The organism is Lonepinella koalarum (genome assembly GCF_004565475.1).
In the GTDB taxonomy this organism is placed as follows: Bacteria; Pseudomonadota; Gammaproteobacteria; order Enterobacterales; family Pasteurellaceae; genus Lonepinella; species Lonepinella koalarum.
Map to the genome: position 1 here is coordinate 345,443 of NZ_SRHX01000001.1, position 57,671 is coordinate 403,113.

At 39.8% G+C, this 57,671-nt stretch carries 54 protein-coding genes (1 of these 54 cut by a window edge); 18 read left to right on the plus strand and 36 right to left on the minus strand.

Going from position 1 to position 57,671, the window contains the following annotated elements:
* The 5 genes from E0709_RS01675 to glmS form a co-directional block, all read left to right on the plus strand.
* Positions 1–810, plus strand: the 3' portion of a protein-coding gene (locus tag E0709_RS01675; RefSeq protein ID WP_132299898.1) for a TRAP transporter substrate-binding protein. It extends 180 nt beyond the left edge of the window; only the last 810 of its 990 coding nucleotides appear in the window; the start codon falls outside the window, past its left edge; its stop codon occupies positions 808–810.
* An 89-nt stretch (positions 811–899) separates the two neighbouring features.
* On the plus strand, positions 900–1,889 hold the full coding sequence (locus tag E0709_RS01680; RefSeq protein ID WP_132299900.1) for a TRAP transporter substrate-binding protein: 990 nt from the start codon (positions 900–902) through the stop codon (positions 1,887–1,889).
* A gap of 73 nt (positions 1,890–1,962) precedes the next feature.
* Positions 1,963–3,420, plus strand: coding sequence for an FGGY-family carbohydrate kinase (locus tag E0709_RS01685; protein WP_132299902.1), 1,458 nt, complete (start codon positions 1,963–1,965; stop codon positions 3,418–3,420).
* 149 nt (positions 3,421–3,569) lie between these two features.
* Positions 3,570–4,340: a DeoR/GlpR family DNA-binding transcription regulator gene (locus E0709_RS01690; RefSeq protein ID WP_132299904.1), complete on the plus strand. Its 771-nt coding sequence runs from the start codon at positions 3,570–3,572 to the stop codon at positions 4,338–4,340.
* 25 nt (positions 4,341–4,365) lie between these two features.
* Positions 4,366–6,198: a glutamine--fructose-6-phosphate transaminase (isomerizing) gene (gene glmS, locus E0709_RS01695; protein WP_132299906.1), complete on the plus strand. Its 1,833-nt coding sequence runs from the start codon at positions 4,366–4,368 to the stop codon at positions 6,196–6,198.
* Between the two features lie 46 nt (positions 6,199–6,244).
* Here the strand turns inward: glmS and ppx are convergent, their stop codons facing one another.
* The 5 genes from ppx to deoC form a co-directional block, all read right to left on the minus strand.
* On the minus strand, positions 6,245–7,789 hold the full coding sequence (gene ppx, locus E0709_RS01700) for an exopolyphosphatase (protein ID WP_132299908.1): 1,545 nt from the start codon (positions 7,787–7,789) through the stop codon (positions 6,245–6,247).
* A 20-nt stretch (positions 7,790–7,809) separates the two neighbouring features.
* Positions 7,810–11,727 carry an autotransporter assembly complex protein TamB gene (gene tamB / locus E0709_RS01705; protein ID WP_132299910.1) on the minus strand — a complete coding sequence of 1,306 codons (3,918 nt, stop codon included), beginning with the start codon at positions 11,725–11,727 and terminating at the stop codon, positions 7,810–7,812.
* 2 nt (positions 11,728–11,729) lie between these two features.
* Complete coding sequence (gene tamA, locus E0709_RS01710; protein ID WP_243640841.1) at positions 11,730–13,415, minus strand: autotransporter assembly complex protein TamA; 1,686 nt, start codon at positions 13,413–13,415, stop codon at positions 11,730–11,732.
* A gap of 216 nt (positions 13,416–13,631) precedes the next feature.
* Positions 13,632–14,387 carry a DNA-binding transcriptional repressor DeoR gene (gene deoR, locus E0709_RS01715; RefSeq protein ID WP_132299912.1) on the minus strand — a complete coding sequence of 252 codons (756 nt, stop codon included), beginning with the start codon at positions 14,385–14,387 and terminating at the stop codon, positions 13,632–13,634.
* 36 nt (positions 14,388–14,423) lie between these two features.
* A complete protein-coding gene (gene deoC, locus E0709_RS01720) occupies positions 14,424–15,098 on the minus strand; it encodes a deoxyribose-phosphate aldolase (protein ID WP_132299914.1) in 675 nt (224 codons plus the stop codon).
* A gap of 326 nt (positions 15,099–15,424) precedes the next feature.
* On the opposite strand from deoC, the gene E0709_RS01725 reads away from it, so the two are divergent.
* Both E0709_RS01725 and udp read left to right on the plus strand, forming a co-directional pair.
* Positions 15,425–16,270, plus strand: coding sequence for a BRO-N domain-containing protein (locus E0709_RS01725; protein WP_132299916.1), 846 nt, complete (start codon positions 15,425–15,427; stop codon positions 16,268–16,270).
* A gap of 73 nt (positions 16,271–16,343) precedes the next feature.
* Positions 16,344–17,111, plus strand: coding sequence for a uridine phosphorylase (gene udp / locus E0709_RS01730; RefSeq protein WP_132299918.1), 768 nt, complete (start codon positions 16,344–16,346; stop codon positions 17,109–17,111).
* 66 nt (positions 17,112–17,177) lie between these two features.
* Here udp and mazG read toward each other — a convergent pair whose 3' ends face one another.
* Positions 17,178–17,975 carry a nucleoside triphosphate pyrophosphohydrolase gene (gene mazG / locus E0709_RS01735; protein WP_132299920.1) on the minus strand — a complete coding sequence of 266 codons (798 nt, stop codon included), beginning with the start codon at positions 17,973–17,975 and terminating at the stop codon, positions 17,178–17,180.
* Positions 17,976–18,131: 156 nt separating this feature from the next.
* On the opposite strand from mazG, the gene uspA reads away from it, so the two are divergent.
* Complete coding sequence (uspA, locus tag E0709_RS01740) at positions 18,132–18,557, plus strand: universal stress protein UspA (RefSeq protein ID WP_132299922.1); 426 nt, start codon at positions 18,132–18,134, stop codon at positions 18,555–18,557.
* 53 nt (positions 18,558–18,610) lie between these two features.
* Here uspA and ruvX read toward each other — a convergent pair whose 3' ends face one another.
* The 6 genes from ruvX to rluA all read right to left on the minus strand — a co-directional run bounded on the left by ruvX (position 18,611) and on the right by rluA (position 24,735).
* A complete protein-coding gene (gene ruvX, locus E0709_RS01745; RefSeq protein ID WP_132299924.1) occupies positions 18,611–19,033 on the minus strand; it encodes a Holliday junction resolvase RuvX in 423 nt (140 codons plus the stop codon).
* Positions 19,033–19,590 carry a YqgE/AlgH family protein gene (locus E0709_RS01750; RefSeq protein WP_132299926.1) on the minus strand — a complete coding sequence of 186 codons (558 nt, stop codon included), beginning with the start codon at positions 19,588–19,590 and terminating at the stop codon, positions 19,033–19,035. The genes ruvX and E0709_RS01750 overlap by 1 nt, the downstream gene beginning before the upstream one ends.
* Positions 19,587–20,060, minus strand: a complete 474-nt coding sequence (locus E0709_RS01755; RefSeq protein ID WP_132299928.1) for a low molecular weight protein-tyrosine-phosphatase — start codon at positions 20,058–20,060, stop codon at positions 19,587–19,589. Before E0709_RS01755 ends, E0709_RS01750 begins: the two co-directional genes overlap by 4 nt.
* A 34-nt stretch (positions 20,061–20,094) precedes the next feature.
* The gene (nudC, locus tag E0709_RS01760) at positions 20,095–20,910 is read right to left on the minus strand and encodes an NAD(+) diphosphatase (protein WP_132299930.1); all 816 of its coding nucleotides are present in this window, start codon (positions 20,908–20,910) and stop codon (positions 20,095–20,097) included.
* Positions 20,910–23,792, minus strand: a complete 2,883-nt coding sequence (gene polA / locus E0709_RS01765; protein ID WP_132299932.1) for a DNA polymerase I — start codon at positions 23,790–23,792, stop codon at positions 20,910–20,912. Before polA ends, nudC begins: the two co-directional genes overlap by 1 nt.
* A gap of 283 nt (positions 23,793–24,075) precedes the next feature.
* Positions 24,076–24,735 carry a bifunctional tRNA pseudouridine(32) synthase/23S rRNA pseudouridine(746) synthase RluA gene (gene rluA / locus E0709_RS01770; RefSeq protein ID WP_132299934.1) on the minus strand — a complete coding sequence of 220 codons (660 nt, stop codon included), beginning with the start codon at positions 24,733–24,735 and terminating at the stop codon, positions 24,076–24,078.
* 111 nt (positions 24,736–24,846) lie between these two features.
* Here rluA and E0709_RS01775 point away from each other — a divergent pair, with 111 nt between their 5' ends.
* From E0709_RS01775 to E0709_RS01785, 3 genes are read left to right on the plus strand one after another with little or no spacing between them, the layout of a single operon-like run.
* On the plus strand, positions 24,847–25,557 hold the full coding sequence (locus tag E0709_RS01775) for an ABC transporter ATP-binding protein (protein ID WP_132299936.1): 711 nt from the start codon (positions 24,847–24,849) through the stop codon (positions 25,555–25,557).
* Positions 25,554–26,300 (plus strand): ABC transporter permease, encoded by a 747-nt coding sequence (locus E0709_RS01780; RefSeq protein WP_132299938.1) that lies wholly within the window; start codon positions 25,554–25,556, stop codon positions 26,298–26,300. Before E0709_RS01775 ends, E0709_RS01780 begins: the two co-directional genes overlap by 4 nt.
* A 10-nt stretch (positions 26,301–26,310) precedes the next feature.
* Positions 26,311–27,261: an ABC transporter substrate-binding protein gene (locus E0709_RS01785; protein ID WP_132299940.1), complete on the plus strand. Its 951-nt coding sequence runs from the start codon at positions 26,311–26,313 to the stop codon at positions 27,259–27,261.
* Between the two features lie 79 nt (positions 27,262–27,340).
* Here the strand turns inward: E0709_RS01785 and rapA are convergent, their stop codons facing one another.
* Complete coding sequence (gene rapA / locus E0709_RS01790) at positions 27,341–30,235, minus strand: RNA polymerase-associated protein RapA (protein ID WP_132300288.1); 2,895 nt, start codon at positions 30,233–30,235, stop codon at positions 27,341–27,343.
* 200 nt (positions 30,236–30,435) lie between these two features.
* Here rapA and pnuC (E0709_RS01795) point away from each other — a divergent pair, with 200 nt between their 5' ends.
* Complete coding sequence (pnuC, locus tag E0709_RS01795; RefSeq protein ID WP_132299942.1) at positions 30,436–31,122, plus strand: nicotinamide riboside transporter PnuC; 687 nt, start codon at positions 30,436–30,438, stop codon at positions 31,120–31,122.
* A gap of 51 nt (positions 31,123–31,173) precedes the next feature.
* On the opposite strand, the gene E0709_RS01800 is transcribed toward pnuC (E0709_RS01795), so the two are convergent.
* The 4 genes from E0709_RS01800 to E0709_RS01815 all read right to left on the minus strand — a co-directional run bounded on the left by E0709_RS01800 (position 31,174) and on the right by E0709_RS01815 (position 37,430).
* Positions 31,174–34,212 carry a glycoside hydrolase family 2 TIM barrel-domain containing protein gene (locus tag E0709_RS01800; RefSeq protein ID WP_132299944.1) on the minus strand — a complete coding sequence of 1,013 codons (3,039 nt, stop codon included), beginning with the start codon at positions 34,210–34,212 and terminating at the stop codon, positions 31,174–31,176.
* Between the two features lie 84 nt (positions 34,213–34,296).
* Complete coding sequence (locus E0709_RS01805; RefSeq protein WP_132299946.1) at positions 34,297–34,977, minus strand: 3-keto-L-gulonate-6-phosphate decarboxylase UlaD; 681 nt, start codon at positions 34,975–34,977, stop codon at positions 34,297–34,299.
* 117 nt (positions 34,978–35,094) lie between these two features.
* The gene (locus E0709_RS01810; RefSeq protein ID WP_132299948.1) at positions 35,095–35,565 is read right to left on the minus strand and encodes a PTS sugar transporter subunit IIA; all 471 of its coding nucleotides are present in this window, start codon (positions 35,563–35,565) and stop codon (positions 35,095–35,097) included.
* A gap of 65 nt (positions 35,566–35,630) precedes the next feature.
* Complete coding sequence (locus E0709_RS01815; protein ID WP_132299950.1) at positions 35,631–37,430, minus strand: PTS ascorbate-specific subunit IIBC; 1,800 nt, start codon at positions 37,428–37,430, stop codon at positions 35,631–35,633.
* Between the two features lie 424 nt (positions 37,431–37,854).
* On the opposite strand from E0709_RS01815, the gene ulaG reads away from it, so the two are divergent.
* From ulaG to E0709_RS01835, 4 genes are all read left to right on the plus strand, one after another.
* Complete coding sequence (gene ulaG / locus E0709_RS01820) at positions 37,855–38,946, plus strand: L-ascorbate 6-phosphate lactonase (protein WP_132299952.1); 1,092 nt, start codon at positions 37,855–37,857, stop codon at positions 38,944–38,946.
* 94 nt (positions 38,947–39,040) lie between these two features.
* On the plus strand, positions 39,041–39,793 hold the full coding sequence (ulaR, locus tag E0709_RS01825) for an HTH-type transcriptional regulator UlaR (protein ID WP_132299954.1): 753 nt from the start codon (positions 39,041–39,043) through the stop codon (positions 39,791–39,793).
* A 33-nt stretch (positions 39,794–39,826) separates the two neighbouring features.
* A complete protein-coding gene (locus tag E0709_RS01830) occupies positions 39,827–40,687 on the plus strand; it encodes an L-ribulose-5-phosphate 3-epimerase (protein WP_132299956.1) in 861 nt (286 codons plus the stop codon).
* Positions 40,684–41,403: an L-ribulose-5-phosphate 4-epimerase gene (locus E0709_RS01835; RefSeq protein ID WP_132299958.1), complete on the plus strand. Its 720-nt coding sequence runs from the start codon at positions 40,684–40,686 to the stop codon at positions 41,401–41,403. Before E0709_RS01830 ends, E0709_RS01835 begins: the two co-directional genes overlap by 4 nt.
* Positions 41,404–41,431: 28 nt before the next feature.
* Here E0709_RS01835 and E0709_RS01840 read toward each other — a convergent pair whose 3' ends face one another.
* Positions 41,432–42,142, minus strand: coding sequence for a tRNA1(Val) (adenine(37)-N6)-methyltransferase (locus tag E0709_RS01840; RefSeq protein WP_132299960.1), 711 nt, complete (start codon positions 42,140–42,142; stop codon positions 41,432–41,434).
* A 72-nt stretch (positions 42,143–42,214) separates the two neighbouring features.
* On the opposite strand from E0709_RS01840, the gene srmB reads away from it, so the two are divergent.
* Entirely contained in the window at positions 42,215–43,537 is a 1,323-nt protein-coding gene (gene srmB / locus E0709_RS01845) for an ATP-dependent RNA helicase SrmB (RefSeq protein WP_132299962.1), read from the plus strand.
* Positions 43,538–43,637: 100 nt separating this feature from the next.
* Here srmB and rpsQ read toward each other — a convergent pair whose 3' ends face one another.
* The 17 genes from rpsQ to melA all read right to left on the minus strand — a co-directional run bounded on the left by rpsQ (position 43,638) and on the right by melA (position 55,561).
* A complete protein-coding gene (gene rpsQ, locus E0709_RS01850; RefSeq protein WP_132299964.1) occupies positions 43,638–43,895 on the minus strand; it encodes a 30S ribosomal protein S17 in 258 nt (85 codons plus the stop codon).
* Complete coding sequence (gene rpmC / locus E0709_RS01855) at positions 43,895–44,086, minus strand: 50S ribosomal protein L29 (protein ID WP_132299966.1); 192 nt, start codon at positions 44,084–44,086, stop codon at positions 43,895–43,897. Before rpmC ends, rpsQ begins: the two co-directional genes overlap by 1 nt.
* Positions 44,086–44,496 (minus strand): 50S ribosomal protein L16, encoded by a 411-nt coding sequence (rplP, locus tag E0709_RS01860; protein WP_132299968.1) that lies wholly within the window; start codon positions 44,494–44,496, stop codon positions 44,086–44,088. Before rplP ends, rpmC begins: the two co-directional genes overlap by 1 nt.
* Positions 44,497–44,509: 13 nt before the next feature.
* The gene (rpsC, locus tag E0709_RS01865) at positions 44,510–45,217 is read right to left on the minus strand and encodes a 30S ribosomal protein S3 (protein WP_132299970.1); all 708 of its coding nucleotides are present in this window, start codon (positions 45,215–45,217) and stop codon (positions 44,510–44,512) included.
* A 16-nt stretch (positions 45,218–45,233) separates the two neighbouring features.
* Positions 45,234–45,566 (minus strand): 50S ribosomal protein L22, encoded by a 333-nt coding sequence (rplV, locus tag E0709_RS01870; RefSeq protein WP_050692961.1) that lies wholly within the window; start codon positions 45,564–45,566, stop codon positions 45,234–45,236.
* A gap of 10 nt (positions 45,567–45,576) precedes the next feature.
* Positions 45,577–45,852, minus strand: a complete 276-nt coding sequence (rpsS, locus tag E0709_RS01875) for a 30S ribosomal protein S19 (RefSeq protein ID WP_005539416.1) — start codon at positions 45,850–45,852, stop codon at positions 45,577–45,579.
* A gap of 25 nt (positions 45,853–45,877) precedes the next feature.
* A complete protein-coding gene (gene rplB, locus E0709_RS01880) occupies positions 45,878–46,699 on the minus strand; it encodes a 50S ribosomal protein L2 (RefSeq protein WP_132299972.1) in 822 nt (273 codons plus the stop codon).
* Between the two features lie 19 nt (positions 46,700–46,718).
* Entirely contained in the window at positions 46,719–47,024 is a 306-nt protein-coding gene (rplW, locus tag E0709_RS01885) for a 50S ribosomal protein L23 (RefSeq protein ID WP_132299974.1), read from the minus strand.
* Entirely contained in the window at positions 47,021–47,623 is a 603-nt protein-coding gene (gene rplD, locus E0709_RS01890; protein ID WP_132299976.1) for a 50S ribosomal protein L4, read from the minus strand. The genes rplW and rplD overlap by 4 nt, the downstream gene beginning before the upstream one ends.
* 14 nt (positions 47,624–47,637) lie before the next feature.
* Complete coding sequence (gene rplC / locus E0709_RS01895) at positions 47,638–48,264, minus strand: 50S ribosomal protein L3 (RefSeq protein ID WP_132299978.1); 627 nt, start codon at positions 48,262–48,264, stop codon at positions 47,638–47,640.
* A gap of 17 nt (positions 48,265–48,281) precedes the next feature.
* On the minus strand, positions 48,282–48,593 hold the full coding sequence (rpsJ, locus tag E0709_RS01900) for a 30S ribosomal protein S10 (RefSeq protein ID WP_001181005.1): 312 nt from the start codon (positions 48,591–48,593) through the stop codon (positions 48,282–48,284).
* Between the two features lie 385 nt (positions 48,594–48,978).
* Entirely contained in the window at positions 48,979–49,680 is a 702-nt protein-coding gene (locus E0709_RS01910) for a GntR family transcriptional regulator (RefSeq protein ID WP_207905209.1), read from the minus strand.
* A 143-nt stretch (positions 49,681–49,823) separates the two neighbouring features.
* Positions 49,824–50,519, minus strand: coding sequence for a nicotinamide riboside transporter PnuC (gene pnuC, locus E0709_RS01915; RefSeq protein ID WP_132299980.1), 696 nt, complete (start codon positions 50,517–50,519; stop codon positions 49,824–49,826).
* Positions 50,520–50,523: 4 nt separating this feature from the next.
* Positions 50,524–51,420: a PfkB family carbohydrate kinase gene (locus tag E0709_RS01920; protein WP_132299982.1), complete on the minus strand. Its 897-nt coding sequence runs from the start codon at positions 51,418–51,420 to the stop codon at positions 50,524–50,526.
* Complete coding sequence (locus tag E0709_RS01925; RefSeq protein WP_132299984.1) at positions 51,417–52,415, minus strand: ADP-ribosylglycohydrolase family protein; 999 nt, start codon at positions 52,413–52,415, stop codon at positions 51,417–51,419. Before E0709_RS01925 ends, E0709_RS01920 begins: the two co-directional genes overlap by 4 nt.
* 355 nt (positions 52,416–52,770) lie before the next feature.
* On the minus strand, positions 52,771–54,141 hold the full coding sequence (gene melB, locus E0709_RS01930) for a melibiose:sodium transporter MelB (RefSeq protein ID WP_132299986.1): 1,371 nt from the start codon (positions 54,139–54,141) through the stop codon (positions 52,771–52,773).
* Between the two features lie 67 nt (positions 54,142–54,208).
* Positions 54,209–55,561 (minus strand): alpha-glucosidase/alpha-galactosidase, encoded by a 1,353-nt coding sequence (melA, locus tag E0709_RS01935; RefSeq protein WP_132299988.1) that lies wholly within the window; start codon positions 55,559–55,561, stop codon positions 54,209–54,211.
* 183 nt (positions 55,562–55,744) lie between these two features.
* On the opposite strand from melA, the gene melR reads away from it, so the two are divergent.
* Positions 55,745–56,740, plus strand: a complete 996-nt coding sequence (melR, locus tag E0709_RS01940) for a transcriptional regulator MelR (RefSeq protein ID WP_132299990.1) — start codon at positions 55,745–55,747, stop codon at positions 56,738–56,740.
* A 65-nt stretch (positions 56,741–56,805) separates the two neighbouring features.
* Here melR and rpoH read toward each other — a convergent pair whose 3' ends face one another.
* The gene (rpoH, locus tag E0709_RS01945) at positions 56,806–57,651 is read right to left on the minus strand and encodes an RNA polymerase sigma factor RpoH (protein WP_132299992.1); all 846 of its coding nucleotides are present in this window, start codon (positions 57,649–57,651) and stop codon (positions 56,806–56,808) included.
* Positions 57,652–57,671 lie beyond the last annotated feature (20 nt).

Genomic DNA, 57,671 nt, shown 5'->3' on the forward strand with positions numbered 1-57,671 from the left:
ATTAAATTAACATTATTTCCTGACAGTACCTTAGGCAATTCACAAACCATGATCGCGGGTGTGCGTGGCGGTACAATCGACATTGAAATGTCAGGTTCACCAAACTTTACCGGCTTAGTACAAAGATTAAATGTGATTGATATTCCTTTTATTTTCAAAGATCGTGAACATGCATTCAAAGTCTTAGACGGCGAAATTGGTCAAGGTTTATTAACCGATCTTGAAGCACAAGGCTTAAAAGGGTTAGCATATTGGGATGTAGGTTTCCGTGCCTTTTCTAATTCAAAACATACGGTGACTAAACCTGAAGATATTAAAGGGTTAAAAGTACGCACTAACCAAAACCCTATGTATATTGAAGCCTTTACCCTATTAGGTGGCAACCCTGTACCAATGCCGTTAGCCGAACTTTATACCGCCTTAGAAACCCGTGCGGTGGATGCACAAGAACACCCAATCGGGATTTTCTGGTCAAATAAACTGTACGAAGTACAAAAATTCTTGAGCTTAACCAACCATGGTTATACTCCGTTAATCGTGGTAATGAACAAAGCAAAATTTGATGCATTAGCACCAGAATTGCAAACCGCTTTAGTAGAAGCTGCTAAAGAAGCTGGTCAATTCCAACGTGATTTGAATATTAAAAACGATTCTGAAATCATTGAGAATTTACGTAAGGCAGGCGTTGAAGTGACAGAAACCATTGATCAAGCACCATTTAAAGCGGTGATTGAAGAGAAAGTACGTCAATCTTTCATTGACAAAAATGGTGATGAGTTGATTAAAGCGATTGATGCATTGGCTCAGTAATAACCAAACAAAAGTGCGGTAAAAAAATCATAATTTTTTGTACCGCACTTTGCTGAATAATTCTAACTTGCGGTTAAACGGAGAATGTTATGAAACCATTTAATTTAAAAACCTTAACGGCTTTTGTCGCTGCAGTAACGATGTTTACAGCGAGTTACGCTGTTGCCGAAACCAGTTTACGTTTTGGCTACGAAGCTCCACGCAGCGATAGTCAACATATTGCGGCGAAGAAATTTGAAGAGTTGCTAAAAGAAAAAACTAAAGGGGAAATTAAATTAAAACTATTTCCTGATAGTACCTTAGGTAATGCGCAAGCTATGATTGCCGGTGTGCGTGGTGGCACGATTGACATTGAAATGTCCAGTTCATCTAATTTTACAGGCTTAGAGCCAAAGATCAATGTGATTGATATTCCGTTTATTTTTAAAGATCGTTCACACGTTGTTAAAGTTTTAGATGGCGAAATCGGGCAAGATTTATTAAAATCCCTTGAAACACAAGGCTTAAAAGGCTTAGCCTTTTGGGACGTGGGTTTTCGCGCCTTTTCTAATTCAAAACATACGGTAACGAAACCTGAAGATATTAAAGGCTTGAAAGTACGTACTAACCAAAATCCAATGTATATTGAAACCTTTAGCTTGTTAGGCGGTAATCCCGTACCAATGCCATTAGCGGAACTTTATACCGCATTAGAAACCCGTGCCGTTGATGCGCAAGAACATCCTGTCGGAATTTTCTGGTCTTCAAAGTTATTTGAAGTACAAAAATATTTAAGTTTAACTAACCATGGTTATACCCCGTTAATTGTGGTGATGAACAAAGCCAAATTTGATTCGCTTTCACCTGAATTACAAGCTGATTTGTTGGCAGCTGCGAAAGAAGCAGGGCAATTTCAACGTGATCTTAATGTGAAAAACGAAAAAGAAATCGTAGAAAATTTACGTAAAGCCGGGATTGAAGTAACCGAAACTATCGATCAGGCGCCATTCAAAGCCGTGATCGAAGAAAAAGTACGTAAATCCTTTATCGACAAAAATGGCGATGAATTGATTAAACAAATTGATGAATTAGCGAAATAAAAAAATTGCGTCAAAATGCGGTGGAAAAATGTGATTATTTTGCACCGCACTTTCATTCAAAAGGAATAGAACCATGAATTACTATTTAGGCATAGACTGCGGCGGTACTTTTGTTAAAGCCGCCTTATTTGATCAGACGGGCAAACTGTATGGTATTCAGCGTGAAAACGTTTCGGTGATCAGCGAACAAGCAGGTTACGCTGAACGAGATATGCAGCAATTATGGCAAGTCTGTGCCAAGGTAGTACGCCAAACCATTCAACAAAGCGGCGTACAATCGAGCCAGATTAAAGGTGTCGGTATTTCCGCACAGGGCAAAGGGGCATTTTTGTTAGATAAACAAAAGCAACCTTTGGGGCGTGCTATTCTTTCCTCTGATCAGCGTTCTCTTGATATTGTGAAACAATGGCAAGCGGACGGCATTCCACAAAAACTCTATCCAATCACTCGCCAAACCTTATGGACAGGACACCCCGTGTCGATTTTACGCTGGGTGAAAGAACATCAACCTGAACGTTATGCCAATATCGGAGCAGTATTAATGTCCCATGACTATTTGCGATTCTGCTTAACGGGCGAACTACACTGCGAAGAATCCAATATTTCTGAATCTAATTTGTATAATATGCAGGCGGGAGAATATGATATTGAACTGGCAAAATTACTGGGAATTGAAGAAATCTTCGCACAATTACCACCGATTATTAAATCTAATGAAATTGCAGGTTATATTACTCAACAAGCCGCTGAACTGTCAGGTTTAGCCGTAGGGACGCCTGTGGTTGGGGGATTATTTGATGTGGTTTCCACCGCACTTTGTGCCAAATTAGATGATGAAACGAAACTTAATGCAGTGTTAGGTACTTGGTCAGTGGTCAGTGGTATTACCGCTGAAATTGATGATCAACAAACAATTCCTTTCGTGTATGGACGTTATGCTACGCCGAACCAATTTATTGTACATGAAGCCAGTCCAACCTCATCAGGCAATTTGGAATGGTTTGTAAAACAGTTTGGTAATGTGGATTATGCGGAAATTAATCAAGGCATCAGCCAATTACCGCCTGCTACTAGCTCGGTGTTATTCGTGCCGTTTCTTTATGGTTCAAATGCAGGTTTAGGTATGCAAGCTGGTTTTTATGGTATGCAAGCACATCATACTCAAATGCACTTATTGCAAGCAGTGTATGAAGGGGTGTTGTTTAGCCTGATGTATCATTTAGAACGTATGTTGCAACGTTTTCCACAAGCCGATGTATTAAGAGTGACAGGTGGACCGACAAAATCGGCAGTATGGATGCAAATGTTAGCGGATCTCACGGGTATGCGATTAGAAGTGCCAAATGTGGAAGAAACAGGTTGTTTAGGGGCAGCATTAATGGCAATGCAAGCCGATGGATTGACTGAACAGCCCGCGGTATTACAAGCAGACATGCAAGTGTATCAACCTAATCCGCAATATTATGCCGCTTATCAGCAAAAATATCAGCGTTATCAGCAGTTTGTTAGTGCACTAAAAACGTTGCTGTAAATAAAAACGCTTGTTAAATTCACCGCACTTTAGATGAGATTCCAAAAGTGCGGTGAATTTTTTTATATTTTTTGTGGCAAAATTTCTATTTACATTCAAATAATTTACTATATAATTTCGATTCGAAACTTATTCCGATAAATCATCTAATGAAACGAAACTTAAGTCAACGTAATACCCAACAACGTCGTCAGCATATTATGCAACTGCTGCAACAACAGGGCGAAGTCAGTGTTGAGCAGTTAGTACAATGCTTTGAAACCTCCGAAGTGACCATTCGTAAAGATCTCACTGCTTTAGAAAGTAACGGTTTTTTACTTCGTCGTTATGGCGGCGCAATTTTGATGCCGAAAGATATTTTGGATCAAGATGAATTGCTTTCACAACAAAAGTTAGCCATTGCTAAAATGGCAGCGGAACGGATTCGCGAGCATAATCGAATTATTGTAGATAGTGGCAGTACCACGGCAGCGTTAATTAAACAGTTGGATGGTAAACAAGGTTTAGTGGTGATGACCAATTCCTTGTCGGTGGCAACAGAATTACGTTCCTTAGAAAATGAACCGACGTTGTTAATGACAGGGGGGACTTGGGATACCCATTCGGAATCTTTTCAAGGTAAAGTGGCAGAACAAGTGTTACGTTCCTATGATTTCGATCAACTTTTTATCGGGGCGGACGGTATTGATTTAGAGCGTGGCACAACCACCTTTAATGAATTAATCGGGTTAAGTCAGGTGATGGCAGAAGTGAGCCGTGAAGTGATTGTGATGGTGGAAAGCCAAAAAATTGGCAGACGGATGCCAAATTTAGAACTCACTTGGGATCAAATAGATGTGTTGATAACCGATAACCAAATATCAGCACAGGATAAACAATTTATCGAGAATTTAGGCGTACAAGTGCTTGTCGCAGAATAAAAATTTAATTTATAAGGAAAAAACTATGTGTGGAATTGTTGGTGCAGTAGCACAACGTGATGTGGTAGAAATCTTAATTGATGGTTTACACCGCTTAGAATATCGTGGTTATGATTCAGCAGGTGTCGCGGTATTAGGTGAAGACAAAACAATGCAGATTGTTCGCCGTGTTGGCAAAGTAAAATCCCTTGAACAAGCAGTAAATGCCAAACCATTATTAGGCGGGACAGGTATTGCGCATACACGTTGGGCAACCCATGGAGAACCGTCAGAAATCAATGCTCACCCACACCGTTCAGGGCATATCGCGGTGGTGCATAATGGCATTATTGAAAATTACCAAGAATTAAAAGAACAGTTACAAACGCGTGGCTATATGTTCCAATCACAAACCGATACAGAGGTGATTGCACATTTAGTGGAATGGGAATTGCGCAGTGCAAAAACCTTATTAGAAGCAGTACAAAAAGCCGTTGTGCAGTTGCGTGGTGCTTATGGTACGGTAGTGATGAATGAACAAGATCCAGAACGTTTAATTGTGGCGCGTTCAGGTTCACCATTGGTTATTGGTTACGGTGTGGGTGAAAATTTCTTAGCCTCCGATCCGTTAGCATTATTAAGCGTTACCCGTCGTTTTACCTATTTAGAAGAGGGCGATGTCGCTGAAATTACACGCCGTACAGTGTCAATTTTTAATCGTGTGGGCGAACCTGTAGAACGTGAAATCCATGAGGGTAATTTTGAAGCTGATGCCGCAGATAAAGGGCAGTATCGTCACTACATGCAAAAAGAAATTTTTGAACAACCGGTGGCGATTATTAACACCTTAGACGGTCGTATCAAAGACGGTAAAGTGGATATTCAGTCTATCGCCCCAAATGCAGTAGAAATTTTATCTAACGTACAACATGTGCAAATTGTTGCTTGTGGGACTTCTTACAATGCAGGTATGGTAGCACGTTATTGGTTTGAATCCATTGCGGGGGTAAGTTGTGATGTAGAAATTGCGTCGGAATTTCGTTACCGCAAATTCGTCACTCGTCCGAATAGCTTATTAATTACCTTATCGCAATCTGGTGAAACTGCAGATACTTTAGCAGCATTACGTTTAGCCAAAGAATCAGGTTATATGGCAGCCATGACGATTTGTAACGTGGCAAGCTCGTCTTTAGTGCGTGAATCGGATTTTGCTTTTATGACTAAAGCTGGCGTAGAAATTGGTGTTGCCTCTACCAAAGCGTTTACTACACAATTAACTTGTTTATTATTGTTGAACGTAGCACTTGGTCGTTTAAATGGTCATGTTAGTGAAGAGCAAGAACACCACATTGTACAGGCTTTACAACGTTTGCCTACTCAAATTGAAAGCGCGTTGGTGTTTGATAAACAAATTGAAAAATTATCGGAAGATTTTGCCGATAAACATCATACCTTATTCTTAGGGCGTGGCGAATATTACCCGATTGCGATGGAATCTGCCTTGAAATTAAAAGAAATTTCTTATATTCATGCGGAAGCCTATGCAGCAGGTGAATTAAAGCATGGTCCACTTGCCTTAATTGATAGCGAAATGCCTGTGGTGGTGGTGGCACCAGAAAATGATTTATTGGAGAAAGTGAAATCTAATATCGAAGAAGTGCGCGCAAGGGGCGGTCAGCTTTATGTATTTGCCGATAATGATGCCGGTTTTGAAAATGCAACAGGGTTTAAAACCATTGTATTGCCAAAAGTGGATGAAGTTACCGCGCCGATTTTCTACACTGTACCGTTGCAATTATTGTCTTATCATATTGCCATTATTAAAGGTACCGATGTGGATCAACCACGTAATTTAGCCAAAGCCGTAACAGTGGAATAACATCGTTGAGAAAGTAATTAGGTGCATGAAATGCACCTAATTTTTTCTATTCAATCGCAAGATCCAACCCAATTTCAATCAAATATCGCTGTTCTAATTTTAAATCCTGTTGAACCAGTGGATTACGTTCAAGATAGCTATTTTCAAAATATAGCTGCCACAAAGTGCGGTGGGTTTTTAATGCAATTTTATCGGTTTGCTCGGTAGCTTGACGAGAACGGTTAAGTAAAATCGCCAAGCGTAATAAACGAACTAACGCCAAAATATCTTGTGGTGTATAACGGGAAAATTGAGCAATATCATCAAGATGAAAGCCGTTGATTTGCAAACGAACTAAGGTCGATAATAAGCGTTGTTGTTCCTTATCAAACCCCGGTAATTCCATATTTGATAAAATATAAGCAGAATGTTTTTGCATATTTTTGTGATTGATCACAATGCCGACTTCATGTAATAACGCCGCCCAAAGTAGGATTTCTTGCATTTCGGTAGCAAATTCATTCGCTTGCCATGCAATGAACTGTTGGGCTAATTGTACCGCCGTTTTGCTGACGCGTTCTGCTTGAATACGATCAATATTAAACTGTTCGGCAAGCGCTTCAGCAGTACGTTGACGGATATTTTTTACTTGAAAATTTTTATCTAAGCTATACATCACGCCCTCGCGCAGTGCTCCGTCGGAATACCGCATTTGTTCAATTTGATAAGTGTCAAATACCGCACTTAAAATGGCTAACCCTGGTACAAAAACATCTGCCCGTTCTTCGTTTAAGCCTGCCAGTTTTAGATTATCAAAATGCGTAGCCTTTAGCGTACGTTCAATCAGAAAATCTAACCGACCTGCGGTGATAATGCCATCAGAGTCAAGCGTGGCAGTGATCACTTGATGGACAGTTTTAATCGTACCAGATGAACCTAGCACATATTGCCAACCTAACTGACGATAAGATGCTGCCAAATCGGCAATGCGGCTTAAGGCGGTTAAGCGAGCTTGTTGAAAATTTTCTCGGCTAATTTTGCCGTTTGGAAAAAATTGTTTGGCGAAACTCACACAACCCATATTACGACTTTCAGCTAAAATCGGATCAAAATCTTCGCCAATAATCATTTCAGTTGAACCACCACCAATATCAATCACCAACTTACGACCGCTTTCAGGTTGGGTATGGGATACTCCCGCGTAAATCATTTTGGCTTCGCGTTGCCCCGAAATAATATCTATCGGATAAGGAAACACCGCTTTGGCTTGGCGTAAAAATTCTGCTTTATTCACCGCACTTCGCAACGTGTAGGTACCAACGACATTCACATTTTCCGCTTGAAAGCCCTGTAAACGTTCAGCAAACAAAGCTAAGCAATTTACTCCTCGGGTAATCGCGTCCTGATCTAACACGCCGTTTTGATCTAACCCTTTTGCCAACTGCACTTTTTGCTTTAAGCGTGACAAAATTTGGATCGAACCGTTAACAATACGTGCCACAATCATATGAAAGCTGTTCGATCCCAAATCAATTGCCGCAATTTCTCTCACTTGATACTTATCACCTTGTGAGAGTGTGGTTGCTTTTGTAATTAAATTAATATTATTCATACATCCATCATTCACAAAAATTAAAATTCAAATTCATACAATACATCAAAGGCTTGATTGACGCCTGACACGGATTGTAAGAAAAATTGTGGGAATAAACGATAACGTAAAGTGACTTCGGCTAAGCCGTCAAATAATCCCACCCCATACTTAATTTTTAAACGTGGCGTAATATTACCGCTCACAACCACTTTAGAACTATCGCCTACTCCAGCGGTACCCAGATTTAAATCTTGAATGCCAAAAACTTCACCAATACCTCCTACCAGTTTACCACTTTTGGCTAATCCTATACCGAGTAAGGCTGCCCCTACTGAACCGCTAGAACCAGCTTCGCCACTACTTTCTAATGATCGACCGGTTAAAATATACGATAAAGCTTGATCTTGTGGCAGACTTGGTTCAGAGAATACTTCTACCCTAGGGGCGTCCGCCACCCCAGTCACTTTAATGCCGGCGGTTACTTTGCTATCTTCCATGGCTTCTGGATTACGAATGGCTTCAATATTTAACAATGGTTGAGAGGGTAATCCAGAAAAACTAATTTGCCCTTTACGAATGATTAAATCTTGCCCGAAAGAAGCGTAACGTCCATGTTTCAAGTCAACTTGTCCATATAAACCTAACGCTCCCTTTTCTTGGCGAACGGCTAATCTACCTTCTAAATTACTGTCTAACCCATAGGCTTTCACATTAACATCTTTACCGATATTAATATCTAAATCTGACGTGATCAACATCCCCGATTCAGTGGTCGTTGCCATTTGACGAGCCGCCAAAATATCACCATTTTTTAATGGGTTTAAGTTTTCTAAAATCACTTCATCACTACTTACTGCCACCGCACTTTCCGGTAAACTTTCTACTTCAATTCTTGCCCATGGAATATCAATATTGCCACTTAATGCTAACAATTTCGGTGTCGCTGTCACGGTCACATTTGGGCTAGCACGTAATTTTGCTATTGCTGGGATATTGATAAAGAATTTGTCTGCTTGAGCATTTACTCGCGCATTCCATTGCTCAATATTTTTCCAATCAGCATCACCCTCTAACACTAAATGACTGTCTACTGTTTGTATATCGCCTTTCAATGTCGAACGATTGCCATAAAAATTTAACGCTACCTCACCGCCAGTGACTTCTACCGGTGATGATTTTAATTTCGCTTTTAACTGATTGATATTAAATGAACCGTTTAATAACGGTGCGGTTAAATCACCGGCAAAAGTTAAATGCGATGTCACACTACCTGAAATTTGTTCACCGTTAGATAATAGTTGGTTCGCCAAATTTAAATTCACACCATTAATATTGAATGTCCCTGATAATTTGCGCGCGTTGATAATATCATTGATTTTCATATCGGCATTAATGCGACCATTATTTTGAATCTGAATATCAGATTTCACCTGCAAATTATCATTGTCTAACTGTGCGTTTAACGCCAATCTAGGCACAGCTAATTTAAAGGTGCGGTAATCCATTTTTTGTGCCACATTGACGCCGTCACCATTTAGTTGCACATCCAATTTCAACGGTTTATTTTCATTCCACGCCAAGCTACCCGAACTGCGTAAGATACCTTGTAATAAGCCGTCCTGTTCGGTTAACTTATTCACTAATGCTAGATTCAACCGTTTTAAATCGAAAGGAATTTCACCATTTGTACCCACTTTAAAGGTTTGTGGAAAACATAAATCAATGTCCGCATGTTTCCAGCAGTGACTTGAAATGGTTGCGAGGGTTTGTTTATTATCAAAAGTAATATCAATATTTTGGCTGTTTTTCACTTCTCCAATCGGTGAATTCACCCCCACTTGACTTAATGTGCCTTTCCACACTTGTGAACCGCGGTCAAAACTACCCGATAAATTCAATCCTCCCGCCACCGGTTCACCGCTGGAATGTAATTGTAATTGGTGGGATTTTTCATTACCTGATGCGGTTAATTTAGCATTGTTCAGTTTAATCTCACCTTGACTGAATCCATTTAATTCTACATTTAAATCACCTTGAATTTGTTGTTCTGTGCTTACCTCGCCTTTTGCGATGACTTTAGCTATTTTTAGGTCTTGAAACTGAATATTATTCCCCGTTAAATCTAGCACTAAATTAGGCTCCGTGAGCTTGCCTTTAATATATGCTTTCCCTATGACAGAGGCAGATAAATCAGGTAACAAACCTTTTAAATTCGGGGCATTAATATCCAACAGAAAATCTGATTGTTCGGTTAATGTCCCGGTTGCTACAATATGATTTACGCCATAATTTAGGCTAATTTGGGACGTATTGAGCAAGACTTGATTATCTGATGTTAGGCTACCTTTTAGGCTTAACGGATTTTTTGATAACGATCCTTGAATATTTAATTCAGGCATCGCAATCGCCCACCGCTCTCCTTTTACTTGCCCTGTGTGAGTTAATTTGCCCGATAATATCGCTGGAAATGAAGATAAATAAGCGCCGAGATTAATTTTGTTTAAATCTGTCTCCGCTTGCCATTCTACGCCATCTCGCCAATTTAATTTCCCCATTAAACCCAGTGCACCATCTAAGGCATTCAGTTGTAATTTTTCAATTTCCGTGTGCGAAATACCACCGTTAGCTTGTAATGCCAAATCGGTTGTGGGTGCCGACATGCCTTTTACGTTGCCATGTAATGTCAATTGGTAATCAAGCAAGTTACCTGTTACATTAAGGGTCACATTTTGCACGTTGAGTGGATCATCCGTTTGGTTAAACGGATAACTAAACTTTGGCACATTTAAGGTTAAATTTAATGGCGTTTTTTCGCTATTGAGTTGCACATCTGCATTCAAGATCGCATCTGCTACACCTTGGGTGGTAAGCGAAAGTGCGGTGTTTTTTTTCAAATCTCCGCTAATGGAAAGATCCACCACAGATTTTGGCAATAAAATCTCATCACCTTGTTTAATGGTATCGAGATCAGCGTGTACGGTTAAATTCAGTGGCATAGCCTGATCTAACTGGATATTTCCTTGCGCTTGAATATTGCCAACCGAACTGTCAATCTGTAAAGTTTGTAATGCTACCGTTGCACCCGTGGCATCTACTTGAATTTGTACTTTGGGAACATCAATTTGCTGAACTAATTTGCCATCAATAACTTGTTGATATTGCCAATCTTTACCCAAAATATCTGGAATATGTAGATCAAAAGGCAAAATAATCTCGCTTACGTTGGCTAATAAAGCAGGGGTTAAACTTTGCTCAATTTGTTGCCAATTAACAGGCTCGCTTGGTTGGTGTTCTTCATTAATCTCTTCTTTTTTCTCGCTAGAATCGGCGAAAATATAGGCTAAATCATTAATTTGCGTGGGTTCAAGGGTTAATCCATCTTCATTATTTAAAAACACCGCCGTGTGAAATTTGCCTAAATGCATTTGATTGCTATCAATGCCTAACGCCAGATTATCAACTTCCACATTTTTCACCGCTATCGAAACAGGCAGGGTAATCCGTTGCATTGCGCTATTTTCTTGTTCGGGTTCAGGTTCAGATGGTGGTAGTTTACTCGTATCAATATGAATAGCTGGCTGTTGCACCTGTAAATTTTCAATACAAATATCGGCTTTAAGTAAGCAACCAAAATCAAATTTTAATTCTGCTTGCGCAATATTCGTTTCTACGCCAGCAGATTGAAATTGCACATCTTTTAACAATAACCCATGTTGTAATTTGCCTTGTACATCGCCAATGGTTAAACCGTCCACATATTTATCCGCTAAGCCAATCGCCCATTGCGTACCACTTTCGCTGCCAACTATGCCCGCAACGCCCAAGCCTGCTGCACCCGCAATACCGACTAATACACCTATTGCCACTAAACTGCGGTGTAAAAATTTGCTTTTTTTGCTACCGACTAATTGACTAGATTGCGGTACATTTTCGTTTTGTTGAACTGGTTCTGTCATCCCTAAATCTCCGCCCCTAATCCTATGTAAAATTGAATATTTTTACTATCGTCTTTATCTCGTACAGGAGTGGCAATATCAAATTTAATCGCGCCTACTGGCGACGCCCAACGCACCCCCACACCCGCGCCATAACGCAATTCATCTGTGCTATAAGAATTAGCGGCTAGTCCTGCATCATAGAACGTTGCCAACCACCAACTCGGATAAACCTGATATTGATATTCAAGTGATCCCGTGGCTAAGCGAGAGGCGCCGATTAACTTACCATTGCTATCTTTGGGGGAAATTTTCTTATAACCATAACCACGCACACTACGATCTCCCCCGGCAAAAAAACGCATGGCAGGCGGCATTCGATGCAAATCGTCAGTATGTAACCAACCAATATCCAATCGGCTCACTACACGATGATTTTCCGCAAAAGTTTTAATCACTGCGCCTGATGCACGTAAACTCAGAAAATTCACATCCGATAATAAGGCTTTAGTTCCCCAGTCTGCGGTTAAACTGATAGAGTGAGCCCAAGTAGGAAATAATCCACCTTGCAAATATTTATGACTAATGCTGCCCGTGGGATAAAGTAAAAAGGTTTTATCTTTCACATCGGCTTGGGTAAATTTATCGTAACGTGTTCTTACCCCCCACGAATATTGCCAACCGCTAGGATGATCCCAATAACGCAATGCCCCGAACGTGATAGCGGTAGATTTGGTATCGGTACTACTGTCATCCTCGTTTTCAATTCCCGTGCTAAATTGATAATATTCATATAGCGGGCTTCTCAAACGTGGCATTTTATACGCCATTTCAATGGTTTGTTTCGGCTCTGATACATAGAAACTTGATGAAAAACTATGCCCGCGATTATTAATCCAAGGTTTTTTCCAACCTAATTGCAAACGTGGTCCCACATCAGACGAATAACCAATCCCTACTTCCATCGAATTTTTCTTTTTCGGGTACATTAAGACATCAAAATCCACCGTTTTATTTTCTTCATTTAAGGTGGGTTTCATCAGCACCGACTGAAACCAACCTGTTGAGGTATAATCATTATTCGCTTGTAACACATCATTCAACAAATAGGGTTCGCCCTGTTGTAGATTTAACATATTACGTAAATAATCTTCACGAATTTGGGCGTTTTTAAAACGAAATTCACCATAACGATAACGCGCGCCACTTTCAAATAGCAAACGCCACCAAGCTTGATAGGTAGACGGCATCACTTCTAAACGGTGAATAGAAAAATCTGCATCAAAATAACCCCGTTGAACGGCTAATTTTTGCACCGCACTTTTATAATCATCATAGCTTTCGTGATTAACAATATCACCTTTCTTCGGCAGATCTTTATTTAAGGCAAGAAAGGCTTCATCTTTTTTGGCATCTCCTTCAATCTGCACATCCGTTTGTTCGATCCGCACCGGGTTGCCTAATTCCACATTCGCAATTAGCTCTTTACCATTCGGTGCTAAACTAAAGTTAAGCTGAAAATCATAATAACCCAACACCCGCAAACCTTTATACAACGCAGTGCGCACTAATTCTTGATGACGTTCTGAACCATCCGACTCTTCTGCACTAATTTCATTAATATAGATTTGCGCATTCTCTTTTAATTTTCCATCTTGAATGCCTTGCAAACGTACTTTCACTGTTGGCGTAACGACATTCTGTGCCATCTCTGGTGGAGCGTTCTGTGCGGAATCACCTTGCTCCGCTAAGGTCATCAGGGGATAACCGACGACATAACTCAATACTAATAAAGACGGCAACTGCTTGCTAAATTTCATCTTATTCAACCTGTAAAAGCGATTACTGTTCTTAGGGCTTGCCCCTATTTTCTTAATGTCTTAGTTTACATTTCAATGAGATAGTTCGCAATTATTGAATAGTATTTATTTTGTTAAAATCGGCGATTTAATAGTATTAAATATGACAGGCAAGGTCTGATCACAAACTAATAAATCAAACTGCGCCAGATCTCCCACATACGCCTGTTGCACCTTATTTACTTTAGAATGATCAAACACCAAAATCGCCTGTTTGGTTTTCACCATCGCTTTGTGTTTGGTTTTGGCTTCATCCACATTAAAACAGGTCACGCCCTGTTTCACATCTACGCCAGCCGCTGAAATAAAGGCTTTGGTGGTGCAAATGGCATCCAGTTCCGTATTGAGCTGAATCGGTGTTAAAAAAGAATTGTGTCTGGAATAATGACCACCGCACAAAATCACATGGCAATGCGGCTTTTCTTGCAACACCAAAAAGCTATTAATGGAACAACAAAGTGCGGTGAATTTTATCGAAGAATTGATTTGAGAGGCGATGAAAGGAACGGTGGAACCACAATCAAAAAATACCACATCACCGTCTTGCACTAGCTCCGCCGCCAATTTTCCTACCTGCATTTTTTCCGCAATATGTTTGGTTTCTTGCTCAAAAATCAAATAGTTATTATCATTGGCTTTCTGCGGATCTTTAACTATATAACCCCCTAACAACACCACCGAGCCTGTATTGGTGCTTAAATCACGGCGAATGGTCATTTCCGATACATTCAGCATATCCGCCGCATCTCGCAAATGGATTTTGTCCATCTGTTTCAGTAAAAATTCCAGTTTCTGAATACGGGATTGTACTTTTTTATCCATAACAGGCTCGCTTGACATTAGGTTAGAATCGGGGAATTAATATCCGCCCTGATTATCTTGCAAACCGCTAATAATTGCAATCCCTGCACTGGCACCAATACGAGTTGCCCCTGCTTTAATCATTGCCATCGCCGTTTCCGTATCACGCACCCCACCTGATGCTTTCACGCCTAATTTTTCTCCCACCGTTTGACGCATTAACGCAATATCTTCCACCGTCGCACCGCCTTTATTAAAGCCAGTGGATGTTTTCACAAAACCCACATTCAAATCACGGCAGATCTCACAGGCTTTGACAATCTCATCTTTCGTCAACAAACAGGTTTCCAAAATCACTTTCAAGGTTTTACTCTTGCACGCCGCAAGCACCGCTTGAATATCCGCTTGCACTGCATCCCATTTGCCCGATTTAATCCAGCCCACATTGATCACCATATCAATTTCTTCCGCCCCAGCGGAAATCGCTTGCTCTGCTTCAAAGGCTTTCACCGCCGACAAATTCGCTCCCAATGGAAAACCCACTACGGTGCAGATTTTCACATCCGAACCTGCTAATTGTTGTTTCGCCAACGGAATGTAACCCGAATTAATACACACCGAACAAAAATGATGTGCTAGGGCTTCTTGGCAGAGTTGCACAATATCTTTTTCCGTTTTTTCAGCGGTTAGGGCAGTATGGTCAATAAATTTCGCTAATTCATTTGGTTTCATAATAATGTCCTTTTTTGTTTGGTTTTTGTGATTATTTTAACTTTTTTTCTATTTTACAGTAAAAATTTTTTAATTCTGTGATCTTTGTCACAAAAATAACATTTTATTTGATTTATACTGTATAAAACAAATTTTGTTAGAAATATCATATAAGATACTTGTGCTGAAAAATTAATACGATTTAATTATTCGGAAGTGCGGTGAAATTTACTGCACCTTTTGTGTATTTCTGTGATCTTGATTCCTAAAAATAGAATATACAGTATTTTACTGTTTAAATAACTATTATAATATGTTCTCGTAATAAGTAAGATAGGATTAGCAAAATGAGTAACATTAAATTATTTGAAAACAGCCAAATTCGTTCTATTTGGGATGCTGAAAAAGAAGAATGGTTTTTTAGTATTGTAGATGTGGTGCAAGCATTGACGGAAAGCCCTAATCCCCGTGATTACTGGTATCGTGTTAAAAAACGGATGTCTGATGAAGAAAAATCTGAACTGTCGACATTTTGTCGACAGTTGAAATTGCTGGCAGGTGATGGAAAAATGCGAGAAACGGATGTGGCTGATATGACAGGTATTTTCCGCATTATTCAATCCATTCCTAGCCCTAAAGCAGAACCGTTTAAAATGTGGTTAGCCGAGGTGGGGAAAGAGAGAATTGATGAAATTATTGATCCAGAACTGACCATTGATCGAGCATTACAAACTTATCTGCAAAAAGGTTATTCGAGAGAATGGATTAATCAGCGTTTGCAATCCATTCAGGTGCGTAAAGAATTAACTGATTCTTGGCAAGATCATGGCGTGAAAGCTGGGCGAGAATTTGCGATGCTCACCAACGAGATTACTCGTGCTTGGTCGGGTATGACAACGAGAGAATATAAGAATTTCAAAGGGTTAAACAAAGAAAATTTACGTGACAATATGTCAACTACAGAGCTTGTATTGAATATGTTAGCAGAAGCTGCCACCAAAGATATTACTCAAATAACCCATCCTGCTGGTTTTGAAGAAAATAAGGCCGTTGCACAACGTGGTGGAAATGTGGCTAAGGTCGCTCGAGAAAGTTTGGAAAAAGAAACGGGAACACCAGTTATTACGCAACAAAATTCCATTGATTTTGCTCAATTAATTGGCTATGTTTCCAGTGAAGCTAAGAAAAAATAGCAAGGTTTATTTGTTACAAAGATACCATAATTTTGTTAAAAATTAATAATCACATAATAAAAAGGAGAATAATATGTCAGAAGTATTTCATTTAGGTTTAACGAAAGCCATGTTAAAAGGGGCGAAAGTGGCGATTGTGCCGGGCGATCCTGCTCGTAGTGAGCGTATTGCTAAATTAATGGATAATCCTGAGTTTTTGGCTTCTACCAGAGAGTTTACTTCTTGGTTGGGTTATGTAGGTGGACAACCTATTGTGGTTTGTTCCACAGGCATTGGTGGACCTTCGGTGTCTATTTGTGTAGAAGAATTGGCTCAATTAGGCGTGCGTACTTTTTTACGTATTGGCACGACAGGGGCAATTCAACCGCATATTAATGTGGGTGATTTACTGATTACCACAGGTGCGGTGCGTTTAGACGGTGCCAGTGGTCATTTTGCACCTTTAGAATATCCTGCGGTAGCTAATTTTGATTGTACCAACGCGCTGTTTGCAGCGGCTAAACACCAAGGTGTGCAGCCCTATGTTGGCATTACGGCATCATCTGATACGTTTTACCCCGGACAAGAGCGTTATGATACATTTACCGGAAAAATTTATCGTCATTTCCGTGGCTCATTAGAACAATGGCAGGAGCTTAACGTGATGAATTTTGAAATGGAATCTGCTACATTGTTCACCATGTGTAGTGCATTGGGATTACGTGCGGGCATGGTTGCTGGGGTGATTGTTAATCGTACTCAACAAGAAATTCCGAATGAAGCTACCATTCATAGCACTGAGCAAAAAGCAGTCGCAGTAGGAGTAGAAGCGGCAGGCAAACTAGCATTGGATTATGTTTAATAATCTGATTGCCTAAGAGAGGAAGTGCGGTGGAAAATTTTAATATTTCCATCGCAGTTTTGTGGGTTATTTTAAAGATTCTTCTTTCTTAACTTCATCCCATAATATATCCATTTCTATCAAATTGCTCTGTTCAAAAGTCTTATTCTGTTGCTGTAACTTATTTTCTACGGCACGAAAACGGCGTTCAAATTTATGGTTGGCTTGGCGCAGGCTTTCTTCAGCATTACATTTTAAATGACGGCTTAAATTAACCGTGGCAAATAATAAATCACCTATTTCTTCTTGGATTTTAGTTTGATCTAATTGTGGTTGATTTAGTTCTTGTTTAACTTCCTGCAGTTCTTCTTGTACCTTGTTAAACACATCGTTAATATCCGTCCAATCAAAACCAACGTTCGCACATTTCTTCTGTAATTTTTCTGCTCGTAATAAGGCAGGGAAAGCATGGGGAATATGATCTAAAATAGACTGCGGTGCGTTTTGGGAAACTTTTTCTTGAGCTTTCATCGCATTCCAATTCGCAAGAGCTTGTTGTTCATTGTGAGCTGATTTATTCCCGAAAACATGGGGGTGACGGCGAATGATTTTATTTGCCACTTCATCAACCACATCGTCAAAAGTAAATTTGCCATCTTCTTTCGCTAGTTGGCTGAAAAAGATCACTTGTAATAATAGATCGCCGAGTTCTTCGCGTAGATTAGAGTCATCATTTTTTTCGATAGCATCCACTGTTTCGTAAGTTTCTTCAATTAAACAGGGAATCATAGAATGGTAATTTTGTTTGAGATCCCATGGACAACCACCATCGGGATCTCTTAATTTTGCAATAAGTTGTATAAAGTCGTGAATTGAATGTCGCATCGTGTTTTTCCTTAGTGGTGTTATTTTTAGCATCATCATAATAATAAATTTTTTATCTTTTTTCAAAAATGTGATCTAGTACACATTTTTTATAGAATATCGGTGTTAATATACCAATAAACAATAAGTTCAACCTGAGAAATTAAGGAGCATATTATGTATAAACATATTTTAGTTGCCGTTGATCTTTCTGATGAAAGCCCAAAATTATTAAAAAAGGCAGCCTCTATTGCAGAACGGCACAATGCTAAACTGTCCATTATCCATGTTGATGTCAATTTCTCTGATCTTTATACCGGCTTAATTGATATTAATATGTCATCCATGCAAGATCGTATTTCCACTGAAACGCAACAAGCTTTGTTACAATTGGCTGAACAAGCCGGCTATCCAATTGGTGAAAAACTCAGTGGCAGTGGTGATTTAGGTCAAGTGCTTGCTGATGCTATTGAACAGTATGATGTAGATCTCTTGGTCACTGGTCATCACCAAGATTTCTGGAGTAAGTTGATGTCTTCTACTCGTCAGTTGATGAATATCGTGACCATTGATATGTTGGTGGTACCATTAAAAGAAGAATAATCAAGAATAACTAATTGAAAAACACCGTGTTTTTAAAAAAGTACGGTGCTTTTTTATTCTTTCGAGTGTAATTCAAACCAACTTTCTAAAATTAAACAAGCCGAAATACCATCCACTTTGCCTTTATCCAAAGCTCTAAAACCGCCACGTTGAAAAATTTCTGCTCTCGCATCCACGGTGGTAAGGCGTTCATCTTGCAATTCCACAGGTAAACCAAAACGCCCGTGTAAACGGTTGGCAAATTTTTTGGCTCGTAAGGTGAGAGCCTGTTCGGTGCCATCCATATTGAGTGGCAACCCGACCACAAGGCGATCGGGTTGCCATTCTTTGAGTAATTTCTCAATAGCGTCCCAATTTGGAATACCATCTTGTGCTTTAAAGGCGGTCAAGGCTTGTGCCGTGCCAGTAATAGATTGTCCCACCGCACAACCGATACTTTTGGTGCCAAAATCAAAGGCGAGAACGGTGATCCCCATTAACAATATCCTGCCTTACCACTTAAATTATGGCTATCAATCCCCAATAATTTTAGCGATTCTGTCCAACGATCTTGATAAGCTACATCAAAAATAATCCGCTCATCTGCTGGCATCACTAACCACATATTTTGAGCGATTTCTTGCTCTAACTGACCATTCACCCAGCTGGCACAACCTAAGCCAACCAAATATTTTTCAGGGGCATTTGGTGTACCGAAAGTATCAATTACATCGGCAGAGGTAGTAAGCTGTAAACGGTCACTAATTTTATAACTATGTAGAAAAGATTGTGCTGTTGGGGTGTGTAAAATAAAACCACGCTCAATACTAACAGGTCCACCAGCCACCACATAATCCTGTGGATAAACTTTGTCATCAGACATCATAAAACGCAATTTTGCCACCATTTCGGTAAGGCTTAAATCTGTTGGTTGATTTAAGACTAATCCCATGGCACCTTTGTCATTATGTTCACACATAAAAATCACCGCACGATGAAAATAATCATCGTCCATGGTAGGCATTGCGATTAATAAGTGATTTTGCAAATTCATGGTAATTTATGTTCTCGTTTGATTTTAATTAATAGGGCATTGCAACATTGCTCAAGTAATTGATAGGTTTCATCAAAACGTCCAGTGTACCAAGGATCAGGAATATGATCATAAGCTAAATCAGGACAAAGGCTGGCGATAGCAAAAATATTTTGTTGTTTGCCAAATAAGCGGTGTAAATCGTATAAATTATGGTTATCCATGGCGATGATATAATCAAAATTCTCTCGATCTTTTAACCGCACTTTGCGGCTAACAAAATCATGACTTTTAATCTTTAAGCGATCTAATACATCGGCGGTTCCACAGTGCATATCATCACCATCATTTTCGCCTGATGTGCCAGCACTATCCGTTTCAATAAAATCCGATAAACCTGCTTTTTGAATTTTATCTCGCATTAAATATTCAGCCATAGGGGAACGGCAAATATTGCCAAGACATACAAAGAGAATTTTGATTTTTTGCATATTTTCTTATGTTTTTGTTAATTAAGTTATAGGGTTAATTTGGGGATTGCTCGCAAATTTTCAATGTGGCTTTAATTAATTCCAACGCAATCGTCCCTTGTGGGGGTAATTCAGGCATGGGTTCATTATATTTGAACCATCTGGCATCCACAATTTCGGCTTCTTGCAACTGAATTTCGCCACTGTCATAATCTGCTAAAAAGCCGACCATTTGGGAATTGGGAAACGCCCAAGGTTGGCTACCAACATAACGGATATTTTTCACTTTAATCCCTGTTTCTTCAAACACTTCACGCTCTACGGTTTGCTCAAAGGTTTCGCCTACTTCCACAAAACCTGCCAGCGTGGTATATAATCCAGCACTCCCATCGCTACGGATATGGCGTTGATGGCATGCCAGTAAAATCTCGTCATGACGGCGAACGGCAACAATAATAGACGGACAAATCACGGGATAGGCTCGATAATGACAAGCAGCATTTTGGCACTGCACCGCCCATTCATCGCAAGTGACTGCGGTTTTTTCACCGCACTTTCCGCAAAATTGATGGGTTTTAAAGAAATGATTGAGTTCAATGCCACGATTGAGCAAATAAAATTGTGTTTTAGGTAAACTTAATAAAGCACGTAAAGTTGTCCATTCTCGTTGTTCATTTGCCGTGTTTTTATTGGTCGTTTCTTCTTGCACCAAATACAGTGGTGCATTATGCCATTCGCCAATTTGGGTGGCTTGCTTACCGATTAAACCTAATTGTTCCGCACTGCCAAAAGGCAAATCATTGTTAGGGAAATAAATTTGTTGGGCTTGGTGAATTAACCAGTAGCCCGTTTCATTGCTGATCATTTTCATTAGTGTGCTTCGTCCCAGTTATTGCCTACACCCACATCCACGATTAATGGCACGCTTAATTGAGCCGCATTTTCCATTTCGGTTTTAATCAGTTGGCTAAATTCTTCGATTTTTTCCGACCGCACTTCAAATACCAATTCATCGTGAACTTGCATAATCATCACAATATCTGGATTATTTTGAATTTTGTTATCTAAGGTAATCATGGCTTTTTTAATAATATCCGCCGCCGTCCCTTGCATTGGTGCATTAATTGCCACACGCTCCGCCCCTTTTCTTCGCATGGTGTTGCTGGAATGAATGTCAGGCAAATATAAACGGCGACCGAATAGGGTTTCCACATAGCCTTGAGCTTTTGCCTTGGCTTGAATGTCCGTCATAAAGGTTTGTACATTTGGATAGCGTTGGAAATACAAATCAATATATTTTTGTGCTTCACCCCGAGCAATACCGAGCTGACGAGCAAGACCAAAGGCTGACATGCCATAAATCAAACCAAAGTTAATCGCTTTGGCACTACGCCGTTGTTCACTGCTGACATCGTCTAGTGGCAAGCCAAAAATTTCCGCTGCGGTGGCACGGTGAATATCCTTGCCTTGTTGGAAAGCATTAGTTAAACCTTGATCGCCTGATAAATGTGCCATAATGCGTAATTCAATTTGTGAATAATCCGCTGCCACGATTTTAAAGCCCTCTCTGGCAATAAAGGCTTGGCGAATTTTACGCCCTTCTTCATTGCGAATAGGAATATTCTGTAAATTGGGATCGCTGGATGAAAGCCGTCCAGTACTGGTTACTGCCTGATGATAGGATGTATGTACTCGCCCTGTTTTCGGATTAATCATCAAAGGTAATTTATCGGTGTAAGTGGATTTTAACTTGGCTAAACCACGATGTTCAATCAGCAATTTTGGCACAATATGCCCTTGTTGAGCCAATTCATCTAACACTTCTTCATTGGTAGATGGCGAGCCTTTCGGGGTTTTGGCAATGACTGGCAAAGCGAGCTTTTCAAACAGAATTTCTTGTAATTGCTTGGTGGATGCCAAATTAAAGGTTTCGCCTGCTTCTTGATGCACCTGTTGTTCTAGCTCATTCAATCGCACGCTAATTTCCGCAGATTGTGTTGCCAACGCTTGCTTATCAATTAACACACCGTGCCGTTCAATGCGAGAAAGTACCGTGACTAACGGCAATTCAATTTGTTCAAATAACGTAATCAGCTCAGGTGTCGCCTGTAATTCTTGCCATAAGGTTTGATGTAATTTCATGGTCACATCGGCATCTTCTGCCGCATATTCGGCGGCTTTATCTAACTCAATCTGATCAAAGGTGAGTTGGTTTTTGCCTTTGCCCGCTAAGGTTTCAAACGCAATGGTTTGATGTCCGAGATAACGTTCGGCTAAATCGTCCATATTATGTCGCCCTGTACTGTTTAACACATAGCTTTCTAACATGGTATCAAATTGCACCCCTTGCACGACAATGCCATGGTTAGCAAAAATCGTTAAATCATATTTAATATTTTGTCCGATTTTTTTGATGTTAGCGTTCTCTAACAAAGGTTTTAATTGGCTTAAACAATATTGTTTATCTAATTGATTTTCAATTAATTTCCATTGCATTTCTGGGCTTTCGGCATCGGCGAATAAATCCCCTTGTCCGTTATCATGATGTACCGCCATTGGCTTACAATGCCCTAAGGGAATATAACAGGCTTTGCCATTTTCTAATCCAAAGGAAATACCAACTAATTCCGCTTGCATGGCATCAAGGGCGTTAGTTTCGGTATCCACCGCCACTAATTTGGCTTGCTCAATTTGTTTAATCCACTGATTTAACTGTGTTTCTGTCGTGATCGTTTGATATAAAGTGCGGTCAATTTTTACCGAATTTTTCACCGCACTTTGCTCAATTTTTTCTTCTTTGGCAATATTAGCTGTCGCCTGATAAGGATTAATCTTTACTGTTTGCTCTGTTGGATTCGTCACGGAACTTTCGCCGTTCAATACTTCATTTAACCAACGTTTAAATTCATATCGCCCAAAATATTCGGCAAGCTGATCGTTATTCGCTGTACCGATTTGGAGTTGATCATGGCTCACTTCTAACGGGACATCGGTTTTAATGGTGGCTAACACATAGGACAAATCCGCATCTGCCTTGGAGACTAACAATTTTTCGCCTAATTTTTTCGCACCACGAATCGGCAAATCGGCAACTTTATCGAGATTAGCATAAATTTCCGTCATTGACCCAATCCCTTGTAACAAGCCCAATGCGGTTTTTTCACCCACGCCAGCAACACCGGGAATATTATCCGAGCTATCGCCCATTAACGCCAAATAATCAATAATCAATTCAGGTGGAATGCCATATTTTTCTATCACACCAGCACGATCTAACAGACTATTATTCATGGTATTAATCAGCATAATATGCTGATTAACCAGCTGTGCCATATCCTTATCGCCGGTAGAAATGAGCACATTTTTCCCCACACTTGCCGCCTGCATGGCAAGCGTACCGATCACATCATCAGCTTCCACGCCTTCAATGGATAATAACGGAATGCCTAATGCCCGAATCATCTGATGTAACGGTTCAATCTGCGACCGCAATTCATCAGGCATCGGTGGGCGATGGGATTTATATTGCTCAAACAGTTCATCACGAAAGGTTTTGCCCTTAGCATCAAACACCACCGCAATATGGCTCGGTTGTACTTGCGAAATTAGGCTTTTGATCATATTCAGCACGCCATACATTGCCCCAGTCGGTTCACCTTGCGAATTGGTTAAGGGGGGAAAGGCATGAAAGGCACGATATAAATAAGACGAACCGTCCACTAGGACGAGGGGATTTGGGGCAATTTGGGTCATAACATCTCTCGAATTTGGGCTAATTTTTATTTATTATAGCCTAATTCAAGAGAAAAGTGCGGTGAAAAAGTGAAAGGTTTTCCCACCGCACTTTAGCAGACTAAATCTAAAGTTTAGGCTTGCTCACCATAATCTCAATTACCTGACGGTCAGTATATTGCATACTGCGTGATGCAATGTTACACAGATTATCAATAGAATGTTCAATAATACTTTCATGGCACAGCTACACATAAGGCGGGAAGATTTGCCCCATCTAAAAATAAGATTTAGCTATTAACGATTAAAATTCAGCAGTACGGCTGAACGTCATTTTTTCCTTGGTTATTGGGTGATGAATGGTCAAACTTTCCGCATGCAAACACAATCTTGGTGACATGGCTTTGGCTTGTGGTGGCGAATAAAATTTATCGCCTAGAATCGGATGCCCTAACGCCAGCATGTGTAAACGTAATTGATGGGAACGCCCCGTAATTGGAGTAAGTTTTACTCTTGTGCTGTTATTCGGCAAACGTTCTAACACCTCAAATTCCGTCACGGCACGTTTGCCGTACACAAAATCAATCCGTTGACGTGGGCGGTTTTCCCAGTCACAAATTAACGGCAAATTCACGCTGCCACGTTCGGCTTTAATGTGTCCCCACACTAAGGCTTGATAATGCTTTTCCGTTTCTCGTTCACGAAATTGACGTTTGAGTTCGCTGTCGGCAGCTTTGCTCATGGCAAACAGCAAAATCCCGCTGGTCGCCATATCAAGGCGATGTGCAGGTTCACAAAAGCCGTATTTATCTTTAATACGACTCATAGCACTGTCACGATATTGCGGTTGATTGCCCGGCACAGAAAGTAAACCACTAGGTTTGTTGACCACCATAATATGATTATCATGGTAAACAATATCAAGCCAAGGTTCAGTCGGGGGATTGTAGTCAATTAACGCCATAATGTTTCAGTTTTTAGGTAAAAGTGCGGTGCATTTTAGCATGATTTTAGTTTTGATTTTAGTAAATCGTTATATTATGATAATGATACTTGTTTATAGTGTGTGATAAATATGGTTGAAATTCATAAACTTTGTTTTTCTTTTGAAGATCAAATGATTTTCCGTGATTTTAATTTTAGTTTAGCTTCTCGCCAATGGACAGCATTGCTAGGTGCATCAGGAATTGGTAAATCTACGCTTTTACGCTTGATTGCAGGATTAGAAAAAGATTATCAAGGTAAAATTATGCTGGCAGAAAACACAAGGTTAGCTTGGCTTGCACAGCAAGACAGTCTTTTCCCTTGGCTTTCGGTGTTGGATAATGTGCAATTACAGGCACATTTACAAGGTAAAACCAACCCCAAAACCCAACGAAAAGCCGAAGATTTATTGCAAGCAGTGAATATGTTGGCTCACAAACATAAACCCTGTTATCAACTTTCAGGCGGGCAGAGGCAACGTGTGGCATTGGCTCGCACACTGATGTTAGACGCAGACTTAATTTTAATGGACGAGCCTTTTTCTGCACTAGATGCGGTGACAAGATTGCAGTTACAACAGCTTGCTCGGCAGTTACTGAAAGATAAAACTGTACTGTTAATTACCCATGACCCACAAGAAGCATTGCGTTTGGCAGATCGTATTTTGGTGTTGAAAAATCATCCTGCACAATTATCTGATCCAATTGTACCTGCAAGTACTGCACCAAGGTTTTCACAAGATCCACAATTATGGCAACTGGAACAACGATTATTTCGTGAATTACTTGGAGATAATCCATGAAGTCCTTGTTAAAAATAGTGTTACTTGGTTTTTCTCTTTGTCTTATTTGGCAAAGTGCGGTGTATTTTTTAGCACTTCCGCATTATTTATTGCCAAGTCCAATGGACGTGGGGAATAAAGTGACGGAACGATCGGATTTGTTATGGTTACATGCTAAAGTCACTTGCCTTGAAATTCTACTTGGATTGCTGTTAGGGTTAATATTAGGGCTGATTTCCGCTTTATTACTGGCATTATCCAAATGGCTTCGTTCTTTGCTATTGCCGTTATTAGTGATTTCACAAGCCATTCCTGTCTTTGCTATTGCCCCCTTGTTGGTGGTGTGGTTTGGTTATGGAATGGCATCAAAAATCGCCATGACAATATTAATTATTTATTTTCCGGTTACTGCGGCTTGTTATGATGGTTTACGCAATACGCCAAAAGCTTGGTTGGAATTAGCGCAAACGATGCAAATTTCCCCTTGGTCGATGTTATTTAAAGTGCGTTTACCCGCCGCACTTCCATCTTTGGCATCGGGGTTACGCATTGCCGTCAGCATTGCGCCTATTGGCGCCGTGGTGGGAGAATGGGTCGGTTCATCACAAGGGTTAGGTTATTTAATGTTACACGCCAATGCACGTATGCAAGTGGATTTAATGTTTGCTGCATTGTTGGTTTTATTAGTTGTTACGCTCTGCTTGTATTTTATAGTAGATAAATTGTTAAACCTTTGGCTACCTTGGGCTAGCCATTTACGTTAGGAGACATCTTATGAAAAAAATCTTCACATTTTTAACCGCAGTTTGGGCGATATTGGGAGTGGCATTCTCAGCACAAGCTAATGAAAAACTGACCTTGTTGCTGGATTGGTTTGTTAACCCTGATCACGCTAATATTATTATTGCTCAACAAAAAGGATTTTTTGCACAACAGGGATTAGATGTAGAGATTATTGAACCGACTGATCCGTCCATGCCACCTAAATTAGTCGCCGCAGGGCAGGGTGATCTTGCGGTGAATTATCAGCCTCAGCTGGTTATGCAAGTAGAGCAAGGATTACCTTTGGTACGAGTCGGTACCATCATTGGTACACCACTTAATTCATTAACGGTACTGGAAAGTAGCCAAATTAAAAGTTTAGCCGATTTAAAAGGTAAAAAAATCGGTTTTTCCGTCAGTGGTTTTGAAGATTCTTTATTGGAAAGAATGCTTAGTACGGTAGGACTTACTCGCAATGATGTGGAATTAGTCAATGTAAACTGGGCGTTATCGCAATCCTTGTTAAGTAAACAGGTCGATGCGGTGATCGGTGCATTTCGTAATTTTGAATTGCACGAATTAAACCTTGAAGGACATCAAGGCAGATTATTCTACCCTGAGCAATATGGCGTACCAAGTTATGAAGAACTGATTTTTGTGGCACAAGCAGGAAAACAAAATGATGTCAACATTAACAAATTTCTCACTGCCATTGAACAGGCGACAGCCTATATTAAACAAAATCCAGATCAAGCTTGGCAAGATTTTGTCAATTACAAGCCACAAGAGTTAAACAACGAACTCAATCGTCGTGCTTGGCAAGACACTATTCCATTACTTACTGATAACACTCGTCAGTTAAACCAAGAATTGTATCAACAAGTGGCACAGTTTATGCTAGACAGCAAATTAATTAAAGCGGTGCCTGTTTTAGAGAATTATGCGGTAGAGCCGGCACGTTAATTTTACGCGATACGGTGATCTGTCCCCTATGTTGGGAAAGTATCCAAGATTGAGAGACAGATCATCGTATGGGGTCTTTTTATTGGCTCACTATCACTCTCAAACTATCCAATCGCCAGCGAGCTTGTTGTAAATGTTGTAATGCTTGTTGGTGCATTGTCTCTAAGCTGTTAATTTCATCTTGCCGAATAGCTGGATTGACAGCTTTTAATGCTGTCAGGCGTTCTAGTTCTTCGCTTAATTGTTTATCTGCCAACTGTTTGGCTTGCGTAATAATTTGTTTAGACTCAAGCATCATCAAGTTTTCTCCAGCCTTAAGCATTTGTTCTAAATTGGGGCGAACCATTTTCACCATTTTGCTTGCCATGGTTTTTGCCATCGGTTTAAGCTGTTTTTCAAGATGTTCGAATGTCACATTGGGAGCGAGATTATTGCCTTTGCTATCTAACAATAAGCGTACAGGCGTAGGGGGTAAAAAACGGTTTAGCTGCAAACCTTTTGGCGCTTGGCTTTCCACTACGTAAATACATTCTAATAATAATGTCCCTGTCGGTATTCTTTTATTGTTTAACAAGCAAGTGGCAGTTTTTCCAATATCGCTAGACAAGACTAAGTCAATGCCGTTGCGTAACATGGGGTGATCCCAACTGAGAAATTCGACATCTTCACGTGCTAAGGCAACATCTCGGCTAAATGTTACCGTGATACCGTCTTCTTTTAAGCCAGGGAAATCAGGTACTAACATCGTGCCAGTGGGTGTAATGACAATGGATTGTTCGCCTAAGTCTTCTTGTTCTACGCCAATAATATCGAATAAATTTAAGGTGAAATTGATTAATTCAGGGCTGTTGTCTTGCTCGGCAATTTGATTTGCCAACTGTTGAGCCTGAATGCCACCGTTGGAATTTAATTCCAGTAAGCGATCTCGTCCATTTTCGAGTTCGTCTTTCAGCTTGGCACGTTGTTTAGCTGTTTCTTTGATGAAATCGGCAAAACCATCAAGTGCGGAAGGATGTTGTAAAAAATGTTGTAATTTTTCACCGCACTTTTCAAATAACATTGCCCCCATTGGGCAGGTTTGTTCAAAGGCATTTAAGCCTTGGTGATACCAATCGGCTAACAAGGCTTGTGGCGTTTGAGCAAAACAAGGGACATGAATTTGAATTGCTTTAGTTTGCCCGATTCGGTCTAAACGCCCGATACATTGTTCTAATAAATCAGGATTACTTGGCAAGTTAAACAGTACTAAATGTTGCGCAAATTGGAAATTTCGCCCTTCTGAACCGATGCTTGAACTGAGTAATACTTGAGCGCCTTGTTCTTGATCCGCAAAGTAAGCAGCGGCACGATCTCGTTCAATAATCGACATATTTTGATGAAATACCGCACTACGAATCCCTTCTTTTTCTCGCAAGGCTTGCTCTAACTGAATCGCAGTTTGAGCCAGTTGGCAAATCACTAACACTTTCTCCGTGCGGTGATTTTTTAAGAACGTGACCAACCAATCAAAACGGGGATCAAATTCGTACCATTTAGCATGGTCATTCATTTTCTGAAACAGCTGTTCTGGATAAAATAAACCCCGCTCAACCTTTTCACCGAGAGAACGCATCACTTTCATGGTATTTTCATATTGCTTAGGTAATTCAAGGGTGATCTGATGATAAATCCGTTGCGGAAAGCCTTTTACGCCTGATCTGGTATTACGGAATAACAATCGACTGGTACCGTGACGGTCGATCAGATGACGAATGAGTTCTTGTCGAACGCTGGTTTTTTCTGGTTCGTTATGGCTCTCTAATACCTTAAATTGTGGCTCAATATCTTGTTCGGATAACAGATCAGAAATGGCGTTTTTTTGCACCGCACTTAGAGGTTTTTGGGTCAGTAAAGTTTGTACTGCCTTGGCAACAGGTTGATAATTTTGCTGTTCTTGTAAGAACGCATGGTAATCATAAAAACGGTCATTATCTAATAAGCGTAAGCGGGCGAAATGCCCTTGTTGTCCGAGTTGTTCAGGCGTGGCAGTGAGGAGTAATACAGACGGAATTTGTTGAGCTAAGGTTTCTACTAACTGATATGCTGTACTTGGATTTTCAGGTGACCATTGTAAATGATGTGCTTCATCTACAATCAACATATCAAATTGGCTTGCAATTAACTGTTGCATTCGTTTTGGATTTGCCACCAACCAATCAATGGAACAAATAATGCGGTTTTCCGTATCAAAAGGATTTCGCTCTTGTTCATCTTCGGTTGCAACAAAATCGCCAGCACGTTCTTCATCAAATAGCGAAAAATGCAAATTAAAACGGCGTAGCATTTCCACTAGCCATTGATGTTGCAAGGTTTCTGGCAGCAGGATTAATACTCGATCGGCACGTTCGGCAAAAATTTGTTGTTGTAAAATCATGCCAGCTTCAATGGTTTTACCTAACCCAACTTCATCTGCTAACAATACTCGTGGTGCAATACGTTGTCCTACTTCTTTGGCAATATGTAGTTGGTGGGGAATTAAACCCGCTCGAATACCACATAGTCCACGTAAAGGAGATTGAAATTGTGCCTGTTGATGTTGTAAAGCACGATAACGCAAAACAAAGCGATCTGAGCGATCAATTTGTCCTGCGAATAATTTATCTTGTGGTTGGCTAAAACTGATATTGCTGGCGAGTTCTATTTCTTTGATCACCATTTCTTCGCCATTATCTAGGCGTTGGGCTAAATACAGGGCAATATTATTATTGATGATCGTATCGACGATTTTGGCCTGCCAGCCTTGTTGATGTGTGATGTGATCGTGCTTTTTGAACAGCACACGGGTTAAGGGGGCGGTGGCAATGGCATACATTCGGGTTTCTTCTGATGCAGGGAAAAAAATGGTGACACTGCGGTGATTAAGCTCGGTGATCACGCCTAAACCGAGATCGTTCTCGCTTTCGCTGATCCAACGTTGACCGATAGCAAATGACATCATGTGGGGACACTCTTGTTATAAATTGGAGGCGTATTTTAGCAAAAATGAGCAAAAATAAAATTGAAATTTATGTATTAGATATTTTCCATAATGATAATTTAATAATTTAATTAGGTATGTTTTGTAATTTATACTTGACTTCACTAAAGTGCGGTGCAACAATTCGTCTGTTTGTTATTAATATTAAGGAACCTGTTATGAACTATATCAATGCCATTAAAAAAGAATTCTTTGGTGGTTGGAATACGATTGAAACTCTATGGATTGTGGTTTTTGTTGGGGCTCAAATTTGGGCGTATGTACAAGAGCCAGATTCACCACTGGGAATGATTTCAGGAATTGCCGGATTGTTATGTGTTATTTTCGTCAGTAAAGGAAAAATCAGTAACTACTTCTTCGGGCTTATTTTTGCTTATACTTATTTTTATGTGGCTTGGGGGAGTAATTTTATTGGCGAAATGAATACCACCTTGTATGTGTATATTCCAGCCCAATTTATTGGTTATTTTATGTGGAAAGCGAATATGCAAAATGACCAACAAGGCAATGAAGAAGTGATTGCTAAAGCCTTAACACCAACAGGTTGGCTGATTTTATTAGTGAGTATTGCGGTGTGTTCATTCTTCTTTATTCAGGCAGTAAAAGCGGCTGGTGGCAGTTCCGCCGCTTTAGATGGCACCACTACAATTATCACTTTTGCCGCTCAACTTTTGATGATTCTGCGTTATCGTGAACAATGGGCGTTATGGATCCTGTTGAATGTTCTCTCTATTGTGTTATGGGCGGAAACACCAGCAATGTATATTATGTATAGCGGTTACTTGTTGAACTCTATTTATGGGTATTATAACTGGACGAAATTAGTCAAAGTGGCAAGTAAATAAGCATTCGTTAAGGGGAAATTGATCATATTTCCCCTTCTTTTTTATGTTACCCTAGACAAATCTGAATTCAAATTCACAATCCCATTCTGTTTCAGCTAACTGATATTGAGTGTTTAAACTTGGACCGCAAGAATTTGAACCGATACCACTCATTTTATAATCCACACATAAAATAGATCTGTTTTCTGGCACCAGTTGATAATTGTGTTTAACCGAATTAAGCTGTTCTTGGCTAAACGGCGAAAAATTGAAACTAAATGGCTCATTGCTGGTTACCCAAAATTCGTGATTTTTTGACCGCACTTTTAACCAGTGGCAACCGTAATGGCTACCATATTCTTGTGGTTTCAGGTAATCTACCGTTTGATTGAGCTTGCTTTGATGAATTGCTAACCAACTGGCATGATGTTTATCAAGATAACTTTCCGAGAGCTCAGAATCATTACCATAACCAAAATAGCTGGTCTGATCAAACTGTGGTGGTAGGAATAAACGCAGACCAAAACGTGGCAGAAATGGTAAATGTTTTGCTTTTTCGCTGTGAATTTTAATGGTTAATCCTGTCTCAGAAAAATGATAAATGACCGTAAGGGTTAAAATTCTCGCTTGGCTAGTTGCGACCAAACCACATTTGGCACGGATTTCAATAGCATGATTTGTTTTTTCAAGTGCAATATCATAAGCCCGAGTTTCCGCTCGGTTAAAACCTGCGGCAATCCAGTATTCTTTGATTAAACTGTCATTATCTAAGCAGGCTCGCCAAATATTAAAATCTAAGGGTTGGCGTAATAAAGGTTCATTATGTTGGAAAATTTGACTAATGATTCCTTTGCATTTATCAAACTGATAAACAAGATTTTCCCCTTTAATTTCAATAAGATTACCGGTTTCGGTATAATTCCACGGTGTATTTTCTCTTGGGGGCTTTGGTAATTGGAAAGAATTTGCTGGAAATAGATTAATTTGGTCGAATCCTAATTCATGATGTTGTGCGATCAAAGCGGTGGCTTTTTTCTGATAATAACGTAATTCTAGCGTCCAAACATGACCATTATCGGCGGGTAAATCAAAGGGTAATTGCGTTTCTTGATGAGGTTCAAGATTTATCTCGGTTATCCATTTCTCTGCAATCATCTGACCATTCTCACTTAATTTAATTTGAATTTCAGCGAAATCTTGTAAATTAGAAAAATCCAAATAATTGGTCAGAAAAATTTTCCCCTGCTTAATCGTAGCTCTTATCGGGCGGTTAACATTTTTAAGTTCAAGCAAACTACTATGCGGTTTACGATCAGGCGAAACCAGCCCATCCACACAAAAATTACCGTCATTAGGGTTATCACCAAAATCACCACCATAGCCAAAATGTCCGTTAGCAAGGTAAGGTGCATGATCACACCATTCCCAGATAAAACCACCTGCGGCATAGGCATGATACTGAAAAACTTGCCAGTAATCTTCCAAATCACCACAAGAATTACCCATAGCATGACTATATTCACAAAGTAAATAAGGGCGAGTTTGAGGTTGACGACAATAGTGAGCAATGTCTGCTGTGGATGTGTACATTTCACTGTGAAAATCCAAATTTGACCAGTCATTTTGGTGTGTGGAATGTTGGAAAATCGCATTTTCATAATGAACTAAACGACTTGGATCACGAGATTTTATCCAACTTGCCGCTTGTTCAAAATTTTCGCCATAGCCGGATTCGTTGCCTAATGACCAAATTAAGATCGAGGTGCGGTTTTTGTCACGCTCAATATGTGCCAACGTGCGGTCTAAAATGGCCTTTTGCCATGCTGGGGAGCGAGCCATATAACAGTAATTATCAATGGTTTGCTGACGAACTTTATCCGCATCTTGGGTAATTTTTGCCCCAAGTAAAATACTTTTTTCCGGCTGTGCTACATACACCGCATTGGTGCCATGGCTTTCTATATCACTTTCACTGATGAGATAAAATCCAAATTGATCACAGAGTTCCGCAAACCATGGACTATTGGGATAATGTGCGGTACGAATGGCATTAATATTATGCTGTTTCATTAAGGTTAAATCAGTGATGGCTTGTTCCATATTAATGGCGTAACCTGTTTTGGGATCGCTATCGTGACGATTTACGCCTTTAAATTTAATCGCTTGTTGGTTAAATAACAATACACCATTTTTAACTTCAATATGACGAAAACCAATTCTTTGACAAATCGTTTCTTGTCCTGTGTTTAGCAATAAACAATAAAGCTGCGGTGATTCCGCATTCCATAATTGCACTTGTTCAAGTTGATATTGTAACTGTTGTTTGGCGACCGAACTGATGATTAAATTACCTTGTGGATCAAAGAGTTGCCATGAAATTTCAACCGGTTCTTGGCGGAAAGAAAATGCTACATTTAGCACCGCAGTTTGTAAATTATCGGTGAATGTCGTGCGGATAAAAAAATCTTGTAAATAATTTTGTTCTCGTTCAAGTAAATAAACATCTCGGAAAATCCCGGACATACGGAATTTATCTTGATCTTCTAGATAGCTACCGTCACACCATTTCAATACCAACATATGTAATTGATTTTCGCCTTGTTGCAAATAATCGGTAAGATCAAATTCTGCAGTAGCATGGCTAACTTGGGAATAACCAACAAATTTTTGATTAACATATAAAAATAAACAACTATCCACTCCTTCAAAATTGATCAAATAACGTTTATGCGAACGCTTATTTAATTCGATACAACGATGATAAAGTCCACAGGGATTTTGTTGCGGCACAAAAGGCGGATCAAAGGGAAAAGGGTAATTTACATTGGTGTAATGATGTTGGTCAAAACCATGATTTTGCCAGTTAGACGGCACCGGAATATGTTGTTCAAAAGGATATTGTAAGAAATTTTCAGGAAGATCATGATAAGAAGCAAAATAGGCAAAATCCCAGTCGCCATTAAGTGAGGTGAAAAAAAGAGAATGTTCTCTGCTATTTTTTTGACTATTTTCCACCGCACTTTGGGGATTTTCATAGGGGATAAAATAGGCGTGATGGGGCGTGGTATTGATATGGAGAATTTGCGGATCTTGATAATAATTCGGTAGCATAGCCAATTCCTTGTTTGAGGACAAAAATAAGGGGAGATTTAACCCCCTTATTATATAATCAATTTATTGGCATGAGAAAGCCGATTATACCCAATATTTGTCAATTTCAGCACGAATCGCTTCGGCGGTTTGTTTACCTTTTTCGCCCACTAATGCTCGACCCGCAATAAAGGCTTTGGCATTTTTGATTTCTTTGAATAGGTGAATTTGTTCTGGCACGATACCGCCGGTGATAGAAAGTTCAAGACCTAACGCTGAAAGTTGTTTCATCAAGCTTACATCTTCGTCTGTCCAACCTTTACCGGCTAATTCGGCATCACGAGAACGGTGATAAATGGCTTGTTTTACCCCTAATTCCACCCATTCTTTGGCATCTTTTTCTACTGACCAGTTACCGTAGATTTCAATTTGGATTTCTTTTTTCACTTTTAATTCAGGGTGAGCAGCATTGAAATCGTCAGCGACTTTTTTACACGCCGCTTTAGTAGCTGGGTGAGCAGCAGCGGATACGGTTAACCAGTCAGCACCGGCTTCAAATGCCATTTTCGCTAAGATTGCACCACCGTCAGTGGTTTTTAAATCACACACAATAATGTGATTTGGGTGTAATGCGCGCAAAGTACTCACTGCTTTCATGCCTTCAGCACAAGCAAGAATAGTACCTACTTCAATGATTTCAACCACGCTTTCCGCTTGTTTGGCATCCGCTACAGCTTTTTCGAGGCTTAATGAGTCAAGAGCGATTTGTAATAATGGTTTAGACATAATTTTTTCCTTTCAAATTTGTTAATTATTTAAATTATTGTAGGGGCGTATTGCATACGCCCTGTACATCGTTTTTAGTTTTTGGGCGTATGCAATACGCCCCTACATTGAATATTGTTAATTCAACGCGGCATCAATTACAGCAATCACTTCATCTGCGGTTTTACAACGAAGTAATTTTTGTAAATCTACCCCTGTTTCGCTATTAGGATCTTCATCTTCTAGTACTTGGGTGATTTCCATAATACCTTGCATATGTTGATCGGAATCGCTACCTGCGAGGGTAATTAGCACGCTGACCGGTTCATCTTCACCATCAAATACCACTGGTGTGGTTAAGGTGACTAATGCAAATGCGGTTTTAATGACCCCCTCTTCCGGGCGAGCATGTGGCATCGCAAGACCCGGGGAAAGAATGATGTAAGGTCCCATTTCTTTCACTTTGGCAATAATATTGTCATAGTAACGTGGCTCAATAGCACCAGATGCAACTAACAAGTCAGTACCGATTTTCACCGCTTCTTCCCAGTTATTTGCAGTTTGATTTAACTTAATGGAATGGTTGGCAATGAGAGATTCTTTTAACATAACATTTCCTTCTTTGAACATTTAAACATGGGATCCCTCGGCTAATAAGTCGAGGGACGTAACACTTATTTACCGACGTGTTTATTGATTAATTCAACTAATTCATCACCGAACGTATTTGGGTTTAACATGTTTTGTACGCCAAGTACAGATACATTGTCTCCGCCATTAATTTCACCAGCAAGGTGTTTAGATGAAACAATAATGTCGATACCAGACAATTTACCTTTGTAATCTGTGACGGCACAAGAATCCATTACATTTGGAATACCTCGTTTGTCTAAGTATTGTTTAATTTTCATTTTCATCATCATGGATGAACCTTGACCAGAACCACATACCGCTAAGATACGAATAGCTTTAGTATCTGCACCGGCTTGTGTTGTTGTGGTTGTTGTGACAGGTTCTGCGACAGTTTCTTCTTCGACACCATAACCGTCCATTTGTTCAAGGGTTTTGCCAGCAGCTTTGGCAGCAGCTTCATCTGCACGTAATTTACGTGATGCGAAGAACATATACACTAAGCAAAGGGCTAAGACAATAAAGAAGAAGAATGGAATACTAACAATACCTTGTAATACTGGTGGCCAGAATAACGCCCAGTCTGCCATACCCATCCAACCGTTGAACTCAGTACCTTGTGATTTTAATAATTGAATCACCCAAGCAGAGCCAAGCACTTCAATCATACCCATCACTAAACAGATTTTGATAACCGCTTTCCAACCGCCGAATTTATTTGCAAACACACCGACGGTCGCATTAGAGAAGAACATTGGGATAAAGCCCGGGATAATTAATACTTCGACCCCGAAGTTATCACCGAACGCAAGCAATAAACCGACCGCAATAAACTGACCGATAGCACCCCACATGAAACCGAATACCATGGCATTTGGTGAGTAAGCATAAATTGCCGCACAGTCAATGGCTAATACAGAATTTGGAATCACACGTTCGGAGATACCTTTAAATGCTTCGGAAAGTTCTGCTACGAACATACGGACACCGACCACGATAATTTGAATGGCTACCGCAAATTTCATACCAGTTTCGATAATGTACATAATCCAGTGTGTTTTGCCCGCCATACTTTGTAAATTATCTAAACCGAAAGAAAGTAAGATAATACCAAAGAACACCGTCATGACTAATGCAGTGGCAGAAATACTATCATGGAAAATATGTAACCATTTTGGTAATTTCATATTATCGACGGTATCTTTTGGATCACCTAATTTTGGTGCTAATTGAACCGCTACCCAAGAGGCAATTTGTTGTTGGTGACCAATGGAGAAACCTGCACCGCCAGTAACAGCTTGGGTTGGTTTATACATGATGTTAGAGGAAATACCCCAATAGAGTGCCATTAAGACCGCCGTATAAATCACGGTTTCCCACATAGAGGCGCCGATAATCATGTAGAATACGGCCACTAAGCCAGCTTGTTGGAACATGATATGACCGGTTAACATAATGGTACGAATACCGGTGACACGTCTCAATACCACTAACAGGATATTTAAGGCTAATGCAAGTAATACGGCATAACCGACCCAACCGTAATTTTCACCCATAGTTTGGATGGTAGATTGCATACTGGTATAAGGGTCAATAACTGCACCCGTTAAATGGTGAAATTCGGAAAGTTTGTCAATGATAGGTTTAAAACTGGAAGTTAAGAAACCAGAACCTTGTTGTACCATTAAGAAACCGACGATAGTTTTAATCGTCCCTTTTATAACCGTCGTAGTATCTTTTTTTAGTAAGATGTAACCCAAGCAAGCGACGATCCCGAGTAGAAAAGGTGCTTTGGATAACACTTGAGCGTTAAAACCTAAAAATAGGTCGTAGAGAGTGTCCATATATAATTCTCCGCAGTAGAATAAAATTATTATTGCATTGGCTCAATTTGAGCTTGAGCTGGTGAGTACCACTATTTTATACAATACATCCGTTAAAATAGTGCGAACGACAGAATCATAATCCTAAAATGCAAGTTATAAAAGATTATTTTTGATTATTTGTGAGCGAGATCACAAAATTTTTGCAAAAACTTATTGCGTTGATGATTTTTTAACCTTTTTGACTAAAAAAGTAAGAATAGCTTTTGTTTGTTTAAATTTTGTTAAATTTCTGCTTATTTTCCCTTTGTTTTAGGCGGAGTTGATAAAAAATAGTAGAAAAAAGGTGAGCTAGATCACAAAAAAAAGAAAAACTATTTTACAAATTCGTATGATTGGTTATGATTGTTTTTGATTATTTAATTACGCTTTTAAGGAGCTTGCAATGAGTAAAATTCAAGAAATCAGTCGTGAAAGTTGGATTCTTTCTACTTTTCCAGAATGGGGAACATGGCTAAACGAAGAAATTGAACAAGAAGTCGTACCGGAAGGTAACTTCGCTATGTGGTGGTTAGGTTGCGTGGGGGTCTGGATTAAAACTCCAGCCGGTGCAAATATTTGTATGGATTTATGGTGTAGCCGTGGTAAAAGTACCAAAAAAGTCAAAGATATGGTACGTGGTCACCAAATGGCGAATATGGCGGGTGTGCGTAAATTACAACCGAACTTACGTGCACAACCAATGGTATTAGATCCATTTGCGATCAATGAAGTAGACTTTATCTTAGCTTCTCACTATCACAGTGACCATATTGATGTAAACGTGGCGGCAGCCATCATCAACAATCCAAAATTAGATCATGTTAAATTCGTTGGTCCTTGGCATTGTACTGAATTATGGAAAAAATGGGGGGTACCAGAAGATCGTTTAATTACCGTTAAACCGGGAGATGTGGTAAAATTAAAAGATGTTGAGATCCACGCATTAGATTCTTTTGACCGTACTTGTTTAGTCACTTTACCTGTTGAAGGTGCTGAAGAACAAGGTGGAGAATTAGCCGGTCTTTGCCCGTCAGATGAAGAAATGGGGCGTAAAGCGGTGAATTATGTGTTTAAAACACCGGGTGGTAATATTTATCATGGTGCTGATTCACACTATTCTATTCAATTTGCCAAACATGGTAAACAATTTGACATTGATGTGGCATTAAATAATTATGGTGAAAACCCAGTAGGTATTGCCGATAAGATGACATCTATCGATTTACTCCGTATGGCGGAATGTTTACGTACCAACGTGATCATCCCTGTTCACCACGATATTTGGACCAACTTTATGGCAAGTACGCAAGAAATCATTGATTTATGGCGTATGCGTAAAGATCGTTTACAATACAAATTCCACCCATTCATTTGGGAAGTGGGTGGCAAATATGTTTATCCTCGTGATAAAGACTTAATTGAATATCATCACCCACGTGGTTTTGATGATTGTTTTGAACAAGAACCAAATATTCAGTTTAAATCAATGCTTTAATATATAAAAACCACTTTCTGACCGCCTTATTGGATTTTTCAAAGTGCGGTTAGAAAGTGAATTATTGATTAAAGCTTATTTTTCAGGAAGAACAATGAACGAAAATTATAGACATAGACAATTATTAGCTTTACTCAATAAACAAAAAGCACTTTCTACACAAACGATAATAGAACAACTAAAAGTTTCTCCTGCTACTGTTCGTCGAGATATTAATAAATTAAATGAATTAGGACTTCTCAAGAAAGTGCGTAACGGGGTAGAACATTTGCATTATACAATAGTTCACAATCCAGAATTAGTTGATACCACGCATAATGATGAGAAACAACGTATTGCGCTAGCGGCTACTGATATATGTAAAGCAGGGCAAAGCGTTTTTATTACTTGTGGCACAACCATGATGATGCTAGGACAGCAATTATGTGGGCGAGATATACAAATTTTAACCAATTATATGTCATTGGCAAATTATTTAATTAAGCACAAACATAGTGATTTATGTATTATGGGAGGGCAGTATAATGCAGAAAAAGATATTACCCTCTCTTTTAATAGTTCTGATTACAGTCATTACTACGCCGCTAATATTATGTTTACCAGTGGACGAGGACTTACTGAAGAAGGCTTATTTAAAACGGATATGATTATTGCCAATTCAGAAAAACAAATGGCAGCTAAAGCTGATCGATATGTCGTATTATTAGATAGTTCTAAATTAGATAATAAAGCCGGTATGTTATTTACCCGAATTAATGACATTGACACTTTAATTACCGGACAAGAAGCGGATCCTGAGATTATTCAAAAATTGAGAGATAAAGGTTTAAAAATTATTCTGGCTTAACCGCCTTAGGCATGCTTATAGAAGGAAAACGTTATGCGAAAACATAAACTTGGTATTTACGAAAAAGCCTTACCGAAAAACATTAGCTGGCAAGACAGACTTTCCATTGCTAAAGCGACAGGTTTTGATTTTGTGGAAATCTCCATTGATGAAACAGACGAACGTCTTGCTCGCTTGGATTGGAGCAAAAAAGAACGAATCCAGTTGGTAAAAGCGATTATTAACACAGGTGTGACGATTCCATCTATGTGCCTTTCAGGTCATCGCCGCTTTCCATTTGGTAGTAAAGATCCAGCAATTCGCCAAAAAGCTTATGAAATTATGCAGAAAGCTATTCAATTATCCGTGGATATTGGCGTGCGAACCATTCAATTAGCGGGCTATGATGTTTATTACGAAGAGCAAGACGAAGAAACCCTACGCTTATTTGAAGAAGGTTTAAAATGGGCGGTGGAATTAGCGGCAAGTAATGAAGTCACCATTGCAGTGGAAATTATGGATACTCAATTTATGAGTTCGATTTCACGTTGGAAAAAATGGGACGATATTATCAAAAACCCATGGTTTACCGTGTATCCAGACTTAGGTAACTTAACCGCTTGGAATGACAATGTGGAACAAGAACTGCGATTAGGCATTGATAAGATTTCTAAAATCCATTTAAAAGATACCTACAAAGTCACTGAAACCTGTAAAGGTCAATTCCGTGATGTACCATTTGGTGATGGTTGCGTGGACTTTGTTAACTGTTTTAGAATTTTAAATGAATTAAATTATCGTGGTGCATTCTTAATTGAAATGTGGACCGAAAAATCAGATGAACCAATTGCCGAGATTATCAATGCTCGCCGTTGGATTGAACAAAAAATGCAAGAAGGAGGCTTTACACTATGACCAAATTAACCGAATTAACACCTGAATTACAAGCACTAAGAGAGCGTGTATTGAAAGCAAATTTGGAATTACCTAAATATGGCTTGGTTACGTTCACTTGGGGCAATGTGAGTGAAATAGACCGCGCTTCCGGCTTAGTGGCGATTAAGCCATCTGGGGTAGAATACGATGCCATGACAGTGGAAGATATTGTGATCGTGGACTTACAAGGCAATCGTGTTTATGGTGACAAAAAACCGTCATCCGATACAGCAACTCACTTGGAACTTTATCGTGAATTTAAAGACATTGGTGGGGTAGTGCATACTCACTCACGCCATGCTGTGGGTTGGGCGCAAGCTGGTGAAGATATTTTAGCCTTAGGCACCACCCAAGGTGACTATTTCTATGGTTCAGTGCCTTGCACACGTCGTATGACACCAGCTGAAATTCAAGGGGAATACGAGCTTGAAACGGGTAAAGTAATCGTGGAAACGTTCCGCAAACGTGGTATTGAACCAAAAGCGGTACCGGGTGTGTTAGTCCATTCTCATGGACCTTTCACTTGGGGCAAAGACGGACATGATGCTGTACATAATTCCGTGGTATTAGAAGAAGTCGCCTATATGAACTTTATCAGTCACCAAATCCGCCCACAAATTAACTCTATGCAACAAGAATTGTTGGATAAACATTATTTGCGTAAACATGGCGCCAATGCCTACTACGGTCAATAATGATTTAGGGGGATGGATAAACGTCCCCTTACATTTTCAAATAAAATTCTCTCGTCAATTCAACAAATTCATAGGTATATTGATTATTTTGATCATAAATCATGAGTTGGCTCACTTTTTTCTCTTTTTCCATGCGTTCAAAAGAAAGTAACATTCTATGTGGAACTTTGCCTTGCTTAGGCGTGATTTCACAACGCTGGTTGCAAAAAAGTGCGGTGCTTTCTATTAAATTTTCTGCTTGCTCGACAGGTAAAATAAATTGAATTTTACCTTGTTCACTCAAACATTGATTAGCCGCCATTAACCAAGCTAAATGATCATATTGTTGAGTATAACGAGCGACATTGCGTTGTACATTTCGGCAATCAATGCCTTGTGCAAAATAAGGGGGATTTGCTACAATTAAATCAAAACATTGCTTTTTTTCACCGCAGTTTTGTGTAAATTCTATAATATCTTGTTGAATAATCTGAATTTTATGTTGCCATTTTGATTGCTTAACATTTTCTCTAGCTTGTTCCGCTGCACTTGGATCGATTTCTATACCGACAATTTGCGTATTATGATCAGTACGTTGTGCTAGCATTAAAGCAATTAAACCTGTTCCTGTTCCCAGATCGCAAATTCGTTTCGCATGATGAATATCTGCCCAAGCTCCTAGTAAAATGCCGTCTGTTCCCACTTTCATGGCACATTTGTCGTGTTGAATACGAAATTGTTTAAAGCAAAACCCTGACATAAATCCCCTTATTGAACGAAAGTGCGGTATAATTTAGCATAATTTTTACATTAACTGAAATTAGAGAATATTATGTCGCTATCGACTTTTGATGAATTTGACCTGTCGCCAATGTTGCTGAAAGCCATTGCGAAAAAAGGTTACACTCGCCCCACGACCATTCAACAGGAAACCATACCTGCTGCCATGGAATTGCGTGATATATTAGGTTCTGCCCCGACAGGCACGGGTAAAACCGTGGCATTTTTACTGCCCGCTATTCAGCATTTATTAGACAATCCACGCCGCCAACCTGGTCCACCACGTATTTTAGTGTTAACTCCCACTCGCGAGCTGGCAATGCAAGTAGCAGAGCAAGCGGAGGAATTAGCTCAATTTACCCATTTGAGCATTGCGACTATTACAGGGGGCGTGGCATATCAAAACCACGGTGAAGTGTTTAATAAAAACCAAGATTTAGTGGTAGCAACCCCTGGGCGACTATTACAGTATATCAAAGAAGAAAATTTTGATTGTCGTTCAGTAGAAATTTTGATTTTTGATGAAGCAGATCGCATGTTACAAATGGGCTTTGGGCAAGATGCGGAGAAAATTGCCGCCGAAACCCGTTGGCGTGAACAAACAATGTTATTTTCCGCTACCCTTGAGGGCGAATTGCTGACGGATTTTGCCGAACGTTTATTACAAGATCCATTGCAAATTGATGCAGAACCAAGCCGTCGTGAACGCAAAAAAATTAATCAATGGTATTATCATGCCGATAATGTTGAACATAAAACCAAATTGCTTGCTCGTTTTATTGAAAATGAACAAGTCAGTCGTGGCATTGTGTTTGTGCGTCGTCGTGAAGATGTGCGTGAGTTATCAGAAACCTTGCGTAAACGGAATATTCGTAGCACCTATTTAGAGGGTGAAATGGCTCAAACCCAACGTAATAATGCCATTGATAAGCTAAAAAATGGCATTGTTACCGTGTTAGTGGCAACTGACGTAGCCGCTCGTGGTATTGATATTGATGATGTCAGTCACATTATGAATTTTGATTTACCTTATAGTGCAGATACTTATTTACATCGCATCGGTCGCACTGCTCGAGCAGGTAAAAAAGGCACTGCCGTGTCCTTTGTGGAAGCTCATGATTACGGCTTGTTAGGCAAAATTAAACGCTATACCGAAGAATTACTTAAACCAAGAATTATTGAGGGGTTAGAACCTCGTACTAAAGCCCCTAAAGACGGTGAAGTAAAATCTGTCAGCAAAAAAGCCAAGGCACGGATTAAAGCTAAACGGGAAGAAAAGAAAAAAGACGAGCAAAAGAAAAAAGTCAAAGTACGTCATAAAGACACGAAAAATATTGGGAAACGGAGGAAGCCGAGTGGGGTAATATTGGCTTAATAGACAAATTGTTTGGTAAGAATTGTTTTAAGTGAATTGTCAAACGAAAAAGCTCAGCACAATGGTGCGGAGCTTTTTTATTTATATTAATTACCGCAGATTAAGCTACAACAGCTTTTTCAACGACACGAACTAATGTCCAAGATTTGGTTTTTGAGATAGGGCGAGATTCTTTGATCTCAACCGTATCACCAATTTTGGCTTCGTTGTTTTCATCGTGAACGTGTAATTTTGTGGTACGGCGGATAAATTTACCCAATAATGGGTGTTTTACACGACGCTCAATGGCGATCGTGAAAGATTTATCCATTTTATCGCTAATTACACGACCTTGAACAGTACGAATTTTATCAGTCATTACTCACCCGCCTTTTCGGTTAATACAGTTTTTACTTGTGCAATCGAGCGACGCACTTGTTTTAACTGATGGGTTTGTTGAAGCTGACCGGTGGCGGATTGCATACGCAATTTGAATTGTTCACCTAAAAGGTTCACTAATTCCGCATTCAGCTCTTCAACGCTTTTGTTTCTAAGTTCTTGAGCTTTCATTACATCACCGTCTTAATTACGAACGTTGTTTTAATTGGAAGTTTCGCCGCTGCTAATGCGAAGGCATTACGAGCGATTTCTTCGGAAACTCCGTCCATTTCATAAAGTACTTTACCTGGTTGGATAAGCGCTACCCAGTATTCCACGTTACCTTTACCTTTACCCATACGAACTTCTAATGGTTTTTCAGTAATTGGTTTGTCAGGAAATACTCGAATCCAGATTTTACCTTGACGTTTTACCGCACGCGTCATGGCACGACGTGCCGCTTCGATTTGGCGGGCGGTTAAACGTCCACGACCCACCGCTTTTAAGCCGAATGTACCGAAGCTGACTTCAGTACCGTTGGCTAAACCACGGTTACGTCCTTTGTGGACTTTACGGAATTTTGTACGTTTTGGTTGCAACATTTAACAGTTCTCCTTACTTACGACCTTTGCCACGTGGTGCCTTTTTCGGCTGGGCAGGTTGTTGTTCTGGTTGTTGTGCAATTGCAGCCATTCCACCTAAAATTTCACCTTTGAAGATCCATACTTTTACGCCGATGACGCCGTAAGTGGTATGTGCTTCTGCAGTGTTATAATCGATGTCCGCACGCAGTGTATGTAATGGCACACGACCTTCACGATACCATTCTGAGCGTGCAATTTCTGCACCACCTAAACGACCGCTTACTTCAACTTTGATACCTTTAGCACCTAAACGCATGGCGTTTTGTACTGCACGTTTCATTGCACGGCGGAACATTACACGGCGTTCTAATTGAGAAGCAATGCTGTCTGCAACTAATTTTGCATCTAATTCAGGTTTTTTCACTTCAGCAATGTTGATTTGAGCAGGTACGCCAGCGATTTTCGCTACTGCGTTGCGTAATTTTTCAACATCTTCGCCTTTTTTACCGATAACGATACCCGGGCGAGCTGTGTGAATAGTAACACGAATGCTTTTTGCAGGACGCTCAATAGTGATGCGTGATACTGAAGCACTCGCTAATTCTTTATTCAAGAATTTACGTACGTTGAAATCGCCTTCTAAATTATCGGCGAAGTCTTGTGTATTCGCAAACCAAGTAGAGCTCCAAGGCTTAACAATACCTAGGCGAATACCATGTGGATGAACTTTTTGACCCATTGTTATTCCTCTACGATTAACGATCTGACACAACCACAGTGATGTGGCTTGTACGTTTTAAAATACGATCTGCACGACCTTTAGCACGTGGCATAACACGTTTCATGCTAGGACCTTCATCTACAAAAATCTTAGCGACTTTAAGATCATCGATATCTGCACCGTCATTATGCTCGGCGTTAGCAATGGCAGACTCAAGCACTTTCTTCACTAAAGCCGCAGCTTTTTTGTTAGTGTAAGTTAAGATCTCAAGAGCTTGCGCCACTTTTTTACCACGGATTAAATCCGCAACTAAGCGAGCTTTTTGAGCTGAAGTGCGAGCGTAACGATGTTTTGCGATAGTTTCCATCTTTTACCTCTTACTTCTTAGCTTTCTTATCCGCAGCGTGACCGCGGTATGTACGAGTCGGTGCAAATTCGCCTAATTTATGTCCGATCATTTCATCGGAAACATAAACAGGAACGTGCTGACGACCATTATGGACTGCGATGGTCAAACCAATCATTGATGGAATGATCATTGAACGACGGGACCAAGTTTTAATTGGTTTTTTATCCCCGCTTTCCACCGCCTTCTCTACCTTCTTCAACAAGTGTAGGTCAAGGAAAGGACCTTTCTTGAGAGAACGTGGCATGGCTTATCCTCTTTAGTTAATAAAATTATTTGCCACGACGACGTACGATAAATTTATCAGTACGTTTGTTGTGACGAGTTTTCTTACCTTTGGTTTGAACGCCCCAAGGAGTAACAGGGTGTTTACCGAAGTTACGACCTTCACCACCACCGTGTGGGTGATCTACTGGGTTCATTGCAGTACCACGAACGGTAGGACGAATCCCTCTCCAACGGCTTGCACCTGCTTTACCAAGTACACGCAACATATGTTCAGAGTTACCGACTTCACCGATGGTGGCGACACATTCTGCTAATACTTTACGCATTTCGCCAGAACGTAAACGCAATGTCACGTAGTTACCTTCACGTGCGATGATTTGTACATAAGCCCCTGCAGAACGGGCAATTTGACCGCCTTTGCCAGGTTTTAATTCAACGTTATGTACAGTCGAACCAACTGGAATATTACGCATTGGTAATGCGTTACCCACTTTAATTGGTGAGTTTACGCCAGCTTGGATTTGATCGCCTACTGATAAGCCTTTTGGTGCTAAGATGTAACGGCGTTCACCGTCTTTATAAAGCACTAATGCAATATTGGCAGAACGATTTGGATCATATTCAAGACGCTCAACAACCGCTGGAATATCCAACTTATTACGTTTAAAATCAACTAAACGATAATGTTGTTTATGACCACCACCGATATGACGAGTAGTGATACGTCCTAAATTATTACGACCACCTGTTTTAGATTTGGTATCTAACAACGGTGCATAAGGTTTACCCTTATGTAATTCAGGGTTCACGATTTTAACAACGTGACGACGACCAGCGGAGGTCGGCTTACATTTAACGATAGCCATTTCTAATTTCTCCTCCTAATTACTCTGTCGCACCTTCAGCGAAGTCCAAAGATTGGCCTTCTTGAAGTGTAACATAAGCTTTTTTCCAGTCGCTACGGCGACCCACTTTCGCACCACGGCGTTTAGTTTTACCTTTCACCACCACAGTACGCACTGAATCTACTTTTACTTCAAAAAGTTGTGCTACCGCACTGGCGATTTCCACTTTGTTAGCATCTAATGCCACTTTGAAAACCACTGTGTTTGAGCCTTCAGCGTTATTTGTTGCTTTCTCAGAGATAAGCGGTGCTTTCAGCACACTTAGCAAACGTTCTACTGGAATCATGCTAAAATCTCCTCAATTTGTTTTACTGCATCTACTGTGATCACCACTTTATCAAAAGCAATTAAGCTCACAGGATCAATGCCTTGCACATCACGCACATCTACTTTATAAAGATTGCGAGCGGCTAAGAACAGATTTTCATCTAGGCTTGCAGTAATGATTAATGCGTCAGTTAACGCTAAATCTTTTAATTTTTGAACTAAAACTTTGGTTTTTGGTGCATCAATTTCGAATTTTTCCACCACAACCAAACGGTCTTGACGAACTAATTCAGATAAAATGCTTTTAATTGCACCACGGTACATTTTTTTGTTCACTTTTTGGCTGTGATCTTGTGGTTTTGCCGCAAATGTGACACCACCAGAACGCCAGATTGGTGATTTAATATCACCAGAACGGGCACGACCAGTCCCTTTTTGACGCCAAGGTTTTTTACCTGAACCAGACACTTCAGCACGAGTTTTTTGTGCGCGAGATCCTTGACGAGCACCTGCTGCATAAGCAACAACCACTTGATGAATTAACGCTTCATTAAACTCACGTCCGAAGGTAGTTTCAGAAACGCTGAGTGCATTCGCACCGACAACTTGTAATTCCATCGACTTTCTCCCGACTACGCTTTCACTGCTGGTTTCACGATAACATCACTATTAGTTGCACCAGGCACAGCGCCTTTCACTAATAATAATTTACGTTCAGCATCAACACGAACAACTTCAAGTGATTGAACGGTTACACGCTCATTCCCTAAGTGTCCAGCCATTTTTTTACCTTTAAACACACGACCTGGGGTTTGGTTTTGACCAATAGAACCCAACACACGATGTGATAAAGAGTTACCATGAGTTGCATCTTGAGTACGGAAATTCCAACGTTTAACACCACCTTGGAAACCTTTACCTTTAGATGTACCAGTAACATCAACTTTTTTAACATCTGCAAAGATGTCAACATTAATTTCTTGACCTAAAGTGAATTCTTCACCTTCAGTACGAAATTCCCATAAACCGCGACCAGCTTCAACACCTGCTTTCACGAAATGACCAGCTTCTGGCTTCGTTACACGACTTGCTTTTTTAGAGCCAGTAGTAACTTGAACAGCAGAATAGCCATCGTTTTCAAGAGTTTTCACTTGAGTCACACGGTTGGATTCAATTTCGATAACGGTAACAGGTACAGAAACGCCATCTTCATTGAAGATACGAGTCATACCCACTTTACGACCGACTAAACCAATCATTGTAATAACCTCTTAAATTAACCTAGGCTGATCTGCACGTCAACGCCGGCAGCCAGATCTAAACGCATCAATGCATCAACAGTTTTTTCTGTTGGCTCAACAATATCAACTAAACGTTTGTGCGTACGGATTTCATATTGATCACGCGCGTCTTTATTAACGTGTGGTGAAATCAATACGGTAAAACGTTCTTTACGAGTTGGTAAAGGAATTGGACCACGAACTTGTGCACCAGTACGTTTAGCTGTTTCTACGATCTCCGCCGTAGATTGATCGATCAAGCGATGATCAAATGCTTTCAAGCGGATACGGATTCTTTGGTTCTGCATTAGACCAGAGCTCCAATAATTTTTAGCTAATAAAAAACTGACACCATCACCTTTGTACAACTTAAATAAAGGGAAGTGCAGCCGACCTATTTTAGCTCCCAAATCGGGAACATTTTATTCATCACCTTTCTCAATGATACTCGTGATGATACGTTTAATAAATGATTACATTAAACGACTTTCGCTTTCGGATTGAAAGTGCGGTGGATTATACAGCAAACCAAAAACAAGTGCAACATAATTCCAAGAAAGAGCCTTGACATTAGCAACGTTATGGCTAAACACACCCTATGATAGTGGACGATATTAACAGCAGTTAGAGATGATTGGGAAACTGGAAAATAAATAGATAGATTGGCTCAGTCAGCACCCCCTATTTTAAAGATTACTCAACATAATAATAAAGTATGTCAGTAAGGTAGGCATCATAATATTCAAATGCTTTCTCAACACCATCAATAATACAAAAAGTGGTCGCCTTTACTCTCAATAATGGAACATTGCTATTTTTTATCTCAAGCAACGTATCAATATCTTCTGTTCCTTTAATTGCGGTAATATATTGTGTTTTTCTCACTATGTGAAGGTGATAAAAATGTTTTAACACGTCATATAGAGAGCGATCATTAAAATTAAAATATTCAAGCTTAGGAAAAAGTGACTCGGGTAAAACTGAAGTATTAATACAATAAGGTTGATTGTTGGCAAAATAAAGAGATTTTATAACATAAACAGATTCGTCTTCTGTAATACCAAGTAATTTTGCGTATGTTACACCTGCTTTTTCTTTACTAAAAGAAAGTTGTCTTTTGGTTGGAATCTTCCCTTGATTAAGAATAGCATCTGTAAAACTGTAAACATGTGATAATTTGGTATTAGCAGATTCTTTTACGAAACAACCTTTTCGTCCAACTCTGTATAGAATACCTTCATTAACGAGATCATTGACTGCTTTTCTAACGGTAATTCTACTTACCGAATAATATTCACACATTTCTTTTTCAGATGGCAGAACTTGGTTTTCAGTGTATTCGCGACGAGTGATTTTATTTTTAATATCGTTAATAATTTGTTCATATTTCGTCATAGTTTACCTTACCTTTTGGTTCACTATATAGTACCAGTTGATATGATAAAGTGCTATTGCTTTTTGATGTAATAGGATGAACATGGAATGAAAAGCCACCAAATTAATGGTAGCGTTATAGTTATAGATGTATTGATAGGACTTTATGGCGTTTCTGTATGAATTTTTACCGAAATTTTACGCCAATTGAAATAACCATAGACTGAATTTATCATATTGATAACATTCATAATTATAATGAGAAAGGCTGAAGAATCGCCAGAAATAAAGATCATTATCCACATTACAACAGCGAGAACATTGACGACAACCCACATAAGCCACTGTTCAGAATAGCGTTTCATATAGAGAAAACTGGCAATAACTGCAACAACTGTAGTTAAAGAATCCATAAAGGCAAACCCCCCACCTAGATATTCTAAAAATTCAGCATATCCCCATACGGCAATAACAGTGATAAGTATCATTTGAATAATACCTGCTTTTGTCATCGTTCTGAATTTGACTTCGCCTTCGGATGTCATATTCTTTTTCCAAAGAATGATAGAAGCAATACTGATGGGAATACTATAAAGAATGTTGTACATTATTTCACCATAAAGTGGAATGGTAAAACATTGTATTGAATACATTACGCTCCAAATGATAGCAAAATACAAACCTTCAATTTTTCCTTTTGCACCCAGTACCAAATTTAGAGAACTCGTTAATGTCATAATTAACATGAAAGTAGTTTCATTATCAAATACCCAAGCAATCGTTTGAAAAATGAGTACAAAAGCAAGCCAGGCTTTTTCTTTCAAGCTCCAATCATCAAAATAATGTTTAAAATTACTCATAGGTTTATCCTCCAAATTTTTGAATAAAGTTTTCTTTGGTCATTGTAGAGCCTTGTGTTTGAACAACTTCGGCGGCAATTTTATTAGCAAGTATAACAGCATCTTTAAGAGGATATCCTTGAGATAATCCAGCTAGAATAGCACCGATATGACTATCTCCAGCACCAATCGTGTCAACAATTTTCACTTTAGGACTTGGAATTATTTCAAAAATTGTTCCATCAAAATAAGCTGCTCCTTTAGAACCTAATGTGACGATAATGAGATTCTGAGTCTGAGAATGTAAACACTGAACTGCCTGTTTTATGTCATTATGGTGAGTAAAATCCTTTAATTCTTTTTCGTTAATATGCAAAATAGGTTTTAAAGATAACAGCTGATTCATTACTTCTGCATTTATAACATTAATAACAGGACCGGGAGCGAAAAAGAGTTGTGTTTGGTTATTCGCAGATAACCATTCAGCAATAATTTTCCCATTATGATTAGTAAATTGATAACCATCCACATAGACTTGGGAATAATCATCAAGATTAATGTTTTCTAACCAGTCTTTTTTAAAATATCCTTCCGCACCAACGACAGTAATAAAGGTACGTTCTCCATTAGATTCAACAAGCGTTAAACAGTATCCGTTATCTTTTTCTTCACTGTGGAACAGAATTGGATAACCATTTTGCAAAAGGGTTTCACGGATTAAATTTGCATATAAGCCCGTTCCGACGGGAACATAAAGATCATGATGTGTGTCCAAATTTCTCATGGTACTTGCTACATTATATGCACATCCTCCTATGGTTGTTTTGGTTTCTATGCAGGTGATGTCTTCTCCTGATAATGGAAGACGATCAATTAACATTATTTGATCGACAATAGCTGAACCAAGAATTAATGTCTTCACTTTAGTTTCTCCCGTCCTTTAATTAAAATATCAATATAGGTATTAAAATTGATATTATTTTGTTTGTGTAACATTTCAATATAATGAGAGTGAATGACGGATACGCCAGTAAAAGCACCACAAATTGCAGTCGCCATCGCACCAATAGTATCCGTATCTCCGCCCATATTGGCACAAAGAAAAGCAGAATGATTAGGATTTCTGGCATAATATGCCACGGAAATGGCAGCAGGAACAGATTCTATAATTTGTACCCCAGTGCCGACAATATCATAGATTTTTTGTAAAAAAATGCTATCTTGTTCCTTATATTTCCTAGCTATTTCAATACCAATTTTTACTCGTTCATTTAATCGTGGACTAAAAGTTTCAGCTCCTTTAGCATAGCCGATAGGCTCAATTGCTAGAATATCATCCACAACTTTTTCAAAATCATCATTAACAATTGCAGAGGCAACGCCAACGGCAATCATTGCTGCTCCTGCTATTGCTATATCACTTGAATGAGTAGCACAACTAAGATCATAAACGTAGTCAACTAGTTTTTCTTTTTGTTCGGGATAAAACATTGCTCCTATTGGACCTATTCGCATAGCTGAACCATTTGAAAGAGCCGAGTTAGTTACTTTAGATGGATTTTTACCTTCTCGGAAATCTGTGAGGGCCAATTTTGTTGTTGGTCCTAATATATTATTTTGAAAAGCATTTTCTCGCTCAGACCATTCTAGAAGGCGTTGAGCGACGTCTTTAGTATTAGGGATATAATTGGTTGACGCAAGAGAATCAAGTAGTACCAGAGCTTGTCCAGTATCATCAGTAAATTGCCCCTTGATATAATTAGTCGCCACCTCATTTTCGGCGGGACCATCAAGCATTTCTGTAATCAATCCCCCAAAGAATTCTTCTATGTATTTTTTGCTCCATAATTCAGAGGGCATTCCCATTGCATCTCCAAGAGCTTGTCCATAAAGTGCACCTGCAATTCTATTTTTCATATTTACCCCAGAATAACAAAAAGACATCACAAAATGTAATGTCTAAAGCGATAATACTCTGTGAATTTATAGAATGCAAGTTAAATATTGTGTGATTTATGATTTAAATGATGAATCTGTACAAAATTATTTGAAACATTCCGAAGCTATTAGTACAGCGGTAAATCATTTGATGTTGATACGTTGATTTTAAATGGAACGTTTGAACAACAACGTACCAACTATCCGATTTTAACTGAAAAAGTCACCAATCACTCAACATAGGACGAATCACCATTACCCTCGCCAATGCCACACGCTATTGCTGACCTTTCATTTTTCCCCACAATTCTTTGTGGGGAAAATCTCCCTAAACTTATTCAAACTTCCGATATTTATCCAACAAGCGAATATTCACTTTTGCCAGTAAGTCGCCGTGTAGGCGGTAGTAGCGGAAATAAACGAAGAGTTTGACAGCGAAGAACAAAATTGGCAAGCCGATCATGATGATTTTCATGTAGAAAATGGTGCTTTCACTTTGCTCTACATTTGGCACATAATGAATCACCGTGAGTAATACGCCGATGAGGAATGCAGAAACTGCCGATCCTGCTTTGACCACCATGGTTTGTACGGCGTAAGCAATGGATTCGGAGCGGATGCCGAGTTTATATTCACCGTAATCCACCGTATCTGCCACCATAATCACTTGCAATGTCCAGAACAAGGCAGTGCCGATGTTCATTAAAATCCCTGCAAAGATAATCAGCCAAATACTATGATGATCAGACATCCCTGTGTAAGCCAACACTAAGCAAGATAAAATTGGCGAAATAGACGCTGTTGCCCACAAAATACGGCGTGAGAACAGTTTTGCCAATTTTGAGAACAGTACGATGACCACTAAATTGGCTACACCCGCATAAGACATATAATACGGGAAGAGCTCTTTGTCACCCACCACATAGGTGAAGTAGTAAATGGCGAAAGATGTGATGATATTGCTGGCGATATTGTAGCAAAGCGCCATGACCAATAGGCTGGAAAGCTGGTCATTGCGGGGAATCAGGGAAATCAGCTCTTTCAGTGGAATGCGTTTTCCGCCTTGATTTTCTTCAAGATTGTCAGAAGAATATTTTTCTTTGACGTTCACCAGCGTGATAATGGTGGATGCCACAAAAAACGCAATAATTACCCACACGAAAGCACGGAAACCTGCCCCTTGATCTTCGCCGCCCACTTTTGCCACAAACCATAAACATACGCCAGCGGTGACAAAGTTAGCGAGGCTGGCGAAAAAGCGTGGGTAAGGCACGAGTTGTTCCCGTTCCCGTTGGTCAAGGGTGAGGGTTGGGGTGAGTGACCAAAAGGGAATGTCCATTAAGGTGTAGGTCATGCCCCATAAAATATAGGTGACGGCAATGTAAACCACTAACGCCGTGCCGCTGAATTTGTCGGCATAAAACAGGGAAAGCAAGGCAATAGAATTTAAAATCGTGCCAATTAAAATCCATGGCTTGAATTTGCCCCAGCGAGTGCGGGTGTTGTTCACAATCCAGCCCATAATCGGGTCGTTGACCGCATCCCACACACGGGCGATCATAAAAATCGTCCCCACTACGGCGGCAGATGCCCCCACTACATCGGTGTAATAGTACATTAAATACATATACACAATGCCAATGGCAAAATCTTTGCCGTATGCCCCCAGTCCAAAACTGAGTTTGGTTTTCATGGATAAACTCATGGTTTACTCCTTGTGATTAATGATGGAAAAAAGCATGGTAAGGGTTTACCATGCTTCGTGAGTGGTGTTATTGATTGATCCAGTTTGGTAACCAGTCTTTATGTGCCACCAATAATTCATCGACCAAGGCATAAATTTCTTCTAAGCCAAGGGCGGCGGCGGTGTGCGGATCAAGCATTGCCGCATGATAAATACGATCCCGATTTTCCGTGATCAAGGCTTCCGTGGTTAAACGTTGCACATTAATATTGGTTTGCATCAACGCCGCCAAATGGTTTGGAATTTTGCCTACATGAGTTGGCTGAATGCCGTTGGCATCCACTAAACAAGCCACTTCCACACAGCAATCGGACGGCAAGTTTTCAATTAACTGATCGTTTTTCACATTGCCGTAAATCACGCTTGGTTGTCCCGTCCAAATGGAGTTGATAATGCTACTGGCGTATTCACGGGATTCTGCCACACAAATTTTTTCCGCTTGTTTAAATTCTTGCAAGTCGCTTTTCCATTTTTCCACTTGCTCTACGCAACGTTTTGGATATTCATCGAGTGGCACTTTGTAACGCTCAATTAAATCAGGGCGATTCGGCTTGATGAAATACGGCGTGTATTCGGCAAAATGTTCGGAAGATTCGGTGACGAAATAGCCCAGTTTTTTCAACATTTCATAACGCACAATATTGTTACAACGCAGATTATTATCCATGCGTGGTTTTGGTGCGCGACCGCTGGCATAAGCCTCGTGTAAATCAGGGTAAATGCTTTGATAACTGCCATCTGGCAAGCGTTTTTCAAGGCTTAAATAAAACGCCATGTGGTTGATTCCTGCACAAATATAACGCAAATCATGGTGATCCAAATCTAAATCGTGAGCCAATTCTTCCGCTGTGCCTTGCACCGAATGGCAAAGCCCCACTTGTTTAATTTGTGGATATTTTTCAAACATCGCCCAGCTGTTCATCGCCATTGGGTTCACATAGTTCAACATGGTGGCATTCGGGCAAACTTCCAACATATCATCACAGATTTTCCATAAATGCGGAATTGTCCGCAAGGCACGCATAATGCCACCCACGCCCAAGGTGTCGGCAATGGTTTGCTCCAAGCCATATTTTTTGCACACTTCAAAATCCGTCACGGTGCAAGGCTCATAACCGCCAATTTGGAACGCCACCACCACAAAATCCGCATCACGCAAGGCTTCTTTTTGATCGGTGTAACTTTCAATCGTGCCGTTCGCCCCTTGAGATTTCATTAATTTTTCAATCACAAAATGGGATTCTTCCAACCGCACAGGGTCAATATCCATTAAGGCAATGCGAGCTTCTTTCAACGCAGGTTTATGAAACACATCGCCTAAAATATTTTTCACAAACACGGTGGAACCCGCCCCAATAAAGGTAATTTTTGGACTACTCATAGCAAACTCCTGATAATAAATAAATGGATTTAAATTTGGCTTGAGTATGCCTGCTAAATCGGTTAAATTCTTCCCATAATTTCAATAAAAATTCCCAAAAATTCAGATCGAATGACTTGGGTCACAGATTTTTTGGTAAAAGTGCGGTGTTTTTTACCGCGGTTTTTTAAAAGGAACGAAAGAATGAAAGAAAACCAAAAAAATCAGGATTCAACCTTAACATTTGCGGACAATCTCCCCCAAGAATCCGAAGAGATTAGTCCCTTAGCCTTGTATCACACGCAATATCCTGTGCATGTGACCTTGCAACAGCCACCAGGGGTGATGGAAGGCTATCATTGGCATGGACATATGGAAATTAATATTCCTTTTGGCGATGTGGAATATATTTTTAATGGCAAAAATATTCCAATTAAAGCGGGGCATATTGCGTTGTTTTGGGCTTCCGTGCCGCATCGTTTGGTGGATTGTCAGGCTTGCTCGGCGATGGCGGTGTTGGATATTCCCGTGCATTTGTTTTTGTCTTGGTCGTTGCCGAACAAGCTGATTAATCAAATTACCCACGGCATGATTTTGCAATCCAATCAAGCGGATTTGGTGGGGCGGTTTGAAATTGAACGCTGGCAAAAAGAGTTACAATTAGCCGACAGTAATCGCCAGCAATTGGTGTATAACGAAATTCAACTGATGATTAAACGCATGAGTTTTGACGGTTGGCAAGCCCTCGCCAGTGGGGCGGAATACAATAAACAGGAAAATAATAATTCCCGTCATCAATTAAATTATGTAAGCCTCATGCTCAATCATATTGCCACCCATTACAGCCAAGCCCTGACGGCGGCGGACATTGCCTCGGCAGTGGGATTAAACCCCAATTATGCCATGGGATTGTTTAAGAAAACCATGCAACTCACCATTAAGCAATACATTATCATGATGCGAATCAATCACGCCAAAGCCTTGTTGAGCGACACGGATAAATCTATGTTGGATATTTCTTTGTCTAGCGGTTTTAATGCCTTAAGCCGTTTTTATGATAATTTTCAGAAACAGGTGGGGACATCGCCACAAAATTACCGTAAATTTTGTCGTTCAAATCAACATTGGCATACTCAAGGGTTTTCACCCATTAAAGGGAAAATTAAAGGAGCATCAGATGGGCTACAATTGCTGTTATAATAGGGTTAACTCTATCGCAATAAAAAAGATCGAATTTCTCCGATCTTTTTTCAGGCAAGAATTTATTAAAAACTTACCGCACTTTTCAATTTTTTCAATGCATTAGTTTCAAGCTGACGCACACGTTCAGCAGAAATATTGTATTTAGCGGCCAAATCGTGCAAGGTCGCTTTATTGTCGTCTAGCCAGCGAGCTTTGATAATGTCTTGACTACGTTCGTCCAAGGTTTCCATTGCGTTGCTTAGTTGCTCAACAGCTTGGTTTTCAAAGTTTTCATTTTCAAATTCTGCAGCGAAGTTAGAGCTTTTGTCTTCTAAGTACATCACGGGAGAAAAACTACTTTCTTCACCCTCTTCATTTGGTAAATCAAAACCCACATCCGAACCCGTCATTCGGCTTTCCATTTCAATCACATCTTGTTTAGATACGCCGAGTTCGTTTGCAACCACATCTACTTCATTGTCGTTAAACCAGCCTAAGCGTTGTTTAGTTTTACGTAAATTGAAGAACAATTTACGTTGTGCTTTGGTGGTGGCAACTTTCACGATACGCCAGTTGCGTAATACATATTCGTGAATTTCTGCTTTGATCCAATGTACCGCAAAAGACACCAAACGTACGCCAACTTGAGGATTAAAACGTTTTACCGCTTTCATCAAACCGATATTACCTTCTTGAATCAAATCCGCTTGCGGCAAGCCATAACCTGAATAACCACGAGCAACATGAATCACAAAGCGTAAATGTGACAAAATCAACGCTTTTGCTGCTTCTAAATCTTCTTTGTAGTACAAACGTTCCGCCAATTCCTTTTCTTCTTCAGCGGTAAGCATTGGATACTCATTAGCTGCTCGAATATAACCTTCCAGATTACCTTGCGGAACTAACATCATTTGTGCTTCTTTATTCATTGCTTTCCTTCTTTAATCCT

What these genes read in the sequence shown, in the direction of transcription:
- ppx (WP_132299908.1), bottom strand. Translation starts at nt 7,789, where the DNA reads ATGAATAATATTAATTTAATTACAAAAGCAACCACACTCTCACAAGGT.
- E0709_RS01800 (WP_132299944.1), bottom strand. Translation starts at nt 34,212, where the DNA reads ATGCTACCGAATTATTATCAAGATCCGCAAATTCTCCATATCAATACC.
- E0709_RS01835 (WP_132299958.1), top strand. Translation starts at nt 40,684, where the DNA reads ATGACCAAATTAACCGAATTAACACCTGAATTACAAGCACTAAGAGAG.
- rplB (WP_132299972.1), bottom strand. Translation starts at nt 46,699, where the DNA reads ATGGCTATCGTTAAATGTAAGCCGACCTCCGCTGGTCGTCGTCACGTT.
- E0709_RS01775 (WP_132299936.1), top strand. Translation starts at nt 24,847, where the DNA reads ATGGTTGAAATTCATAAACTTTGTTTTTCTTTTGAAGATCAAATGATT.
- udp (WP_132299918.1), top strand. Translation starts at nt 16,344, where the DNA reads ATGTCAGAAGTATTTCATTTAGGTTTAACGAAAGCCATGTTAAAAGGG.
- E0709_RS01805 (WP_132299946.1), bottom strand. Translation starts at nt 34,977, where the DNA reads ATGTCTAAACCATTATTACAAATCGCTCTTGACTCATTAAGCCTCGAA.
- glmS (WP_132299906.1), top strand. Translation starts at nt 4,366, where the DNA reads ATGTGTGGAATTGTTGGTGCAGTAGCACAACGTGATGTGGTAGAAATC.
- ulaG (WP_132299952.1), top strand. Translation starts at nt 37,855, where the DNA reads ATGAGTAAAATTCAAGAAATCAGTCGTGAAAGTTGGATTCTTTCTACT.
- melR (WP_132299990.1), top strand. Translation starts at nt 55,745, where the DNA reads ATGAAAGAAAACCAAAAAAATCAGGATTCAACCTTAACATTTGCGGAC.
- E0709_RS01785 (WP_132299940.1), top strand. Translation starts at nt 26,311, where the DNA reads ATGAAAAAAATCTTCACATTTTTAACCGCAGTTTGGGCGATATTGGGA.
- rpsC (WP_132299970.1), bottom strand. Translation starts at nt 45,217, where the DNA reads ATGGGTCAAAAAGTTCATCCACATGGTATTCGCCTAGGTATTGTTAAG.
- E0709_RS01925 (WP_132299984.1), bottom strand. Translation starts at nt 52,415, where the DNA reads ATGAAAAATAGAATTGCAGGTGCACTTTATGGACAAGCTCTTGGAGAT.
- rluA (WP_132299934.1), bottom strand. Translation starts at nt 24,735, where the DNA reads ATGGCGTTAATTGACTACAATCCCCCGACTGAACCTTGGCTTGATATT.
- E0709_RS01910 (WP_207905209.1), bottom strand. Translation starts at nt 49,680, where the DNA reads ATGACGAAATATGAACAAATTATTAACGATATTAAAAATAAAATCACT.
- rpsQ (WP_132299964.1), bottom strand. Translation starts at nt 43,895, where the DNA reads ATGACTGATAAAATTCGTACTGTTCAAGGTCGTGTAATTAGCGATAAA.
- E0709_RS01810 (WP_132299948.1), bottom strand. Translation starts at nt 35,565, where the DNA reads ATGTTAAAAGAATCTCTCATTGCCAACCATTCCATTAAGTTAAATCAA.
- deoC (WP_132299914.1), bottom strand. Translation starts at nt 15,098, where the DNA reads ATGAAACCAAATGAATTAGCGAAATTTATTGACCATACTGCCCTAACC.
- rpmC (WP_132299966.1), bottom strand. Translation starts at nt 44,086, where the DNA reads ATGAAAGCTCAAGAACTTAGAAACAAAAGCGTTGAAGAGCTGAATGCG.
- rplV (WP_050692961.1), bottom strand. Translation starts at nt 45,566, where the DNA reads ATGGAAACTATCGCAAAACATCGTTACGCTCGCACTTCAGCTCAAAAA.
- srmB (WP_132299962.1), top strand. Translation starts at nt 42,215, where the DNA reads ATGTCGCTATCGACTTTTGATGAATTTGACCTGTCGCCAATGTTGCTG.
- E0709_RS01750 (WP_132299926.1), bottom strand. Translation starts at nt 19,590, where the DNA reads ATGAATTTGCAAAATCACTTATTAATCGCAATGCCTACCATGGACGAT.
- E0709_RS01680 (WP_132299900.1), top strand. Translation starts at nt 900, where the DNA reads ATGAAACCATTTAATTTAAAAACCTTAACGGCTTTTGTCGCTGCAGTA.
- melA (WP_132299988.1), bottom strand. Translation starts at nt 55,561, where the DNA reads ATGAGTAGTCCAAAAATTACCTTTATTGGGGCGGGTTCCACCGTGTTT.
- E0709_RS01815 (WP_132299950.1), bottom strand. Translation starts at nt 37,430, where the DNA reads ATGGACACTCTCTACGACCTATTTTTAGGTTTTAACGCTCAAGTGTTA.
- rapA (WP_132300288.1), bottom strand. Translation starts at nt 30,235, where the DNA reads ATGTCATTTGCTATCGGTCAACGTTGGATCAGCGAAAGCGAGAACGAT.
- E0709_RS01780 (WP_132299938.1), top strand. Translation starts at nt 25,554, where the DNA reads ATGAAGTCCTTGTTAAAAATAGTGTTACTTGGTTTTTCTCTTTGTCTT.
- pnuC (WP_132299980.1), bottom strand. Translation starts at nt 50,519, where the DNA reads ATGAGTAATTTTAAACATTATTTTGATGATTGGAGCTTGAAAGAAAAA.
- rpsJ (WP_001181005.1), bottom strand. Translation starts at nt 48,593, where the DNA reads ATGCAGAACCAAAGAATCCGTATCCGCTTGAAAGCATTTGATCATCGC.
- ulaR (WP_132299954.1), top strand. Translation starts at nt 39,041, where the DNA reads ATGAACGAAAATTATAGACATAGACAATTATTAGCTTTACTCAATAAA.
- mazG (WP_132299920.1), bottom strand. Translation starts at nt 17,975, where the DNA reads ATGCGACATTCAATTCACGACTTTATACAACTTATTGCAAAATTAAGA.
- rplP (WP_132299968.1), bottom strand. Translation starts at nt 44,496, where the DNA reads ATGTTGCAACCAAAACGTACAAAATTCCGTAAAGTCCACAAAGGACGT.
- E0709_RS01755 (WP_132299928.1), bottom strand. Translation starts at nt 20,060, where the DNA reads ATGCAAAAAATCAAAATTCTCTTTGTATGTCTTGGCAATATTTGCCGT.
- tamB (WP_132299910.1), bottom strand. Translation starts at nt 11,727, where the DNA reads ATGACAGAACCAGTTCAACAAAACGAAAATGTACCGCAATCTAGTCAA.
- E0709_RS01690 (WP_132299904.1), top strand. Translation starts at nt 3,570, where the DNA reads ATGAAACGAAACTTAAGTCAACGTAATACCCAACAACGTCGTCAGCAT.
- rplD (WP_132299976.1), bottom strand. Translation starts at nt 47,623, where the DNA reads ATGGAATTACAAGTTGTCGGTGCGAATGCACTCAGCGTTTCTGAAACT.
- uspA (WP_132299922.1), top strand. Translation starts at nt 18,132, where the DNA reads ATGTATAAACATATTTTAGTTGCCGTTGATCTTTCTGATGAAAGCCCA.
- deoR (WP_132299912.1), bottom strand. Translation starts at nt 14,387, where the DNA reads ATGGATAAAAAAGTACAATCCCGTATTCAGAAACTGGAATTTTTACTG.
- E0709_RS01685 (WP_132299902.1), top strand. Translation starts at nt 1,963, where the DNA reads ATGAATTACTATTTAGGCATAGACTGCGGCGGTACTTTTGTTAAAGCC.
- nudC (WP_132299930.1), bottom strand. Translation starts at nt 20,910, where the DNA reads ATGAAAATGATCAGCAATGAAACGGGCTACTGGTTAATTCACCAAGCC.
- pnuC (WP_132299942.1), top strand. Translation starts at nt 30,436, where the DNA reads ATGAACTATATCAATGCCATTAAAAAAGAATTCTTTGGTGGTTGGAAT.
- rpsS (WP_005539416.1), bottom strand. Translation starts at nt 45,852, where the DNA reads ATGCCACGTTCTCTCAAGAAAGGTCCTTTCCTTGACCTACACTTGTTG.
- polA (WP_132299932.1), bottom strand. Translation starts at nt 23,792, where the DNA reads ATGACCCAAATTGCCCCAAATCCCCTCGTCCTAGTGGACGGTTCGTCT.
- E0709_RS01830 (WP_132299956.1), top strand. Translation starts at nt 39,827, where the DNA reads ATGCGAAAACATAAACTTGGTATTTACGAAAAAGCCTTACCGAAAAAC.
- rplW (WP_132299974.1), bottom strand. Translation starts at nt 47,024, where the DNA reads ATGATTCCAGTAGAACGTTTGCTAAGTGTGCTGAAAGCACCGCTTATC.
- rpoH (WP_132299992.1), bottom strand. Translation starts at nt 57,651, where the DNA reads ATGAATAAAGAAGCACAAATGATGTTAGTTCCGCAAGGTAATCTGGAA.
- rplC (WP_132299978.1), bottom strand. Translation starts at nt 48,264, where the DNA reads ATGATTGGTTTAGTCGGTCGTAAAGTGGGTATGACTCGTATCTTCAAT.
- ruvX (WP_132299924.1), bottom strand. Translation starts at nt 19,033, where the DNA reads ATGGGGATCACCGTTCTCGCCTTTGATTTTGGCACCAAAAGTATCGGT.
- E0709_RS01840 (WP_132299960.1), bottom strand. Translation starts at nt 42,142, where the DNA reads ATGTCAGGGTTTTGCTTTAAACAATTTCGTATTCAACACGACAAATGT.
- tamA (WP_243640841.1), bottom strand. Translation starts at nt 13,415, where the DNA reads ATGGCACAGAATGTCGTTACGCCAACAGTGAAAGTACGTTTGCAAGGC.
- melB (WP_132299986.1), bottom strand. Translation starts at nt 54,141, where the DNA reads ATGAGTTTATCCATGAAAACCAAACTCAGTTTTGGACTGGGGGCATAC.
- E0709_RS01725 (WP_132299916.1), top strand. Translation starts at nt 15,425, where the DNA reads ATGAGTAACATTAAATTATTTGAAAACAGCCAAATTCGTTCTATTTGG.